Here is a 57,671-nt window from a genome sequence, read left to right on the forward strand (position 1 = left end):
TGATGAAATGTCTTCTTCACGAAGCTCCGCAACAGAAGATCCTCATGCAATTTCGTCGCATAATCCCTATTGGCATACCATAGTGAATCCCACGTCCCAACTATCTTTAATCTCAATCCAATGGGATTAGACTTCTGCCCCATAAGCTACCTTTCCAACAACTTCACAACAACACTTCCATAGCGCTTACTAATCCGACACGCTCTACCACGCGCCCTCGGTTGCACTCTCCGTAAAGTAAACGCCTTACCAACTAACACTTCCTTCACATACAAATTATCAGCATCCACACCGTAATTAGCACGCGCATTAGCAATCGCAGACTTTAGAACTTTGTCTATAAGCAAAGCCGCCTTTTTTTTGCAAAACTTCAAGTACATAGCCGCAACAGCTACATCCTTCCCTCTGATAAGATCTGCAACCAAATTCAGCTTAGCAGGAGTAGACCTAAGCCCCAAGCCCTTAGCAGCAATAACAATAGACATACCTAACCCTTCCTGGAAACCTTTTTATCACCTGCATGCCCCAAAAATCTTCTGGTAGGCGAAAACTCACCAAACTTACGTCCCACTATGTTATCAGTCACCTTTACAGGAACATAGGTTTTACCGTTGTAGACCCCAAAAGTGAGACCCACAAACTTATTAAGTATTACAGACGACCTAGAGTGAATATTAATCACAACACTAGTTCTATTAGACGCTATAACCCTGTTCGCCAAACGAAGAACATGCGGCGCACAAAAAGGAGGCTTTTTAACAGATCTGGACATATAACCTATCTCTTGACAGACGAAACCCTAATATACTTATCACTATGCTTACCACGCTTTCTGGTCTTCTTACCCTTAGTCGGAACACCCCAAGGAGTTACAGAGTTTCTACCTCCTGAAGTCTTTCCTTCACCACCACCATGCGGGTGATCCACAGGGTTCATCGCAACACCGCGAACCTTAGGCCTAAGCCCCAGCCATCTGCTCCTACCAGCCTTCCCTAACTTTATGTTTCTGTTATCCAAATTAGAAACAACGCCAACAGTCGCTCTGCATACAGATAATATCCTTCTTACTTCACCCGAGCCCAAGCGTAGCATAACATACGCGCCATCTCTACCCATGACTTGCGCATAACTACCAGCAGCCCTGGCAATGATTCCACCTCCTCCAACTTTCATCTCAACATTATGAACGAAAGTACCAGAAGGAATCATCGATAACTTAAGACAATTACCAGGTAGAACGTCAGATCCAGCACCAGACATTATGACATCATCTACCTTCAAACCACTAGGCGCGAGGATATAAGACAGCTCACCATCTTCATACTGTATCAACGCAAGAAACGCAGTACGATTAGGATCATATTCCAAACGCTTTACTACCGCAGGAACACCCTCCTTGTTTCTCTTGAAATCTACCACTCTGTACAAGCGTCGGTGCCCACCACCACGATGCCTCACAGTAATAACACCACGAGAATTCCTACCACCAGAAGAAACTCTACTGGAAACAAGAGACTTCTCAGGCCTACCCTTCCATAGCGCCGTCTTATCTACCAAAACAGTACCCCTAAGAGAAGGAGTAACAGAATTTAAAACTCTAAGACTCATTTCGCCCCCACAACCTTAAACTCCTTTCCCTTAGCTAGTGAGAAATAGACCTTCTTCCTATTCTTTCTTCTTCCTAAAATCCCCTTGCAGCGCTTCTGCTTCCCCTTAAGCCTCAAGGAGCAAATGTTAAAGGGCTCACTGCCACACAACATCTCTATAGCCTTCTTAATCTGAGACTTACGTGCATCAACGGTAGCATACACCGCATACCTGTTGCTTTCCTCAGTCAGCGCTACGACCTTCTCCGTAATTACAGGAGAAACGATCACAGACAAACAATCACTCATTGCTCAACCTACCCTCAAGAGACTTCACTGTATCCACAGTTAATATCACACAATCATGCTTCAGTATGTCTAAAACATTTATACCAACACACTTTAATAAGTCTACACCCCGCAAATTACGACAAGCCCGCACAACCTCTTCCTTACAACTTTCAGAGACCACCAAATACGAACTATGCCCCGCAAAATTACCAAAGACCCCCTTGGCATCCGCGGTTTTCTTGAGATCCACATCTAGACTATCAAGCACCACTAGCTTATTAGCAGCAACCTTCATCGACAAAGCTACCTTGAGCCCCAATCTACGAACCTTCTTATTTAAAGAATACTCATGACTACGAGGCACTGGCCCAAATATCACCGCACCACCCCTAAATTGAGGACTACGCAAACTACCCTGCCTCGCCCTACCAGTATGCTTCTGCCTATAAGGCTTCGCAGTAGTACCTGAAATATCACTAATACCCTTAGCTTTATGAGTCCCAGCACGCCTCTTAGCAAGCTGCCAGTTTACGACCTCTTTAAGCACATCGCGCCTTGGCTCAAGCCCAAACACCTGCGGATTCAGGTCAATACTACCTACAACCTCATTCGCTATGTTAACAATATTAACTTCCATACAATGCTCTCAAATCCCTTCTCAACCAGCCATGCTCTCCGAGAGCGCTTCACCCTTAGGAACAGGTTTTTTTATAGCATCCCTAACAAAAACATAAGACCCCTCGGCCCCAGGAATACCAGTACCACGAACAACCAAAAGCGACTCTTTCTCATCCACTAGCATCACCTGGAGATTCTGCATAGTCACCTTACTATCACCCATGTGACCAGCCATTTTCTTGCCCTTGAATACGCGACCAGGATCTTGACATTGCCCCGTAGAACCCTGCGACCTGTGCGATATGGAAACACCATGAGAAGCACGCAATCCACGGAAATTATGCCTCTTCATAACACCCGCAAAACCCCTACCAATTGTATATCCAGTCACATCAACGAATTGACCTTTGAAAAAATGACTCACCTCTACCTTACTACCAGGCTGCAAATCTCCTACGGCCTTAACCCTTGACTCGAACAACTTATAGTCTTCCTCAATGCCCAATTTCCTCAAAGCTTGAACCTGAGGCTTATTCACAACACCACGACGCTTCGTACCCAGCACAACAGCATCGTAACCATGTATGCCACTAACCTTAGTGCCAACAACAAAAGTATCCTCCAATAACAAAAGCGTTACCGGAACCCTAGACCCGGTAGTAGCATCAAACATAGCGGTGCTACCAACCTTTTTCATCCACAAACCTATCCTATGCCCTGCTGCCACGTTACCCTCCAACAACCTTAACTTTCACATCAACGCCAGCTGGCAATTGCAAACTCATTAACGCCTGCAATATTGCAGAATTCGCCTTAGGTAGGCTAATCAATCTCTTATGAGTCCTAATTTCAAACTGCTCTCTAGACTTCTTATCAACGTGAGTTGAGCGATTAACAATAAACTTCGCAGTCCTCCTAGGAAAAAATATAGGGCCGTTTACCTTAGCCCCACTTCTCTTCGCCACCAGAACTATGTTTCGAGCAGACCTGTCGAGCAAACCATGATCGAATGCCTTGAGCTCAATGTATATCTTCTGCGTTACCATAACAAACTACTCCAAAATCTCAGTAATAATACCTGAGCCAACAGTCCTTCCACCTTCTCTCACAGCAAACCTAAGCCCCTTATCTATCGCAACAGGCTTATCCAACGCTACCTCTATACTTAGATTATCTCCAGGCATAACCATTTCTACACCCGCAGGTAACGATATGCTTCCTGTTACATCCGTAGTTCTAACGTAGAACTGAGGTTGGTAATTAGCAAAGAATGGAGTATGCCTTCCTCCCTCTTCCTTCTTCAATACGTATACTTCCGCCTTGAACTTCTTATATGACTTCATTTGCCCAGGCGCACTGAGTACTTGACCTCTCTCTACGTCTTCCTTCTTTATACCTCTGAGAAGTATCCCAGCATTGTCACCAGCTTCACCAGCTTCCAATGCCTTATGGAACATTTCTACTCCAGTACAAACCGTACTTTGTAATTCACGCAGACCTACAATATCTATCTTGTCTCCGACTCTTACTACGCCTCTCTCTATTCTTCCTGTAACCACTGTTCCACGTCCAGGTATAGAGAACACGTCTTCTACAGACATCAAAAACGGCTTATCCTTCTCTCTCATTGGCAGCTCTATCTTTTCCAGAGCACCTACCAATTCCATTATCTTATCACTCCACGGACCATCAGCATCTTCTTCCAATGCCTTAACCGCAGACCCTCTTACAGCATCGATAGAATCACCATCATATCCATACTGACTCAATAACTCGCGTATTTCCATATCCACGAGCGATAACATTTCCTCATCTTCAACTACATCGCACTTGTTGATCCACACCACGATGTCTTTCACACCAACCTGCTTCGCCAACAATATATGCTCACGAGTTTGCGGCATCGCTCCGTCTGTCGCCGACACAACCAGTATCGCAACATCCATCTGCGCCGCTCCAGTAATCATGTTCTTAATGTAGTCAGCGTGCCCCGGACAGTCTACATGCGCATAGTGTCTACCTTCAGTCTCATACTCCACATGCGCTGTTGATATTGTTATTCCTCTTGCCTTTTCTTCTGGCGCCTTGTCTATCTCATCATACTTCACCACTTTGTTCGCGCCACTTAGCTTTCTAGCCAGAACAGTAGTTAACGCAGCTGTAAGCGTTGTCTTACCGTGATCCACGTGCCCTATTGTCCCTACGTTTATATGCGGCTTCCTTCCTTCTGTCATACTCTTACTACCAAACAACGAAATAACAACACTACACAACATCCTAAATCAACGAGCGGGTAATGGGAATCGAACCCACACAGGCAGCTTGGAAGGCTGCTACTCTACCATTGAGCTATACCCGCATAGCCGTGGAGGAGGTAGGATTCGAACCTACGTACACTGAAGTGGGCAGATTTACAGTCTGCTGCCTTTAACCACTCGGCCACCCCTCCTCCCTGAGACTCAGCCCAAAGCAACATCGTCTGTAATAGCATATAATTTAGAAAAGCAATACAAAAAACCACTCAAGTTTCCCGAGTTGCCTTAAAAAAATTTAGCCCTACAATACATCTGCATAAATTAGCAAAAATTACCGGCTTTACAACAATAAAAAACTATGAATCGCATTAAAGACAACAGATATCTATGGATTTATGGAAAACATGCTTGTCTTTCTGCCCTAAAAAATCCTAATAGGGTGTGCATTGAATTACTGATTACTCATAAGTTCATAGATAAAAATGATCCTGTGATTAAGTTAGCTAAAAATAGGAAGATAGGAATACGCGATGTAGAAATCGCAAAGATTGATTCTTTAGTGGGAAGTAAAGCCATACATCAAGGCATGTTGCTAAAAGTGCTCCCGCTATTTGGTCGCAACGCCAGCTCTTTAATTCGCATAGAAGATATAGTTGCACAGACAGAGGCTGCTCCTACCTCTACTATACTCGTTCTTGATGAAGTAACTGATGTACATAACGTAGGCGCAGTATTGCGGACAGCAGCTTGCTTTAATGTAGATGCTGTTGTGTTAACAGAGCATAATTCTCCTTCTGAAAGCTGTGGCATGGCAAAAGCTTCTAGTGGAGCCATAGACATCGTTCCCGTAGTTTGTATTGGCAATCTAGTAAAGACACTGGAATACCTAAAACAAAAAAATTACTGGTGTTACGGGTTTGATGCTTCAGGAGGGACATGCTTACATCAAGTAGAATTTAGTGAGCGAAGAGTGGTGATTTTAGGTGCAGAAGGCAAGGGAATGCGCCACCTTACTAAAAAACACTGCGATCACTTGGTTAAAATACCTATGTCAGAGAAGATGGAGAGTCTCAATGTCTCAAATGCAGCTGCAATAGCGATGTATTCTGTGTTTTTGGGAGACAAGAGATCTTAAATAGCCTTTGCTGGATCACTTACTCGCAGTCAGTAAAGTAAGTTGTCTTGCTTAATTCCTTTAATAATTAAGAATGTCTTACTCTGCTCTTCCAGGTGCTAATTTCCTAGGTGCAGCATAGTATAGATTTGCATGTTATTTGACATTGACACCTACTCTCACATTATGGATACCTTGTCATCAATTTGCTATTAACGAGCTTAAAGTAAATGGGAGCTACTTCGCTTGAGGGTAATTCTGTACCTCGTATAGTAATCGCCATAGATGGGCCTTCTTCCTCTGGAAAAGGAGCGATGGCCAGCGCAATAGCAGCTGAGCTGGGTTTTGTGCATATGGATACCGGTATGCTGTATAGAATCTTTGCTGCTGAGTTTGCAAAAAACTATATTCATTCCGCATCTGCTGAAAATTATGAAATATGCATTACTGCTGAGGATAGGTGTAAAATGCTTTCCCTGCTTGCGGAAAATAACAGTCAATACTCATCAGAAGCGGTAGGAAAAGCTGCGTCTATTATCTCAAGAAATGGCCAAGTGCGTGCTGCATTATTACCAATACAGCAGGAGTTTGTGCGGTCATCAAAACGTGGTGTTGTTTTGGACGGAAGAGATATCGCTACAATTGTGTGTCCTGATGCAGATGTAAAAATTTTCATTACAGCGTATGCATCAATAAGGGCACTGAGACGTTATAAACAGCTGCGTTTGCGTCATGGCACTAGGAAGGTCATGTATAAAAATGTGTTCTATAGTTTGTTAAATAGAGATATAAGGGATTCTTGCAGGAGTAAAGGGCCTTTAAGGCGCGTAAAAGAGGCTTATTATCTGAATAATTCACACATAAATAAGGAAATATCGCTGCACCAATTGATGAAAAAAATAAAAACATTCTTGTAAAACTACGCGAAGGGTATATCATTGCCTTTCGTTGTTTTTCGGGCTCTGTTTATGTCATCAGGTGTGGGTTTGCGGGGTAATTCCTCTGGTAGCATTAGTGTAGTGCAATCTAATAGGTTTGTAAGTCATGGTTTTGACGAGGTAGATCTTGATAAGACCGACTTAGCCGATGTGCTATCAGAACTTTTAGATGGAGGACCGAGGGAAGGCGAGATTATTGAAGGGACAGTAATCTGTAAGGACAGTGGGTATATCACTGTTGACGCGGGGTTGAAGTCTGAAGGTGTTGTTTCTCTCAGGGAGTTCGAGCTTGGCGAAGGCAAACAGGACATTGAAGTTGGCTCGAAAGTTAAGCTTTACTTGGAGAAGACTGAAGGAAAAAGTGGCAGCGTAGTTCTAAGCCGTGAGAAAGCTGTAAGGGATGAGTTGTGGCAAAAGCTTGAGCAGGCAGCTGCTGAGAATTTGGACATAGAAGGTGTCATCTTTGGGTCTATTAAGTGCGGTTTCACAGTAGACGTGGGCGGTGTTGTCGCTTTCTTGCCTGCGAGCCATGTTGGGCTGCGTCAAGTTAAGGATATCACTCCTTTGCTTGGTAAGAAGCAGAAGTTCCGCATTCTGAAGATGGATAAGAAACAAGGAAATGTTGTGGTGTCACGTAAGGCTGTGCTTGAGGAGTCACTTGCAGACGCTAAAGATTCTTTCCTGAGTACATTGGAAGAAGGCAGCATCGTAGAAGGTAAGGTGAAGAGCATTACTAAATACGGTGTATTCATCGAGATACATGAATCTCCAACAGTTGGTGTTGTTGATGGTTTGTTGCATATCACTGATATTTCTTGGAGTCGTGTAAGTCACCCATCAGCTGTATTTTCTTGTGGGCAGACTGTGAGAGCGAAAATTATCAGAATTGATAGGGAAAACAGAAAGATATCTCTGGGTGTGAAGCAGCTTGAGGAAAGTCCGTGGGCTAATGTAGAGGAAAGATATCCTGTAGGTAGCATTCACAAGGGTACTGTAACCAGTATTGAGGATTATGGTATTTTTGTTGAGTTGGAGACGGGTGTAGAAGGGTTGATACACGTTTCAGAAGTAAGTTGGGTAAGAAGTCACTTGCCTGTGAATCAATTGTTCATGAGAGGTGAAGAAATTGAGGTTAAGGTTCTTAGTATAGACGCGACCAAGAATCGTATGAGTCTTAGTATAAAGAGGTGTAAGGAGAATCCTTGGGAAGCGTTCATAGAAAAGCATCCAGTTGGCTCTATTGTGAATACTAAGGTGAAGAGTATAGGGAACCTCGGAATGTTTGTATCGCTCACTGATGACGATACAAATTCTGGAATAGAGGGTCTAATTCGCTCTACTGAGTTGAGTTGGAGTGGTTCTCCTGAAAGTGCTCTGAAGAGGTATAACATCGGGGATTGTCTGCAAGCTAAGATATTGATGGTAAGTGCGAATAGAAATAAGATCGATCTGGGTGTGAAACAAATAGAGCATGATCCTTTCTTAGGACTTTTGAGAAGGGTTGGTATAGGTGAGAGGATCCCTGTAACAGTTTCCAAGGTTTTGGAAGACGTTGGGGTGATGGTCGATGTATTTGATGGATCAGAGAGTTTTAACGTTCTAGTAGAACAAAAGCACATACCTGAAGGTAAGAAGTTTTTCCCTGGTGATAGGGTAGAAGCAGAAGTTTTAATGATAGGGTCATATAGTCTTGTTTTATCTCTAGAATAGGTTTCGTGTGTTCGATCACTTATTGAAGATTGAGGCTTTAGCTTCCAGGGTGTCAATGTGGCGTGCGCTTTTTTTTGTGGTCCTTGGTTTATTGGTAGTTTTTGCCTCACAAGTGGATTATTCAAGATTCTCTTTTGCTGATATTGCTGGAGGTGCTGGCGGTTACGTAGCGCGGATAGGGATAGAGGGTACGATAGGTCGGAATAAGGATCGCACTGCCCTACTAAGTAGGGTTGAGGATGACAGCTCGATAAAGGCCGTAGTACTGAGGATAGATAGTCCTGGGGGTACTGTGGGAGATAGTGAGGAACTGTATAGGCAGATCCGAGCTATAGCTGAAAAGAAGCCTGTAGTGGCGGTTATGGGAAATGTTGCAGCATCAGGTGGGTACATGACAGCCCTAGCTGCAGATCATGTTATAGCCAATAATGGCACTATTACGGGTTCTATAGGGGTGCTAACACAATATGTAGGTGTTGCACGAATTGCTGAGAGGCTAGGAATCACTTTGAAGACGATAAAGACTTCAGAACTGAAAGCGTCTATGTCACCTCTGGAGGAGATGAGTAAGAATTCTGAGGATGTGATGCACGAACTTATAAAGGATTTTCATCGCTTTTTTGTTAGCATGGTAGCGGAGAGAAGAGGGTTATCTGAAGAAGAGGCTTATAAGGTTGCAGATGGTAGGGTTTATACTGGTGCTCAAGCGCTACAGGTGAAATTGGTAGATGAGTTAGGTGGTGAGCGCGAAGCACTCGAGTGGTTGAAGTCTCATCATAATATTGACACGGAGAAGGTGGTAGTACGCGACTTGGAGTATCAGAGTCGGTTAAGTTTGATGGGTGGTTTGCGTATGTTGCTTGAGTCATTCAAGCAGCCGTTATACGCATTGCTTTTTGAATGAGAGCTGTATGACTTTGTTGAGATCTGATTTAATCAGGCGCATTGCAAGAAAGAATCCCACTCTTGGAGAGAGTGTGGTATCACAGATATTGAATGTGTTTTTTCAGTCTATTTTGCAGCACATGCATGATGATTCTAGGGTTGAGTTGCGGGGGTTTGGTTCCTTTGCATCGCGAAGTTATGTACTAAAAAGCGCAAATGTTGCTTTGGGTAAGGTGCAGTATAAGAGAATGTACTTTCGCCCAAGTGAGAAGTTAATCAAGGCTGTAAATCAGCCTGCACATCCTAAGAGTGGTTCCCATAGTTAGTATTTGAGTTAATGGCGGGTGTTTTACTCCGCTATGTTATCTCCTAGCTTATGTAAGGCTCGGAAAGGTGGCTGATTTAGGTAATATACATAGGTATCTTTCTGAAGTCAGGCGGGAGTATCTGCTTTCGCGCGCTGTAAGCATTTATTACCGGGTTTGGTTCATTGCAGATACGTTGAAAAACGCCCCATGCGCATGAGAAAAATTATACTCTATGTACCAGCGCACGCTCAAGAGACTTTACCTTGGTACTTTACGTTCAAGTGTGTTACCCCATATTTTCAGGAACAGTAACTTTCCACTGTTACAGGTATCACATGCTGCAACACATCAACCCCTACGAATATGATATTGGAAACAAAGCCTCATTTTTTCTTCTGCCAGGACCCTAAAACAAAGAGCAAGACGATTACTGGGTGAGTGGCTGTTTTGGAGAATATCGAAAGTGGTGATTTTTCAGGGTTAACTGCGTGGTTAAGTCCCCGTTCCCTTTTTTCAGCATTCTTCCTCGTTATAGCATCTGAATATCAAGCACTTAGCTCATACACTTGTGCAGATCTCGCGTCTAAATCTTTAGAAGTCGATGCTCTAGCAGTTTCTCTAGTTACAGCTTTACTAGTAGTGGTCTTTCTGATTAGCACAGGTTTTACAGCCACATCTGTAGAATTTACCGCTTCTTGAAGGCGCTCCTTTTGAGAATATTTTATAGCTGTAAGCTCTACTTTCCTAGAGCTTACAGCAAGATTCGTAGTGCCCTGAGCATATTGCCCTTCTGTAATCTGCTCTCTTAGAACACCTTCACCTCCTGCAGAATCTGCATACTTTTTCTCTAGCTCACACAACCGGGGCGATGCTTCTAATCCAGCGCTGCTGTGCAGTATTCTACTCAGCTAACTGAGATGGCAAGTGCCACTAGGCTATTATCTATTGAATGCAATTCAGAATGCTGCTTCAGGTCATCCTGGTATGCCCTTAGGTATGGCTGATGTAGCTGCTGTATTGTTTTCTAAATTTTTGAGATTCAGTGTACAAAACCCAAACTGGATTAATAGAGATAGGCTGGTTATGTCCAATGGACATGGTTCCATGCTTATTTACTCCATACTCCATTTATTAGGGTACATCAGCATAGATGATATAAAGAAATTCAGGCAGTTGCATTCCATAACTCCTGGTCATCCCGAATATGAGTGTACACCTGGTATAGAAGCTACTACTGGTCCTTTGGGTCAGGGATTGGGTTGTGCTGTTGGAATGGCTATTGCTGAACGGATGCTTGCGCAGAGATTTGGCGGTGATCTAATTGATCATTACACTTACGTCATGGCCGGGGATGGGTGGGATGCTTCTTTTTGATTATCTAGGGATAGGTTCACTGGACTTGTGTTAGAGACGCGTGTTGGTTGAAAAAACAGGTGTTTTTTAAAATAGTTTGCATGTTACGGTGATCTATAATAACCTCTGTGACGGGTTCTTGTTGGGCATTTCTTTGGAAATGGGAGAGATAGAGGAGTACTCTGAAAGCCTGCGACGTTCGTTTGATAAACTTAGCGGGGCTCTTGCTGCTAGATTTGAGATTAGTAGCCAGAATTCTACTAACTCACAGCTGTCTGAGCTTTTGAGTAAGGTTGACGAATTGTCTGCGCGTAATGCCGAGCTTGAACAAGAGTTGCTAAACCTGAAAGCAACGTGCGACGAATGGAAAGTTACTTGTAGTGAGTTGATAGCAAAGCTTGATGCTTCTATAGAGGTAATTAGGCCTATCTTAGAACTAGAGAAAAATTAGAATGCAACAAGTTGTTGATGTTGTGCTTCGTGGAAGTACTTACAAGATTGCCTGCCGGGAGGGTGAAAGTGCTAGATTGCTGGAGCTCGCTGGGCGTCTAAGCCGGAGAATAAATGCTGCTGTACCTGGTTCAGAGAAGAGTAAGGCATCTGACACTCTACTACTCTTATTGGTGGGGCTGCAGTTAGAGGATAAGATAGAAGATCTTGAGTCTCAGGTGCTTTCTATGTCCGAGGAGCTTTCTGTATACAAAGCTCGCTGTGAACATGAATCGGAGGTTAGAAACTCGCTGAAGGAACTTCTGCGTTATAGTATTACCAAAACTAATGAACTTGCAGATAGTGTAAGCATCTTAAATAATAAGGAGTAGAAACTGCTACAATGGCTTGGCGTAGTGTTTCTCTAACATGAAAGTTATGGAAAGTGCTTTCTTATATCGCTTACTGCAGCCACACGTTTCAAATGCCACTTCAAAATTATGTCCCAAAAAACTTAATGAGTTTCGCAAGTGGGAAAGAAGCTTTACACGCCGATTTCACGGTATATCTTAAGGGTTTTTTAAAGAAAAATTTTGCGCATACGCTTCATTTGTGTCAACATGCCTTGGTGGTGGGTGTGAATTTTTTGGTATTCTTAAGGGAAGTTTACTGCTGCATTTGCGTGTTTTTAGTCGTGGCAGGGTTTATTCATTCGTGTAGTCTGCTCTCTCTAGCTTTACTGGATGTTTAGTGTTCAGTTCTACACAAGTTCAGATTTTTTAGTGTGTGTGTTGTTTGGTAAGGAGGAAGGAAGTGTCTCAGGGTTGTTGTGATAACGAGAAACCTAGTGTCCTATCGCGTGTGAGGCAGTCTATGCTGTGCGGCGTGTATGGATCGCTTATTTTCTCAGTGTCTGCCATGTCGTATGTGCAGGCGTCCATTTTCATGAATGCTTGCGGTAAATACTACTTACCAAAGCGTGCGTATGATTTGCATATGAGAGATCGCGCTGCAGCTAAGCGAAATATGATGCTAGGAATAATTCCAGCAATTGAAATGTTTATTATAATGCCAGCAATGTTCTATGCATTGCACTGTGTACTTAACGTGCCTTGGATTTATTGCCTTATAGCATGCTGGGTCACTATGTTCGCGATTTGTATGGCTGTGAGGTTAGCTGGTATCGTTAAGAACTGTCCAGATTTTCGAAAGCCAATTTATTCTCGAGGCTATCCTTTCGCGATGATGAAGGATGAATCTGGCAACTTGCATGATGGGGATAATGATTTTGAGCGCTCAACTGAACCAGCTATGCATATACCAAAGCTTACTGCATATCTACTGGGGTTCGCGTTTTTAGGATTTCGGCTCTTAAGCGCTATTGCTTATGTTCTACTCTGCTGCTTGGAGCTTATCTGTATACCTTTTACTTTCACTGTAGAGTTTTTTAAAAAGTTAAGCAGCCTAGTGAAAGGTGGTAGCGTTTCTGCAGGGTATATTAGAGAAAGTTATGATGCGGGGCTTATCGGTTTAAGCGAGCGGCTAGAGCGTGCTAGCGTTCTAATCAGAGCAGCTGGGCATGATTTGCTCTGGGTTCTGACTTTTGGCATCTCGGGAGCGACTCGCCTAAAAGATGCAACACTTTTCTGGGATTCCGGCTGGGAGGATTTGGAACCAGAGGTACAGCATTACCGTGAAATGAGTGAGCACAAGGATGGCAAAGATGGACGTGGGGGTGGTAGCTGTTGTCACAAGAGGGCAAAGAAAGAAGGGGCTGCGTCTGAAGCTACTGGTGTATCCCCGTCACAGCATACTGGAGAAGAAGGGAATTTGCAGAAGATGTCTAAACTTGGGCTGTCTCATAGCCTGGGTGCTAGATGGTTTGATCCTGATGATGCGTCGCCGAGTGTATGGGAAGATGTAGTTGTGTCCCAGAGCATGGGTCCACGGTGCCATAGCTCCGGTGCCTACTGACGTTAGATATGAAAGAAGGGGAGATATATAGTTCTCCCCCGTTATTTTGTACGAGCATGGTAGAGAAAGGGAGCTGTGTACTGGGCTCTTTTTCCCGAGCTGGCGCTGTGGATAGATGATGCGCACAGCATCTACGGGTTTTTCCTCACAACACAGGCAAATATAGTATTGGGTCTACCTGAGTTCTAGCGTAGTTTATAGTTGTAGTTTTATGCTTTTATTCTAAATGTCTGCAACACATATACTGAGGCCATTGAAATAAAAATGGACAAATGTAATTGTGTTTTCAGGCGCACTGCTTCTTTTTAAAAGGTGATATTGCTGGCATTAAGCGAGCGCTGTAGCATACAATAATTATGCTCATGTGTAAGGTGTCACCTGATGTCTAGAAAAATTGCTGTTGTTTTGTTTAATCTTGGTGGTCCTGCTTCCTTGCGAGAGGTAGAATCTTTTCTATTTAACATGTTCAATGATAGTCATATTGTTAGCGCGCCAAGGCCTTTCAGGTACTTTTTAGCAAAGGCAATTTCCAAGCTAAGAGCGCGATCTTCTCGCGAGATTTACACGCTAATGGGTGGCAAGTCTATTGTAGAGCAGGAAACTGCAAAACAAGCTATCGCGTTAGAAGAACTATTGAATAAAAATGCTGAGACTGGATGCTCATATAAAGTGTTTACCTGCATGCGCTACTCCGCACCAAACGCACTTACGGTGTTAGGTGACATTGATGAATATAAACCATGCAAAGTAGTTCTATTACCTATGTATCCGCAATATTCATCAGCTACCACACAATCGTCCATAGAAGATTGGTTTAGTACATCTCACAAAGCGGGATACAGTTTTTGGACTGATATTATTTGGGATTATCATAGTGATGAGCATTTCATTGCGGCACATTGTAAACTAATATCAGAGGCCTATGAAAAGGCACTAGCTTTGAATGCACGAGCAAGGATTCTTTTCTCAGCACACAGTTTACCAGTATCATTTATTGAAAAGGGTGATCCTTACCAACAGCAACTGCGGCAAACCGTGCTGTCTATATTGCAAAACATGGGTTTACAGTCTATAGATAACACTCTTTGTTATCAGAGTAAACTTGGACCAGTGCGCTGGTTAGAGCCCAGCACAAAGTCTGAACTTCTCAGAGCCTGCAATGATAATGTATCTGTAGTTCTTGTCCCTATAGCATTCGTTTCTGAAAACTCTGAAACGCTTGTTGAACTTGATATAGAATACAAAGCCTTGGTGGGAGAAAAGAAGTTCATTAGAGTCCCTACTCTGGGAACAGATCCAAAATTTATAGAGTGTTTGTGCAATCTCGTATTAGCTAAACAGTAAGGCTCTATTTTTGATGGGGCTTATGTCTTTTAACTGGATTTATGAGTTACCATGCTGCAGACCCCATTTCTGATAATCTTGACATCGCGCGTTTTATATCGACAGCTGGCACACCAGCATATAGCTCACTGACCTGACATGCTAAAGCACAAAATAAGCGACTTTTATGCTCATACAGCTCATCTACTAGCACAATAAATCTGTGCATTTCATTTTGCGAATAGTAATCAAATACAGGAATGCCTTCTATAAAAATGTAAGAATAGCTCTGCGCTATTTTCTTATAATCAGAAGCCCACAAAGGATTTTTGCTTCCACACAGCTCGTCAAAACTGAACCATATCACGTCTTTACTAGCTTCTCCAAGGTATATACTTCTGTTGTTCCCCAAAACAAAAACCGCTTTTTCAGTTTTTTGGCAGTTAATAAAATTGAGAAAATGATCTCGCAATTGCTGGTCCGCTCCAGCGCCAACATAAAACTTACATCGACTCGCTGAACACTTCTCAACGCGATAGTCTTTTTCCCCTGATAATACAATAACCTCCATATTCTCTTCTATTAGGTCTATAGCAGGGATAAAAAGCTCTTTTTGCACTCCGTCTTCATATAACTTTCGTGGATGATAATTGGAGGTCATCAGTATAATCAACTTGCGAGAAAATAAAACTTTGAAAACTCGATGAAGCATCACTGCTTCGCATATATCTCGCACTTGCATTTCGTCCAGATATAGTAGCGATACATCGCCTATCAACTCATCCATGGAAGAGACGAGATGATCCGTGTTTTGCAAACTATCTAGTCTTGCCTTATGTAGCAGGTCGTGCAACTGCTTCATCAGCGTGTTGAAATGTAGCTTTTTTTTCCGTTCTATACCACAGTGATCATAAAACACGCTTGCCAACAGCGATTTGCCTCTTCCTACATCACCGTACAGGTACACTCCCTTTTTTTTAGGGAGTGCAGCACGCTTTTGCCAAAATTTCCACCATTTATGCGAGCCATTTGTATACTTCACTAACTCTCTTAGAAGAGCCATTTGGCAACTATCAAATACTATCTCCTTCCTAGCAACCATATCCTCGTATATTGCGTATATGTCATTTGATTTAGAACCGTTCATCTAGACGAGCTAACTTCATGGAAAAAGACATATACAAATATAACAAAGATATATCTGTGACTAGAAATGAAAAAAGATCACCCAATAATTATGCCATTGATAATAGTACCGAACAGAACCCTTAAAGTAGAAATGCCAGCTATGGGCACGTCAAACATGTTGTTAGTAATGAGATCTGCCGATAGAAAACATGCACCCCATCAACATCACCTACCTCATGGATATAAATACTGCATGAACTATGCACGTTTTTGCATAGAGCTTGATAGTAGCATATGCATCTTACGCTTTACATACATAGGATGATAACCAGCAAGATGGCATACTGTTGTGAAATCATTGTGCATATCACTTACCCAATTATAAGCTTTTGACTTTTCTATATTATTTTCCGTTCTTTTATAGTTGGAAGTAATATCTATCATAGCTTGTAGGATAACCGCCCCCCATAACGAGCTATACCGCGTCTGCTCGCTATGAGTCTCACCACACTCAGCATTAGAAGAACGGTCAGTGGAAAATCCGTCATATTTACCGCTATAGTGGTATAAGCCTAATAAATCATAATTCATTATGATACCTTTCCCGATGAAAAACCGACCGATTCAAAACTTAGGTATGTAAAAACGCAAGTAACGTATCAGATATGCTGTTGTTTTTACATGAATAATGTAGGCATTCCCCCTATGGTTGCCCTTTTTACACATATCTATAGTATAATTTTGATTATATTGGATATTTCCTATAAAGCTGATCAAAAATTGTATTTGAAACTGCACGTTGTGTATAACAACTCATTTAAGCAATAAGGTTGTCTAAAAACACATCGGTTCCATGACGTCACACACCAACACTTGCCCAATATTGCTGGCAGCAATTGGCACACCGACGGCTGCACAGTGTTACCTGTAGATAGGGGCACATAAAACGCAACTATAATTGCTCTTTTTTGAACATGATACCCGACGTATCATTCACACTACTTGGATATTCATTCTACATTTATTACAGGTTGCGTATCACTATCCGACACTAACGCGACAAGTAAGTTACTAACAAACTTGATCTTCTGCTCATCTGATAAACTTATTTGGTGCTTCTGTTCCAGATGGAGCAATACAGAATCCACCATTCCCACTGCATTCTTTACTATGTGTCCTCTAGCCTCTGAGATGGCACGGGCTTGTTGTCTACGCAACATAACCTGTGCAATTTCCGAAGCGTAAGCCAAATGTGATATACGAGCATCCTCTATGGCTATGCCCACTATACCCATTCTATTCTGCAGCATCACCTTGAGTTCTCGAGAAATCTCAGGAAAATTTTGTCGGAGCGATATCCCGCTACTTGAATCGTACGGATAGCTACCTGCCAGTTCTCTGAGAGCCGTCTCCCCTTGAATAGATATAAAACCTTGATAATTTTCTATATTGAAGCACACCTTCTCAGGCGATATTACTCTCCAAACAACTGCTGCTGCGATCTCGATAGGATTGCCCTCTGCATCGTTAACTTTCATCACCGAAGTATTCGTGCTTTCTACCTTGAGGGAAATATTCCTTCTTGAAGCATATGGAATGGAAAACAGCAACCCTGTCTTCGACGTAGTCCCTATATACTCCCCGAAAAACTCTACAACCTTAGCATCATTGGGACCATTGGTAAAAAAGCAACTCGGCATTACCGTCACTAGTAATAGAACCCATAAACCAGAGAGTAGTATTGCGAGGTAGGAAAAGTCACTATTCCAGCAGTATATACCCAATACAACGGTCAACAACACCATAAGCACTGTAGCTTTGTAACCGCACAAACAAAACAATTTCTTGCTAACTATATTGCGCACAGATCCAGTTCCACGTTCAGCGTCCATTGGGTACATACCTGGTTATTGAATAGCTTATCGAAAACGTATACTATGTTGACTAATTCCCTACCAAAACAAAAATTACTTATTAGAAGATGTGTACAGCTCCACATCGTCTGTTGTTTCACCCTTTTCTGCTTCTAAGTTAATCCCACGCTGCATTTCAGAAATTAGGTTTATCATTTCCATATTTCCACTCGAAACTGCAATATGTAATGGGGTCTCCCCATTCTTGTCCGTGACATTGTAATCCGAACCCTCCCATAAGAGATATCTCACTGCATCTACAGCATCATGCTTCACTGCATAAAGCAGCAGATTATCCTTTTCAATTGTGCGTAGTTCTTCCAGCAAGAATGCCTTACTTTTGCCATAGGACGTAATCTCATGCAGAATCGCACGTAACCCTGTAACATCATTAGCACCTGCACAACTAAAAGCATTTTGGTATAGATCCATCACGCTCTGGTAACTAGGCATATGAGAGTTCTCCAGATCTTGGCCTGTAGACTCAGTTAAGGGATTCGCCGGACGTCTAATCTTCCATCTCTTATAGTTTTGAGTGTCCTCCCTCTGCTCTTCCAAAACTACTTTTTTCTCTGGTTCTGCATCGGTTGCACCGCTTAACGATCCATCTCCAGGATCCGTGCTTACTTTAGCTGCATCTTCTTCTGCACCACTATCAACACCGTCTTCTTCCCCCTTATCAGAGCTTTCTTGATCATCTTCATTCTCTATGTGCGACTTAGAGGAAACAGTACTAGCGAAATTGACATATTTCGACAAATTTACAGGAATCATACTTACACTGTATCCATATTCTCCTGCTATATCATAAAATAGCGTACCACCTGTACGTGCAATACCTGCAGAGACAACACGTACTCCATCTTCTTTATGCATGAGATAATCGGCATTATGGTGCGCTGCAACACTACTCTGACCGTGTAGCACAGCACTCATTATAAATGTAAAAAAAACACTCCTCACAGATAACATATTACGCTACTCTCAATTTAGACGAATCCTACTGTTCTACGCACAAAATGTAATTTATTAATTAACTAAGAAACAAAAGCAATGCATACCGGAAACCTATCCCCAAGTGCTCAGCATAAACTCGCAACTGATCCAACGCAAGAATTCGTGTGGATTAGTGCATCGGCAGGTACAGGAAAAACACGAATGCTAGTGCATAGAGTAATAAGATTACTTATGGCAGGACATGAAAACATATTATGCCTAACGTTTACTAATGCTGCTGCATATGAAATTAAGGAGAGAATCTTCGCGATGACAGAAGGTTGGATGCTTCTCCCGGAAAATGAACTAATAGACGTATTGAGAGAAACTTGTTACCAAAATGCCGACGATATACTCATAAATAGAGCACGTAACCTATTCTTTCGCATACCAAATATACTTAAAGTGCAAACTGTACACGGATTTTGCAAGTCTCTTATATCTTCTTTTCCTTCAGAAGCAGGCATATCAGCTAATTTTGAGGTCAGGGAGCTATCAGAATCGTACCCAAAGATTTTCTACAAGCTGCTTCATGAAAGTGACTACATAGCAGAGCACTTAAAAGAAGTAGCATGTGAGCTCAAGGAAAGTACACTATTTGATCTTCTGTATAAAATCATGAAAAAACCTCATATAGATCTAGAAGTACCACAACCTACAGATCTACACGTAAAACCAGATCATTTATTATGCCCAGAAGAAATAATCGATGCCCTAAACTGTGGAGGACTCAGAGATAAAAAAATCTCTACTAAGCTGCGTTCATGGAACAACTTAGTCCACAAAACACATAAAAAAATCGAAGAATACCTAAAAACTTTCATCTGTATTGCATCTCTAGAAAAAAAAGACATATCTAGCATTGCAAGCAAACAAGTCCTGCAACAGTGCCCAACGGTTGGTGGAGCAATCGTCAACGAACAGGAAAAGCTTTTAGAATTCGCAGAACAATACTACAGCGCAAGAATATCGAAACGCACGTTTCATATAATGCAACTAGTGCGCCATGGCATTCGTATATACGAATACGATAAAAAAAATGCAAAATACCTCAACTATGATGACATAATAAATCTATCCCTAAAGCTTATTTCTGACCCTACTCACAAAGATTTTGTCCTGTTTTCTCTCGATAGCCAAATTAATCACATACTAGTTGATGAATCACAAGACAATAGCCTAGAACAATGGCATATAGTCGCAGAACTCTGCAATGAGTTCTTTACTGGGTTAAGCAGCAATACGAACCAACGCACCCTTTTTGTAGTGGGCGACGTAAAACAGTCTATATATGGGTTTCAGAATGCTCGACCAGACTATTTCCACTTCATGCACAAGTACTTCGCTCAAAAGAGCACAAACCCTGTAACTATACAATTGAGCGATTCATTCCGATCTACCCCACCAATCCTCGCCCTGGTAGATAAAGTATTCAATACACTCCGTGAACAGGTGTCATTTCAATCTCAGGAAATCGTACACAATACATATCGCGCTAATGAATACGGATACGTTGAAATATGGCCACTATTGCGCTCCACTCGTCGTAAAAAACCTTATGCCTGGGATTTAGAAAGCATAAAAGAATGTGGTGAAAATGCCGATCATTCCTTGTTACTTGCACAAACCATATCACAAACTATATCTTCTTGGATCAAAGAAGAAAGAAAATTACAAGCAAAAAATCGCCCCGTAGAAGCAAGTGACATACTAATACTTGTACGCCACAGAAGCGTATTCGTCGATCAAATGATTGCAAGCCTAAAACAGGAAAATATCCCTGTTACAGGTAGAGACCGCTGCAACATAATGGATTACGTTGTCATCCAAGACCTGGTAAATTTAGGTGAATTCTTACTACTTCCAGAAAATGATATATCTCTCGCAACGTTGCTGAAATCCCCAATATTTCGGTATACAGACTCCATGTTGTTTGAAATAGTAAGCAGCAGCTCTGAGAAATGTTCTCTTTGGAACAAACTACAGAAGTTTACAACAATGCAAGAGACGGTAAAATATCTGAAACTGCTTATATCAATATCCCAGAACCGCAGCCCATTAGATTTGTATTTTTTCATACTCTCACAACACAAAGAGCAATTTATCAAATGTCTTGGACAAACATCTGTTGAGATCATTGAAGAATTTATAAACCTTCTTATAGCATTTCAGTCAAATAACCTAAATCTGCTCGAGTACTTTATCCAATGGATAAAAAGCACTAACCCCGTAACTAAAAGCGACATGAGTATCGCAAAAAATTTAGTACGAATAATGACAGTACATAGCGCGAAGGGTATGCAAGCTCCTATAGTGTTTTTACCAGATACAACTTCAGTGCCTAAGTGTGATCTACAGGTTGTATTTGATGATAAAAACACGCCATTATGGTGCGCTAGCGATACAAATTCTTATTGTAAAAACCTGAAGCTCCGCAAAAGCCAGGAGGAATATAACGAATACCTAAGGCTTTTATACGTGGCTATGACTCGTGCAGAAGACGAACTTTACATAGCAGGCATAGGCACAGCAAATAGTAGATCCTGGTACGATATTATCACGAACTCCAGCGTAGAAATACTCCACAAGAAGAATACTTGTCTATCCCCCATGTTTCCTGAGCCAATAGACGTTTTATACCTAGAGCACTAATCTACAGACAGTGTGCTATGGCTTAGCTCTCTACTTAAAACTCACTATTTCATGCGGATGATGCAGTGACCGGACAGCTTTCTATTCTCTAAATCGCTGTGGGCCTTTTCTATATCTTGAAACGAGTATACCCTTCCAACATCAACTTTTATATGCCCTCTTCTTACCACTTCAAAAACTTCCATAGCAGTAAGAGCTAATTCAAGTCTAGAACGCTTATAATGCTGAAGCTGTGGCGCTGCAACAAACCACGATCTAGTCCCCAACGTGGACATGTTTATGTTCCTTATAGGACCGGAAATCTGCCCATACGATATGTATAAACCAAAAAACCCTAGAACGCTAAAAGATAAGTGACATACTTCCCTTCCTATGGGATCATATACCACATTCACACCCTTTCCTTTCGTTATAGATAGAATCTCTTTCGCTACACCAGGATCACTGCGGTTAACTACATATGAACAGCCTGCATCTCTGGCAATATTCACACCGTACCCATCAGAGCCCACAACACCTATGACCTCACATCCTTTATGTCTAGCCCATTGGCATATAATATTGCCTACACCACCTGAAACCCCATAAACTAGAGCGAATGTTCCAGGCCGCACATCATATACTCTATGCGTCAAATAGTGCGCGGTCATAGCTTTGAAGATACATGCGGCTGCTACTTCGTCATTAACTACGTCTGATATTTTGAACAAATATTTTTGGTCTATAATTCTTTCTTCTGAATATGAACCTCCACTAGCGGTGCAGTATCCGACTCTATCACCAATATTCAAAGCCTCAACATCCGGCCCAACCTTCTTGACTACTCCTACAGCTTGCACACCTGGAGTATATGGTAGAGATTTAACTTTCCTTATTCCCGCTCTACATTCTACATCAAACCTACTAAGACCTATGGCGGTATGCTCAACAAGAACCTCTCCTCTACCTGGCTCACCTATCTCTACATCAACAAACTGCATCACTTCAGGGCCACCTGTTTTTTCAATAACCACAGTTCTTGTCATAAGCTCTACCTCATTCACTGAGCACCATGTTACACACAACTGTTAACAAAAAGCAAAACCCCCAGCATCACAAATACACCAAGTCCACAGGTTTACTAAGTAATCAGAACCCTCTTGGCGCTGCTAATCTCCAATAGGTACATCATCAGTACTAGTAGCCTTCTTGCCTCTGTTGGTCTCCTGAGTGCCCGCTATTTTACGAGATTTACTATTCCCATAGCGCCGTTTCTTTGCTACACCAGCACTCTTACCGTCAGCGTTATGATCTGATATTACAACGCGTGAAGAATCTGATACTTGATCAGGCGTTGCCTGCTTCCCATATGTACGTCGCCTCCTTTCTCTCAGCGGGTTAGACGCATTACTTGCACCATATCGCCGTACCCTGATTTTTGCAGCACCAACTACTCTACTATCTGTTACTTTTTCCTTCTCTACAGTACCTTCCTGCTCCGCATGCGTATTTGTAACGGCACTATCACTTTCCGTAACAGCCACCCTATTAACTGGTTCATGCTTGGAAACTGTCGCCGCTGAATTAGCATCACTTTTAACAACTGCCGTACCAGATTCCTGCTTAGGTGCCGCTGCCGGCAATGGTGGCTTAGTTACCTGATTATTCGGTGCAGTAGACTGCTGAGAAGTTGCCGCACTGCTGCCTGTAGGCACTTGCCTAGGCACAGCGCTAGACGCCGTTCCTACGCTCTGACTACTCTGCGCAGAAACTGTCGCCGCCTCGGTATTCTGACCTTCCGTAACAGCCACCCTATTAACTGGTTCCTGCTTGGAGACTGTCGCCGCTGGATTGGCATCACTTTTAACAACTGCTGGACCAGATTCCTGTTTAGGTGCCGCTGGCGGTAATGGTGGCTTAGTAACCTGATTATTCGGTGCAGTAGACTGCTGTGAAATTGCCGCACTACTAACTACAGGCACTTGCCTAGGCACAGCGCTAGACGCCGCTCCTACGCCCTGATTACTCTGCACAGAAACTGCTGCTGCGGTATTCTTACCTTCCGCAACAGCCACCCTATTCACTGGTTCCTGCTTGGGAACACCAGCTGCTGTAGTGCCATCACTTTTAACAACTGCCGTACCAGATTCCTGCTTAGGTGATGATGTCGGCAACGGGGACTTAGTAACCTGATTATTCGGTGCAGTAGACTGCTGAGAAGTTGCCACACTACTGCCTGTAGGCACTTGCCTAGGCACAGCACTAGACGCCGCTCCTACGCCCTGATTACTCTGCACAGAAACTGTCGCTGCTGCGGTATTCTTACCTTCCGTAACAGCCACCCTATTCACTGGTTCCTGCTTGGAAACTGTCGCCGCTGGATTAGCATCACTTTTAACAATTGCCGGACCAGATTCCTGCTTAGGTGCTGCTGGCGGTAATGGGGGCTTAGTTACCTGATTACTCGGTGCAGTAGGAGGTCTAGCAGAAAACTTACTTAGAATCTCGTCTTTGCTTCCCATGGCACTCAACATACCATCGTCCATCACAACTACCTGGTCAACAGCATTTAATAACTGTACCTTGTGCGTCACCACAAAGGTGGTAATTCCTCGCTGCTTTGCATAGCGTAGTGCTTGCATCAAATTAGCTTCAGCCTTCCCATCTAGGTTTGCATTCGGTTCATCTAATACCAAAAGTTTCACGTCTCCATAAAACGCCCGCGCCAGACCTAGCATTTGTTTTTGCCCACCAGACAATACCACTCCCCCACTGCCTATGATGGTATCGTAACCATTTGGCAATTGCAGAATCATCTCATGTATACCAGCAATCATAGCTGCTTTTATGACTTTCTCCGGATCTGCATCAGGCATCATCCTAGCAATGTTAGTCTTTATGGATGCGTTAAAGAGCTCCACATCCTGGGGAAGATAACCAACATGACGTCCAAAGTCTTCCCTGTTCCAGGTGTATACGTCTGCTCCATCCAACCTCACAACACCGGATATTGGCTTCCATACCCCTACAAGTAACTTCACCAGTGTAGACTTACCCGAAGCACTCACGCCTATTATTCCGACACTGCTTCCAGGCTCTACTACAAAAGAAACACCCTTAATGGTGGGCTTCATGCCTCCGTAAGGAGTAAAAAATACCCTCTCTAAAGATATGGCACCTCTTGGTGCTGGAAGAGACATAGCCTGATCCCTTTGCGGGGCAGCTAATAACAAAGTTTGTAGTCTACGATACGATATTCTTGCAGATTGCAGCATCTTCCATGTGTTAATTGATGCTTCAAAAGGAGCAAGCGCCCTTCCCATAAGAATAGATGAAGCAATAATACCCCCTGCCGTCTTGTGTCCGTGTATGGCTAACCACGCACCTACACCAATAACCGCTATCTGCAATACAGAACGAGTAAACCGTGTCACCCCCAGAATAGCGTTTGACCGCCCCTGAGCCTTAACCTGCAATGATCTGTTTTGATCATTCCTCTTAGACCACTCAGTCACTATATGCTTAATCATGCCCATAGCTTCCACAACTTCTGCGTTGCGACTTGCTACATCAATGTAACCTATGTTACGAACATTTTCCTCAGTGGATTCTTGCATCACCCTTTTTGTTGCCATCTCATTCCAAACCGCCATCAGAACCAGCAAAACTATCCCTACCACTGCTATACACCCGGTAACAGGGTGTATCATGAATATTGCGACTAGATATACAAAAGCCCATGGCATATCAAAGAGCGAGAATATACCAACTCCCGTGATAAAACCCTTGACCGTACCTAGATCTCTAATAACATCACCGCTGGTAGAGGACCCCTTCATTGACGTCAAACTAATGGCACGCACTATAAGATCAGGAGTGGTCTCCCTATCTATCCAATCCGCAACCTTTGCCATAGTGAGAGAGCGACAAACATCTAATAATGCTGAGCATGCAAGCGCAGAAATAGTAACAATACTAAGCATTGCAAGTGTTGATGCACTTCCACTAGAAAGCACCCGATCCAAAACTTGGGATGTATATAATGGAAGGAATAGTGCGAGAATATTGATCGCAGAGCTAAACCAAAAGACGAACCAAAATACACTCTTACATTTCTCCAATGTTTGATAAAGTACACTTTTTTTAAGCTCCTTCATCGCGGCAAAGCCGAATTTCACATCTTCCACATATACCCCTAAAAATACTACGGCACTACGCTCCAGAGCGAGCCAGCCATTAAAGGTGGATATTACTATAAAAATTCACTTAGCATAAGGTAAATCGGTGTTGTACATTGGGTAGACATGGAGTAGAATGATTCAAAATGCGGCGCTCTTATGTTGTCTATAGTAATAATATTGTCGCTTCTTACCGTTATTTCATTAGTGGCGGGTGTAGTACTGGCTTCTACAGGTAGCAGTTTCTATGAAAAATACAAAAACAAGCTCATGCTGATAAGGGTTGTGTTACACGCCATTACGGTAGTTTCAGCTGTTTTTTTGATTAGGTAATGTTTTGCAACACTCTGCTGTCACCACAAAAATTGTTGGTATATTGAATGTAACCCCAAATTCGTTCTCCGACGGGGGTAAGTTTTTGGAAGCTAATGCTGCAATTAGACACGCTACAGATCTAATAGAGCATGGTGCAGATGTGATTGATGTAGGTGCGGAGTCCACAGCACCTGGCGTATCTCCCATAACACAGGAAGAAGAATGGAGCAGGCTGAAGGAGGTTTTACCTGAAATCATACGCATTGCTCATAATGCACATGTAGAAGTCAGCATAGATACAAGAAATGCTAAGACCGCTGAGCTAGCTCTGAAACTGGGTGTAGATTACATAAATGATCAGGGAGGTCTTCTGGATCCTGATATGCCGGCAATCGCGGCAGCAAGTTCTGCCAAAATCATTATTATGCACCACTTTGGGCTGCCCGTATCCCAAGACAGAAGCTATGTTGGGCAACCTGAACAGTTACTAAATGAAATAATAGAATGGCTGTGCTCGAGAGTTGATACTCTCATTGCGCAGGGTGTAGTTCGTGAACGCATAATTTTAGATCCGGGTCTCGGCTTTGGTAAGTTGCCTGAATACTCGTGGTACATTGCTAAAAACATAGGGAAACTAAAAAAACTTGGCTTTCCAGTCTGCGTGGGGCATTCACGCAAATCTATGTTTTCTTTGATACCCGTTGAACTATCAGAAAGAGATGTTCCAACGGCCATGCTGTCCACGTTTCTTGCACAACAACAGGTAGACTTCCTGCGTGTCCATGACGTGAAATTAACTGGAATATCTATCAAAATAGCAAACTTGCTTGTGTAATTTCTACCTACGGCAGTTCTCTTCATTAATACCTGTTGAGTTGTCGTTCCATAAGCGTTGCTATCTATGCTTCTTGCAGAACAACAGGTAGACTCCATGCGTGGCCGCTACGTGGAATCAACTGAAATATCTATCAAAATCGCGAACTTGCTTATGTAATTTCTATCTATGGCAGTGCTTTCCTATGCTTAATATTGCACCTTTGCAGCGTTTCTTTGAACTGTCACGGATATTTACAACAACAAAATTCAGACCTGCCCTGTCACACGGCCATAGAATTATAGGTAAGATCGTTCCCTTGCGTGCTGCGCTAGGAGCAGCACTTAGCGTTGGAAGGGGCTTCCCAAGGGAAGAATCATTGAGATTGTGGCCCTGAACTCCTAAGACTACTTTAGCTATTCATGTCATTACTGAGGCTCAAAAAACCGGTGAGGCTTGTGCATTTTTGTAGTCACCTTAATTCCCTTTTACACTTGCACACTCCATGATTTCAGACAATCTCACAATGGTACCATCCAGATTCATAAGCTCACAGATAACCGCGGCATGAGCCACACCTGCCAATTCGACAATGTCTACACCAGCTTCAGTGTGACCACCTCTCTTCAAAACATCACCAAGATTCGCAACTATAGGAAAGACATGCCCAGGCGTTACTATATCATCAGCATTACCGCCATCAGATACAGCTCAATATGGTAGCAGCCCTATCGCTCGTATGTATACCCGTAGTTATCCCATACCTAGCATTAATAGACGGAGTAAAGGATTGATGCCAACACGCTTTAGATACGTTATACGCGAAAAAGCTGGGGATATCCGTGGGGAGATTTGATAGTGTCTCAGCCTTTCGCATCTTGTGAACTTTGGTTAAACGTTTTGTTGTGGATTCTGTCGCTACTTTAACTCCTCGTGCCAAGATTAAAGGGGATATGGCCTGTTTTATCGTTTTGCTAGATATAGTAAAGTATATTAAGGGGATGGTTCATGGCGATACAATTTTCTGACTTATAACGTCTAATCTCGTGAACTATTCTCATTGCTTCCTCGCACATTTGTTCTATGGCTTCATAACGTGGTATTTCTTCGTATAATGGCCACTTTGGACTTTCTGTTTCACTATTACTACTTATATAATGAGTTACGTGCGGTATGATGGGTGAGAAGAGTGCTATGGCAGTTTGTAGTACGATTTGCAGACTACTTAGAGACGACTTGTGGTTTCGATACAATTATTCTACCAACAAGCCCTTTATAGGATAGGCTTAGAAGCGCGTAAACATTGTAGGGTATCCTCATGGCGCGATAGTTAGTTATAGGACAGGAATACCAGCTTTATTACTCCAGAACCCAAGCATGCAAAGTACTCCAGAAAGAGAGTCATCGTACCATTCTGGTCAATTCCAACTCTGCCACTATTATGACTGCCTCAAACTTGCATGGTTGCCCACAAGTCCTTTATCGTAAGTTTAGACAGCCGTTACATTTTAGAATTAAACCATACGACACTTTTGCTTTTTGCTCACATTAGTAGTAACATGCTCGGAATTTATTAAAAATATAGAACATAGATGCCAAAGCGCACAGGTATTGAAAGTATCCTCATTATAGGAGCAGGACCCATCGTTATAGGACAGGCATGCGAGTTTGACTACTCAGGAACCCAAGCATGTAAGGTACTCCGAGAAGAGGGCTATCGTACCATTCTGGTCAATTCTAACCCTGCTACTATTATGACTGACCCAGATTTGGCTGATTCTACATATATCGAGCCCATAACCGCAAACTTCATAGAACAGATTATAATTAAAGAAAAACCCGACGCGCTATTGGCAACAGTAGGGGGGCAAACTGTATTAAATGTCGCATTGGAACTCTTCGATAAGGGCGTATTGTCTGAGCACAACGTAGAGATGATCGGAACAAACCATACCGCCATAAGAAAAGCAGAAGATCGAGGCTTGTTCAGGGAAGCCGTGCACAAAGTAGGCGCTAAGTGCCCTAAAAGTGTCATAATTCGGCAAGGTGATCCTATAGCACCAGCTCTGGAATATATAGGGCTTCCCGCTATCATAAGGCCCTCTTTTACCTTAGGGGGCATAGGAGGCGGCATAGCTACTACAGAAGCAGAATTCTATGCAGCAGTGGAGCGCGGTTTTGTGATGTCTCCAACTTCTGAGGTACAAGTCGATGAGTCAATCATAGGTTGGAAAGAGTTTGAGATGGAAGTCATGCGGGACTGCAGGGATAACTGCATTGTGGTGTGCTCCATAGAAAACATAGACCCTATGGGTGTACATACCGGGGATAGTATTACCGTAGCACCTGCTCTAACATTGCGTGATGAAGAATATCAAAAAATGCGAAATATCTCCTTTGATATTCTGAGAGAAATAGGAGTAGAAACTGGAGGATCAAATGTACAATTCGCTGTGAATCCACAACGCGACGGCGAGATTGTTGTTATAGAAATGAATCCCAGAGTGTCCAGATCCTCTGCCCTTGCTTCAAAAGCCACCGGTTTTCCTATCGCTAAAATAGCCGCAAAATTAGCTGTGGGATACACACTAGATGAAATTGTAAATGATTGCGCGATCTCAATCCCGGCGTCATTTGAGCCAGTAATGGACTATGTAGTGGTAAAGATTCCGAGATTTGACTTTGCGAAGTTCAGAGTTCCTGATCAAGCACTATCGACATCTATGAAATCCGTAGGTGAAGTTATGGCCATCGGAAGATCATTACCTGAAGCACTACAAAAGGCACTATGTTCCTTAGAAGTTGGATATACGGGGCTAAATGAGGTATTTGACGAAAATACATGTATAGAACACGTATATAAGGAGCTTGCCAATCCTTCTCCTGGCAGAATTTTGATGATTGCAGATGCAATCCGTATGGGAGTAAGTAGCCAGAAAATTAATGAGATTACGTGCTATGATCCTTGGTTTATACAACAAATATCACGCATCATAGCTTGCGAAAGCGACATAAAGCAAAATGGCTTACCCACTACCAAAGAAGACTTACTATATCTCAAGAAAATGGGCTTTTCTGATGCAAGGCTGGCTGAGCTTGGTAATGTCAGCGTAGATTATGTGGAGGATCTAAGACAAAAACTATCGGTAAACCCTGTATATAAGCGTATTGATACATGTGCTGGTGAGTTTCGTACAAACACTGCATATATGTATGGATGCTATGAGGGAGATTCCATAAACACCCCTGAGTGCGAATCACATGTTACTGCCAAGGAGAAAGTGATAATACTTGGCAGTGGCCCTAACCGCGTAGGCCAGGGTATAGAGTTCGATTACACGTGTGTGCACGCCGCGTTTACAGTCAAGCAGCTGGGCTTGGAAGCAATAATGATAAATTGCAACCCAGAAACTGTGTCTACCGACTATGACATATCAGATCGGCTATACTTCTCGCCTGTATCTAGGGAATGCGTATTGGACATAATTCGTAATGAATCTCAAGGCGCTGCTTCGGTTAAGGTGATAGTACAGCTCGGGGGACAGACTCCTTTGAAGTTGGCAAAGATACTTAAAGAAAAAGCAGTACATGTAATCGGGACAGATTTTGAATCTATAGATCTTGCAGAAGATAGAATGAAATTTAAGGGGTTGTTACAGTCTTTGGGACTAAAACAACCCAGAAGCATCACCTGCGTTACGGCAGAAGAGGTACTGCGCAAAGTTGAAGAGGTGGGATATCCGGTATTGCTTCGACCTTCTTATGTGATCGGAGGGCAATTTATGTCCGTTGTGCGCGATCGCAGCGCACTGTCGTCTTATCTGCACATTAACAAAAATGTGTTCGATACCGGCTGTTTATTGATTGATGAGTTCCTGAATGATGCGGTGGAAGTGGATGTAGATGCCATATGCGATGGTGACAATGTATATATAGCTGGCATTATGGAACATGTTGAAGAAGCTGGTATCCATTCTGGAGATTCTGCATGCTCCTTACCTTACTACACTCTGGGCAAGGAAATAGTAGACTTGATAGCAGAGTGCACTAAAAAAGTTGCTTCTGCCCTCAACGTCAGAGGTCTTTTAAACATACAGTACGCAATAAAAGACAAGGAACTCTATGTACTTGAAGTCAACCCCAGGGCTAGTAGAACCGTTCCGTTCATTGCCAAAGCTTCAGGTGTTCCTGTAGCAAAAATTGCGACTTCGGTTATGCTGGGAAATAAGCTGTCCATAGATCAAGAAATAAACGAAATGCCTTACACAGCAGTTAAGGAGGCTGTTTTCTCCTTCTCTAGATTCGCAAGCGCAGACCCGCTGCTAGGCCCTGAAATGAAGTCAACCGGTGAAGTCATGGGCATCGATGAAACCTTTGGCATGGCATTTTTGAAATCCCAGGCTGCCGCTGGTTATGAACTACCAACCTCAGGCAAAGTCTTCATATCAGTAAAGAACAGCGATAAACCGGCAGCTGCAGTACTGGCGAAAAAGCTTATAGCACTGGGCTTCGAAGTTCTATCTACTAAGGGCACCAACAATTATTTTAATGAACTCAATATACCCTCAACACACGTAAATAAGGTACGCGAGGGCAGCACACACATAGTAGATATGCTAAATAACAACGAGATATCACTTGTAATCAACACATCTGAGGGCATAAAAACAATATCCGACAGCGCGGACATAAGAAGAACTGCTATGATGAAAAAAATACCTCACAGCACGACGCTAGCTGCAGCAAAAGCCACGGTGATATCTCTAGAAGAGTTAGCGGCTGGCAGAACTCCAAAAGTGATACCGGTTCGAGAATACCACGAGAAGAATAGGCATAGGCGCAAGGCAGAGTAGTGACACAAGACTCGCCATACGCCTTACACAAACAAATTAGCTTTCTTTAGGAGTATTGGCACCGTAAACAGCCCTTTCAAGCTTGAGAATCCTTCTTTTAATAGCCCTAAGATCATCTTTGAACTCTTCCCGAATGCTATTCATCAACTGCTGAACTTGCTCGTCAGACAACCTTGCCCCACTACCCTCGCCGGACTCTATCTGCCCGACAGTTCCAGTATCGTCTTGCTGCATACTAGACGCAAGAACCTTTTCCTGCATCTTCATTATGGAAGCAACAACATCGTCAAATCTACCTTCTCCGAAGACTTCCTTGACACTTCCTATACACTGCTTAATAATCTCCTTGTATTCGTCACTTCCTGACATATACACCACCGAAATGCTCTTCCAAGGAGCTAATGGTATCATGTAGCAATATCTGTGTCAATACAAACTCGCCTTTGCACGGTAGCAAGCACACAATAGAGTGTCTTAAAACCTTAATTATCATACTTAATCAGAGGGATCACCGCTTGTTTTCCTCGTCCTCGCAAAGAAATAAAAGTATATATTTTTCATGCACCATTATTCATGAATTATCCCTCTCTTAAATACAAGATTGCCGTTATATCCCTATATAAAAACAATTATTTTTGGAGAAGTCCAAATTTCTAACCAGCATTTAAAAAAACAGGGTGCCTATAGACATGTCATCTATAAACACCCGCAAGCAGGAAAGTACAACTTTGAAATTGGTACATAAACTAAAGTCTAAATCATTAGTTTGGTGTGACCATTTTGACAGGATCCACAATTCTGTCGAACTCTTCAGCATCGACAAGCTTCAGGGTAACTGCAGCTTCTTTTAAGGTCACACGATTTTCAAATGCAAATTTAGCTACTTTTGCTGCATTATCATAACCGATATGACGATTCAGCGCAGTCACCAACATCAGCGATGCACCTAGCAAAGTTTCTATACGTTCTACATCTGGCTTTATCCCAACTACACATTTTTGTGCGAAACTCAGTGATGCGTCAGATAAAAGCCGAACAGACTGCAACACATTGTATGCTATTACAGGTTTGAATACATTGAGTTCAAAATGACCATTCGATCCACCGACAGAAACTGCAACATGGTTACCCATAACCTGCGCACAGACCATAGTCATCGCTTCACACTGTGTAGGATTAACTTTACCAGGCATAATAGAAGATCCAGGCTCATTAGCTGGGAGAATAATCTCACCTATACCGCATCTAGGCCCTGAAGCCAGCATCCTTATATCATTCGCTATTTTCATGCAGCTGACTGCTAAAGTATTCAAAGTACCACTAAACTCGACTAAGGCATCATGCGTAGCCAAAGCCTCAAACTTGTTCTCTGCTGTCACAAACGGACATCCAGTAATACCTGCAACTTCTGCAGCAAAGCTCTCAGCAAAACCCTTCTTCGCATTTAGTCCGGTGCCCACAGCTGTACCCCCTTGTGCAAGCTGGTAAAGGCTACTAATGGACGACTTAATACGTTCTATACTCTGCTTAACTTGGTATTCATACCCTGAGAACTCCTGACTTAAAAATAACGGAGTAGCATCTTGTAAGTGAGTACGCCCTACTTTCACTATGCCAGAAAATTCCTCTACCTTTGCCTTGAGGGCTTCTTGCAATATACATAAATTAGGTAATAAGTTCTTTGTCACTTCCAAAACTACCGCAATGTGCATCGCAGTGGGAAATACATCATTTGAAGATTGCGAACAGTTTACGTGATCATTAGGATGCACAGGCGACTTACTTCCTATCTCACCACCCAGCATTTCTATTGCCCTATTTGCAATCACCTCATTGGCATTCATGTTAGTCTGCGTTCCGGAGCCAGTCTGCCACACTACCAGAGGAAACTCTCCGTCGAATCTGCCCTCTACAACCTCTTGAGCCGCTGCACATATTGCTTTCCCCACAGACTCATCAATGCTGCCATTAGCCATGTTGACGCGCGCTGCAGCGAGCTTAACTATGCCCAATGCCCTAATCAATGGCAAAGGCATCTTCTCCTCACCGATTTTAAAATTCACAAGCGAACGCTGAGTTTGAGCACCCCAGTAATGCTCACCTGATACCTCAACACTGCCCATACTATCATGTTCTACCCTAACACCCATAGCACCACCCAAAATACATAGCGCAGAAATTCTACAGCCGCTTTTAGAGCGCGTCCATCATTAGGAAATTTTTAAATTGCAGAGAATTTGCAAGACTGAATGTGCGGGGCTATATTTATCGCAGTTTCTAATAGAGATTATCTGTGTGGTTAGCGTACTCATAACAGCTGGTTCTACTAGAGAGTATATCGACCCGGTTCGATATATAAGCAGTGGTTCTTCTGGAAAACAAGGTTATGCTCTGGCAGAATGCATGGGAAAGATGGGCTGGGATGTAAAGTTAGTGTCTTGCCCAGTAGCCCTTGCACCCAGGCAAGACCTATATCAGACGTACCATGTAAATACCTCAGCGGATATGCTCAATACCTGCTTATCGCTATTACCCGTAGATGTGGCCATTCTCACCGCTGCTATTACGGATTGGGTACCCTATCGTTGCAAACACAAGTTGAAAAAGCACGCTGTGGATCGAATAGACATGCTACATAGCCCAGACATAGCAAAATGTATCAGCATGAATAAAGATAGACCGAAACTCGTTATAGGGTTTTGCCTGGAATCAGAAAACTTAATCGAATCTGCAAAAAATAAATTGGCTTACAAGGGATGCGACTGGATAATCGCCAACCACTACTATGTAAACGAGCACGAACCCGTAATGCATAGCAACTATAATCAAGTATCTATAGTCACCAGAGATTCCGTAAGACCCTTTCAGATGATGACGAAAGTAGAGGTAGCTAAGCTATTAACGGAAGAAATAATTGACTATCTCAATAGGTTAGATATACCCTAACTGTGTGTTGTATCCTGCGTAATTGTTGTGGTTAGTGAAAGACAGACTTGGTCTCTCTTACAGGGTGGTCAGTGTAATGAGTATACGGTTGCATACATAAATGCGCGGATCATCGACCCAGCATCTGGCACAGACTATAAGGGTTATCTCCTTACTAGAGGCAAAGAAATTCTGGACTTTGGACCAGGTTTTTTTGACCCTAACGGAGCAGCTTTCGCGGCTAGTGAAGTTGTAGATTGTAATGGGCATGTGTTGATGCCCGGTATTGTCGATCTGCACGTTCACTTAAGAGAACCAGGAGGAGAGCATAAAGAAACCGTAGATACTGGAAGTCGGGCAGCTGCAGCAGGTGGTGTTACTACCGTTGTGTGCCAACCAAATACTATCCCTCGCCTAGAGAATGTATTGGTAGCAAAGTATCTCAAGATGAGAGCCTTGGAGAGCTCTTGTGTAAACATAGAATTCTACGGGGCAGTTACAAAGTCCGATGGTGAGCTATGCGACATGGCGTCTCTCAAGGATGCAGGTGCACTTGGCTTCACGGATGATGGATTGCCCGTCATGAACGCGCTGTATATGAAGCGAGCCTTCGAATACGCTCAAGATTTGGATGTTGTCGTGGCGCAACATGCAGAAGACTGCAATCTCTCCGATGGAGGGTGCATCAATGAAGGACTGGTATCGCGAGAATTAGGCTTAAAGGGCATACCAGATATATCTGAGAGCATAATGGTCAGCAGAGATATACAGTTGCTACGTGAAGTACCTGGTGCGCACTATCACGTATTGCATATCTCAACAAAAAAGGCTTTAGATATTGTACGTGCTGCAAAACGTGAAGGGCTGCGTGTCACGTGTGAAGTTACTCCACACCATTTTCTGCTCAATGAGAGTGCAGTTTTAGAACATGGCACAATGGCGAAAATGAATCCTCCTCTGCGAACAGAAGAGGATCGTCTGAGTATGATTTCTGGCTTGGAAGACGGCACTATAGACTGCATAGCTACTGACCATGCTCCTCACGCTGCTCAGGAGAAAACGCGTCCTATATCATGCTGTGCGTTTGGTATAGTAGGGCTCGAAACTCTGCTGCCTCTATCACTGGAACTGTACCACAATGCAGGTATGAGCCTCATGGACGTTCTCTCCAAACTTACAAGCAAACCGGCAGAGATAGTAAGGCTTCCTAGGGGTAAGATAGCCAAAGGGCTAGTGGCAGATTTGGTGATATTTGATTTAGAACATGTGTGGACTATAGACACAGCAAAATTCTCCAGTAAATCGAAAAACTCCCCTTTCCAAGGAAGAAAAGTGAAGGGCAAAGTACTCCGCACTGTAGTGTCAGGCAAGACAGTATACAGGGCCGAATAGAAGAGTGTTATACCTGTTTAAAGCAACCTACTTAGTGCCCTGCTGAAAATACGTAAGGAAGAAGATAGGTAAAGTGCAGGGCGATCGTACTATAGTACCAAGAAAGACAGTGTATAAGGCCGGATCAAAGCATTTTTCACTGCTGTCAAAGCAGCCTACTCAGATTTTTCTGCAAAAAGTAATGTCTTCCCCTTGGGTTGGTCTTTGATAACTACACTCCTATTAGTATAGTACATTTAAACCCCTCAATTGGCACTCATACCAGCAGGTGTATACGGGCGGATGCCTCTAGCAACCACACCATTTCCCTCTCAAAACCCTGAATCCAACGACATCCCCAGGCTTCAATAACGTCATTTACATATTTATTGGCAAATGGCCCTATTACCCTGAACAGAGCATCAAACCCCCTATCTCTCGGGCGTCCTAATCAACACAAGAGTATACAAAGCAGGTAGAGTTGATGTCCGTATGCTTCTATGCAAAAACTTTGTAGAACTCTTTTTTGAGAACCGAGTCAAATTGTTCAAACGTCACTTCTTTGCCCAAGGCCCTCAAAGATGTAACCCCTGAACCCAAAATGCCGCAGGGAACAATTCCGGAGTAATGTGTAAGGTCTGTACTTATGTTTATGGCAACACCATGGTAAGTCACCCACCGACGTAACCTTATACCAAACGCAGCAATTTTTTCGCTATGCATGTCATTTTGTACCCATACACCAATATTTTCGCTACTGAAATAGCTATCAATAGCAAACTCCGCGAGAGTATTAACTATCCATACACCTAAGTCTCTCACATATGCACGAATATCGCACCTATTCCGGCGCTTGAGGTCAAGCATAACGTATACTACCCTCTGCCCTGGACCGTGGTAGGAGTATTTTCCGCCACGAGTGGTTTTTATAACCGGAAAAAGATTATCTATCAGAAGATCACTAGAATTGGCACTCGTACCAGCAGTGTATACAGGCGGATGCTCTAGCAACCATACCATTTCCCTCTCAGAACCCTGTACTATTTTATCTACTCTTGAAACCATTGCATTAACTGCAACTTCGTACTCCACTAACCCACTGGAAATTTGCCACTCGATATCCACGAATAATCTGCATATATAATGTAGGAATCACGCATGCTACTTTGAATGATATTCCCCGTCAAGTCCTCCATTATAGCTTATAACAACCCATGAGTCTTAAAACTATAGTGACGTTTCGAAGTTACGATAACATGATCAACTAACTCTATATCCATGCTATTGCATGCAATACGCAGCTTGTTTGTAACATTGATATCAGCTTTTGAAGGTTTAGGATCACCACTGGGATGATTGTGCGATATCACAATATACACAGCACCACACAGCAACGCCTTCCTTATTACCTCCCTAATGTACAGAGGAGTTTCATCTACTGTACCCGTGCTTTGTACTTCATCCGCTATCAGGCTGTATCGCTTATTGAGGTAGAGTACAAGAAAGTTTTCTATGGTGGAGTTGCCTATTTTTACCTTCAGATAATCTATCAGTTTAGGCCACTTATCCAACATAACACAGCTTGTTATATTCCCTCTCATAACCCTAATCAGCGCTTCTCTAACACATACAAGCATTGCTACTGAGGAATCACCCATGTCCTTGACTTTTCTGAGTTCATTAATATCAGCATACAACACCTGCGATAAGTTCCCGAATCTCTCCATCAAGCGCTTCGCAACTGGCTTGAGGTCAACTCTACCCCGCACTGAACATAGAAGGAGCTCTAATACTTCATAGTCGAACACTCCATCACCATTCCCATTAAGAATTTTCTGACGCAGCCGCTCACGGTGACCTAGCTGCTGTCTTTTACGCTCAGCATCTCTACTTTCGGGCATAGTGGTGCTATATGTTGTGACAATTTATAAGTATGTAAATTTCCGAAAAATAAACTAACTTTTTCTCTGATGTAGAATGACACACGCTTTCTTTATCATGCTCAGAAGGCACATATCTTTTTTTAATTTCAAGGATAAAACTAAAAAATGAACTCATAGCACTTGAAATTCGATTTCGTGGCGCTTATATACCGCTAAAGTAACTGTGACGTAATTGATGAGTTGCAGGCGTTTTGGAGGGTAGTTTATGAATCTAGCTATGTTGCATGATAATGTGTTAGTAGAAGCCTTGGAGGATAGTAATCCCAATTCTCCAATACAGCTTCCTGACTCAGCAAAAAAGAAGCCTACAAAAGGCAAAGTTGTTTCTGTAGGACCTGGTGCATCAAACAGCGATGGTAAGGTTACACCTATGTCTGTTAAGGTAGGTGATTGTGTCTACTACCGTCAGTGGGCTGGTAATGAAATAGAGTTCGACGGTAAGAAGTTCATAGTGATGAAGGAGAGTGACATAATAGCTAAGGAAGCATAGTCTTATGCTACGGTTGTTTGTTCTATTGGTCTAAAGTTTAGGAGGTTCAAAAATGTCAAATACGGTAGTCACGGGTGAGGTATTAGATAAGTCTATTAGGGAGGTAGTACGCATCCTAGAAGATGCAGTTGGTTGTACTGCTGGTCCTAAAGGCCTCACTGTAGCGATTAGTAAGCCTTATGGGTCGCCAGAGATCACAAAGGATGGCTACAAGGTAATGAAGAGTATAAAGCCTGAAGAACCACTGGCTGCCGCTATAGCGAGCATCATTACTCAGAGTGCTTCTCAGTGTAATGATAAGGTGGGAGATGGAACTACTACATGCTCCATACTAACGGCAAAAGTGATTGAAGAAGTCTCAAAAGCGAAAGCTGCTGGATCTGATATTGTTAGCATAAAGAATGGTATTCTCAAGGCTAAGGAAGCGGTTCTTACAGCGCTTATGTCTATGAGACGTGAAGTAGAAGAAGACGAAATTGCACAAGTTGCAACATTGTCTGCGAATGGAGACAAGAACATAGGAAGTAAGATTGCACAGTGTGTTAAAGAAGTCGGTAAAGACGGTGTTATAACTGTTGAAGAAAGCAAAGGCTTCAAGGATCTAGAAGTTGAAAAGACTGATGGTATGCAGTTTGATCGCGGATATCTTTCGCCTTACTTTGTTACAAATGCTGAAAAAATGCTGGTGGAATTTGAAAATCCATACATATTCCTTACTGAAAAGAAGATTAATCTTGTACAAAGCATTCTACCAATCTTAGAAAACGTTGCACGGTCTGGAAGACCATTGCTCATCATAGCTGAAGACGTTGAAGGTGAAGCTCTGAGCACGCTTGTACTCAATAAGCTCCGTGGTGGCCTTCAAGTTGCTGCTGTAAAGGCGCCTGGTTTCGGTGACAGAAGAAAAGACATGCTTGGCGATATTGCTGTAATAGTAGGCGCTAAGTATGTAGTAAATGACGAGCTTGCTGTTAAGATGGAAGACATCGCTCTAAGCGATCTTGGTACTGCTAAGAGCGTGCGAATCACAAAAGACGCAACTACTATTATAGGTAGTGTTGATAGCAGTTCTGAAAGCATAGCTAGCAGGACTAATCAAATCAAAGCTCAGATAGAAAATTCTAGTTCTGATTATGACAAGGAAAAGCTTAGAGAACGTTTAGCGAAGCTTTCCGGTGGCGTTGCTGTACTCAAGGTTGGTGGATCCAGCGAAGTTGAGGTGAAGGAACGCAAAGACAGAGTAGAAGATGCATTACATGCTACTAGAGCTGCTGTTGAGGAAGGTGTAGTACCTGGTGGTGGGGCTGCATTGCTTTATGCGCTTTCGTCTCTAGACGGTCTAAAAGGCAAGAATGACGACGAACAATGGGGTATAGACATTATACGTCGCGCTGCTTGTGCTCCAATCAAAAGAATCATCAAGAATTCTGGTTCTGAAGAAGCACCATGCGTAATTCAACACTTGTTGAAGCAAAACGACAAGGAACTTATCTACAATGTGGATACTATGAACTACGCGAATGCTTTTACATCTGGAGTTATGGATCCTCTCAAAGTAGTACGTATCGCGTTTGATTTAGCTGTATCACTCGCTGCAGTATTCATGACTTTGAATGCAGTGGTTGTTGATGTTCCTAGTAAGAACGACGCTGCTGGTGCTGGCGCTGGTGGTATGGGCGGCATGGGTGGTATGGGCGGATTTTAAATATTGGGAATCGTTTCGTATACTGCTTGATGCAAGCATATCTTATTGATTAAACTTGAAAGGTGTCGCGATTTGTCGGTTGCGACGCCTTTTAGGTTGCGGTGTTTCCGTAAAGTAGAATTTTCTAGCTACAGGTATATGGCGTTATTCTGTCTTCTTTTCCTGCATTGTTTTAGTGTTGTGACTGCATTTCTTATGCTCAAATCCGTATGTCTCTGTGCTATCACAGAGCTTATGTGTACCAGTTTCCCGCACTACTGCACAGGCGTTGCGATTGGTTATCGCGATACATTTCAGGTAAGAGCGCTTCATTTGGTCAAGTAGTCTGGCTACTGATCTTTAGCGTTATTTAATTCTTCTTTCCACCTACTGTTTTGGTGCTTTAGCGGCATTTCTCATGCTCAAGGCCGTATATTTCTGTTCTATCGCAGCACTTATATGTACTAGTTCCCCTATCACATTGAGCCTTTAATAGCTCTATTCAAGAGGATATGAGCGAAGAGATAATATATCCAATGTATGTACTGTATATGCTCAGCGATGTTCCTGGTATTGTCGAGTGCGCAGAAAAGACTTATATCCAAGCAGGGTATATACGGCTTTCACGCTGGGCTAGAAGCGATCGTTGGTTACAAAGTGAGGCGGCACAAGTGGACATAACGAACATGCTGCCTATTAATTGAAATGAGGCTCGCATACAGGATTATGCCGGAGAATAAAGGAGGATATTAAGATAAGAGGTGTTAGGCTACACGCTTTCTAGCAATATAAATTTTTACCTACGGGGCTGGGCGCTAGAGTGTGATTCTTATAGTATTGTACTGCAGAATTACGTAGCTGTGGACAACACACCTTTTTCACAAATCACAGTGCTTAATGCTATTCTGTCTACAATTACTTTTCACCCATATCTCATGCAGCATAAACACAAGAAGCTCCCTACTGATAAAAGACTCTGCTGTTGCTTAGATACTATGGTTGAAAAAATGGCTGCATGTATGCCACTATCAACCTGTCCAGGGCATACCATTGACACATAATTTACTATGTTTCGTCTCAACTACTTAGACATTTGGAAAACACTGGAACATAGAGAACAATTCCCCCATGCACACATCTTACGAAGCATCAACAAACGCGCAGATACTGCAAACTTACTGCTATAAGAAAGAGCGTTGTCTTACTTTCTCAGCCACTGTAAGTTCATAAACCTGCCCTGTAACAGTACATTCCGGTGAAGCCAGCTCGACAAACTTGTCAGTCAGCTCTTCTGGCGAAGGAAACTTTGACTGCTCCTGAGTTGAAAAAATGGCTACATGTATGCCACTATCAACCTGTCCAGGATATACCATATTGACACATAACTTACTATGTTTCGTCTCAGCTGCATACACTTGAACCAAAGCCTCCAATGCAACTTTACTTGTCGCATAAGGCGCAAAATACGAGTAGTTTAGCAGCGTCCTAGTAGCTTCTGAAGTAACAAAAATAGCCCGACCAGCTGCTGATTGTTTTAACAGCGCATCAAAATGCTTTATAAGGTACCAATTTGCGTTCAGGTTCACGCCCATCACTTCCTTCCACTTGACGGGGTCACATTCCTGCACAGGAGCCAAATTCCCCAACACAGCGGCGGCTGACACAAGAATATCAAGCAAGCCATATTTATTCTCGATGGAGAGAGCTAAATTGCCAACACTCTCGTAATCATTTAGGTCTATTGGAGCCAATATAACGTCACCACCTAAGCCCTGTATGCTATCATATAGAGCTTTCATCTTACTAACGTTTCGAGACGCGAGTACAACACTCGCCCCTTCTGCAGCATATCTCTTCGCAACAGCCGAACCTATACTGCCCGAAGCACCTGTAATTAACGCTACCCTACCACGTAAGAGACCATCCATAATCCAGTCTCACGTCATACCAACACAAGTCTGCATGGTACTTCTTATAGCGGACATTGACAAGCAAAATAGTTCTTTCAACCCCAGTTATAGCAACGCAAATAAATTCTCTTTAGGGAAGTGTGTTTTACAATGCATATGTTGTGGAAGGTACCAATTTTTAATTTGATTTACTATTTATTTTTTGCCAATGAATACATACCTACTATGTATGAGATTCTTTAGAGCAGGAGATTCACGTATATGGACTTGAATAAGTTTACTGAAAAGGCCAGAAGCTTCGTGATGCAGGCACAGGTGTTTGCCATATCTTCAGGACATCAGTTTCTTTTGCCTGAACACTTACTGAAGGTAATGTTAGATGAAAAAGGCAGTTTGACTGAAAACCTTATATCAATGTCATCCTGCAATGCAGGCATAAACGAGATTCGCGACGCACTCGTACAACATCTGAGCAAATTGCCAGTAGTTAGCGGATCTGGCAGCGGACAACTAAATCTCTCAAGAGAATTGGCTCAGGTTCTGGAAGAAGCAAGCAACATTGCTAAAAGAAACGGCGATGCGTACATCTCTGCTGAAAGGTTGTTACAAGCACTCGTAGTGGTTAACAGCAACGTTTCAAGAGTGCTAATAAATGCTGGAGTTACTGCTACAAAACTCAATACTCTAATAGAAAAAATGCGCGAAGGAGACAAAGCGGATAGCGAAACCGCGGAACAAAAATTCGATGCTCTGAGAAAGTTTACGCAAGACCTCACAGAACTCGCTACTGAAGGTAAAATGGACCCTGTAATCGGTAGAAGTGATGAAACTAGACGCCTCATACAAGTGCTCTCACGCAGAACAAAAAACAATCCTGCCCTAATTGGTGAACCTGGCGTAGGTAAGAGTGCTATCGTAGAAGGGTTAGTGCAATCAATAGTTTCCGGAAATGTCCCCATAGGGCTGCAAGGCGCCAAGGTATTATCGCTAGATTTAGCTGCATTGGTTGCGGGCACTAAGTATCGTGGTGAATTTGAAGAGCGTCTTAAAGCCGTACTATCAAAAATTATCCTATCTAGCGGTAAAATCATACTGTTTATAGATGAGTTACACATGCTGGTAGGCGCTGGATCTACTGGTGATTCCATGGATGCCTCTAACATATTGAAACCAGTTCTTGCGCGGGGTGAACTACGCTGTATTGGTGCAACAACTCTAGATGAGTATAGAGAACATATAGAAAAAGATCCTGCTCTCGCTAGGAGATTTCAACCAGTATTTGTGGCAGAACCCAGCATTAACGATACTATCTCAATACTAAGAGGGATTAAGGAAAAATATGAGCTGCACCACGGTATTAGGATCACTGACAGCGCTATAGTAGCAGCAGCAAACTTATCTAGCAGATACATACCTGACAGATTTTTACCTGACAAGGCAATTGACTTAATAGATGAAGCTGCAAGTAGAGCAAGGATCGAAATTGATAGCAAGCCAGAAATAATAGACAGTATTGATCGTCAGGTAATGCAGCTAAAAATAGAGTCTGAAGCACTGAAAAACGAAAATACTGAGGCATCAAAGCAGCGCTTAGAGGAGATTAGCCGGGAATTGCAAAGCCTAAGTTCCGAAGCTGCTGATTTAAACAGCCAATGGCACGCTGAAAAAGCAAAGATCTCAAAAATGCACGAGCTAACAGAATCCCTCGATAGTGCCCGTATAGAATTAGAGCAGTCACAAAGACTGGGCAATCTTTCCAGGGCAGGAGAATTAATGTACGGAATCATTCCATCCTTAGAAGCAGAACTGAAGAAACATGAAGAAATCGCAGGGACGCTCCTCAGGAAGGAAATAAAAGCAAATGATATAGCGGCAATCGTAGAAAGGTGGACTGGTATTCCAGTGGATAGCGTTATGAATAGTGAAAAGGAAAAGCTATTACACATGGAAGAAGAGCTCAAGAAGACAGTAATAGGACAGGATAGTGCTGTAGCAGCTGTGAGTAATGCAGTTCGGAGATCACGTGCTGGAGTACAAGATGCTCAAAGACCTATGGGTTCCTTCTTATTTCTAGGTCCTACTGGCGTGGGCAAAACAGAACTCACGAAAGCTCTAAGCAAGTTCCTATTCGACTCAAGTTCTGCTCTACTGCGCTTCGATATGTCGGAGTTTATGGAAAAACATTCTGTGGCAAAACTGATAGGAGCGCCTCCTGGATACGTGGGATATGAACAAGGTGGACTACTGACTGAAGCCGTTCGCAGGAGACCGTATCAGGTGATATTGTTCGATGAAATAGAAAAAGCCCACGCAGATATCTTCAATTTGCTCTTACAAGTCCTAGACGAAGGAAGATTGACAGACAGCCGTGGGAATTTAGTAAACTTCAAAAATACGATACTAGTGCTAACGTCAAACATAGGTCAGGACATACTAATAAATAGCACGGAGGACAGTAATGATCCTGTAGTACGGAAAACCGTGTTGGAAATGCTGCGCCTATCCTTCCGTCCAGAATTTCTGAACCGGCTTGATGAGATCATGATATTCAATAGACTGACTCAGGAACATATAGAGCATATTGTGGATGTACAGATATCGAATCTACAAAAAATTATCAGCGACAAAGGCATTACAATTTCTCTGCATCAAGGAGCAAAATCGTGGCTCGTTAAGCATGGGTATGATGTAGCATGTGGAGCACGCCTATTAAAACGTCTAATACAGCAACACATTCAAAATCAACTTGCATGCTTATTGCTAGGAGACAAAATAACAGAAGGTAGCAAGCTTGTGGTATTTGAAGAAAATAATTCTCTAGTTATCAAAGAGGCTACATAACAAAATGTAGTAACATTGCTTGAAAGCGAGAAATATGCGTCAAGGGAGGATTACAATACTACAAGACGGTTGCGTTACGCCGCAGCCTTTGTCACTGTATTCAGATTGTCATTCCTTCCTTCCATGCATTCCAGCATAGACATCTCTAAAAATGTTCCCACATCATCTTCAACGTTATCATAAACCTTGCAACTGCTTCGTGCATCTTCTTTAAAAATTAAAGAAATAACACAAGAGGCCACGAAATTAAATATGCTAAAATTAGAAAGTTGATCTTTTAAAAACTCGTTATTCAGCACAACGTCTTCCGCTTTTTCTCCCTGTGATCTGCATACCTTTCTAATGTGATATAAATCACAGACAGCAGCAATGAACAACACCAAGATTGATGTCACACATCCTAAAGGGACGCATAATGTAGAAGGGCAGAAATTTGCTACAGCTGGTATTTGCAGTATACCATAAAAAAATAACGAAAACAGAATGAAATTCTCCAGAAATACTTCAAGATAAACCCCTGTACGCTGTAACACTGCTGCTACCCTTCTGCGCCCTTGCATGTTATTCGCAATATATAGAAACGGGACAGGTAACAATAGGAATGCTTGCATGATCCTATGTACAACATCAACAACAAAGTCGTATCTGTTATATTCACAGCCACGTTTTTTCCGCGTAGCCCTGATACGAAATAAATCACACACAAAGTACAAACCAAGCGTAGGTAACCCAAATTTCAGCACCGAGCGCGCTACTCCATCAGGTACCTCTTCCGTAGAACATGCATACGTATTATTACTAATCTCGTAGCAGCAAAATATGCCCGCGATCACTACTATCACAGCTGAAAACAGCACCCCATTAAGCAGTGCAGTGCTAGTAGCGTCTGCACATAGCTTTATGAGAGCAATATTTATAGAGCACTTGCCCAAAAGGAAGGTTATAGCGGCTATGATAACGGTGTTTATTAATAAAACATGCGCTGTTACACCTAGCACCCTACAAACTGACAATGCTGACCTTTTTCTCTGTTGCAGGAAAAAGTCACAAAGCAATCCGAAACACGCTGGAAGCATTAACAGGTATGATGTGCTATATAAGTATATATCAAGTACTAAATCTGCTCCGCAATCCCTCCTATCCTTAACGCTCTCATGAGTAAAAAGGGGACCGTAATCCCCAGTGTAACACAGCAAAACCGGCACACCATGGGTTATATCAGTGAGGTAGCTACGCTCTAATAACGCATCTACAAGACTACACCCAGTAGATTTCACTATGTCACATATACGTGCATATCTCACTATAACTACTAGCAAAAACGCAGGCAGTGCACACATAACTGCCAATAGAAGAACTGCTAAATCTTTGTTATGAACAAAAAAACCATCTAAAAGTCGGGGATGCCCTTTCAGTAGAAAAAGTACAATCTGCGTTAAAACTAGAGTAAAACTCAAGAGGCAATGCAAATACAAAAATAGCTCCATGCTAATTGCCGCACCGCGTCTATATCCCCTTTTATAGAGCTCCTTTGACACGTAGTATGGAAGTACAGGCAGTATACATAGGACCGATGTACAAAGAATATAGCAGACGTATATTCGGTTTCTCAAATCATAGGTTTCCTCATCAAGACGGAAAGTTTTGTCTTTTTTTGCGGAATAAACTCTAACCGTACGAGTCTTTGACTTGCCTTTTTCAGCACAATTCGTCTTTTCATGAGAAAACCCCACGGCACTACCTATATATGCAATAAATTACACACAAAGCCCTGAATATCACTAGACATTCGCTAGCAAAATCGACTATGCGCCCAAACGCTTTGACAACCTACTGTACTCCTTTACTTAAGAAAACAAACTACAAAAACGTGTTACTACAAGTAACAACACGCTAAATAGGCGCCAGCAGATATAATAGCATCCAAAGGAGCAAAAGCACCAAACTACACTCATAAAACACGAGGATACCGTACAGCAGCCTCCTACATGCTGCAGCAGTTCCAAAAATACTTTTTTTCTTGACAGATTATGCTTTAAAGAGACCCGCGTTCACCTTCCAGTCAACAGATATCCCTGTGAAGTAGGTGCTCGCCTCTTCACGAACTTCAGCAGCTTCCTTTTCCTGACCAGTGCACAGATCAAACAAATAACAGCCCACAGCCACAAGCGCAGTAGGCACCCCAAGCAGTAACTGCTGATCCATCCTTGCTAAAGAGGTCATACTCATCGCACTGCGAATCTGCTCCCTAAACGTCAGATTCAACACGGAGTCATCACACCTGTCATAAGTCTTTTCAGGGCTACGCCATAGCAACTTTGCACTATACCGAAGAGGCAAACCACCTTTCAGGCGGTAAACCGAAGAAAGATAGTGAAACACAACAGAGCATAACAACAAGACAGCAGCTGGTGCTAACGCATATAGAAACGCTGCCTTCAGGGGCATAGTAGTAGGAGCTACAACCGCCGTTACCGCACGGAATACCAATGCGAAAAATATCACGTTACTCAGGAATGTATGCATGTAGACAAATACCTGACGCGCCGCAGGCCCTACGAGACGATGTAGCTTGCCAGTACGGACACGCTCACCTTCCTTCCACCTACGCCTTGATACTACCTTAGCCCACGCATACTGTGACGCATGTGCTAGTGGCAGAGAAAGCAGGTACAGCAAAATAAGCGGTGATACCAGAAGCAGTAACAAAGCTCCTGTGACCCTGACATACCACGAGAAAGCAACAAACCCGGCAGTAGTCACCTTCCTTCTGGGAGACGTAGCCGATCTACCACAACACAGATTTTCAGCCGTACCTCTGACAGCTTTCTTTACAGAAGAGACAGCCGACCTGCCACGACGACCAATATCTGCTGTTTTCCCGGCAATTTTCTTCGCACGGTCACGCAACGGATTTTTGCCCATAAGCTAAACCCTGAACACACACTCATTGCTTTAAATATATACTTTTGCACAACCAAAATCAAATTCTGAATTGAACGCTGAAACGTTCGGTTCCGGAAAACCAGGGTAGAGGTCACTGTAAAAGCTTTTACGTTTTTTATCTACTCGTATGGAGTGCTTGTATTATCTGCAAACGTAAGATTAAATTCGTAAACAGGTACACCACCTTTTTTCCCTGCATACCGCGCTGTGAGCAACCTTCTCATAGCACTTGGGATTCTGCTCAGATTTGAGAGCCCTTGATTGCCAATTCCCTCAAAAAACATATCGGTTTGAAACTCAGGGAATGCTGGATGTTTTATTAGAAAGTGTATTACAGGATCACTATCAGAGTTTCCCCCCGGTATTACCGTAATAAAGCCAAAATTGCCCAAGTTATCTGTGGTAGCTTTACCAGACCCAAGAAACTTCTTATCGTAGCCTCTATGACCAGCATAAACACCCCGAGAATCAGCCTGCCAGATAAAAACATTCACATTGGTCAAAGGAGTACAATGTGCATCAGTTACTCTGCCAACAAGATATATAACCTTTCCTCTTGCGACATCAGCACTGCCTACACGCCTTGCTAAATTATTAGAAAGGTTGAAAACATCCGGTCTGTGATTGTCTTTCGTATCATTAATACCAGGCGTCTCGACACAATTCACAAGCACAGAATCCACTGCTCCTGCGTGTGAAACAGGCATCAACTGACTTGCTACAAACACAAGCGCTATTACGACGAGCTGCTTCACTTTGCAAAACTGACCGTTCCTCAACCTTCTCTCCTGCCCTTCCCTGCAGTAACACCATCTAGCACAGCTATAAACGGTATGCAAAACAAAGTTGGAAATATCAAGCACATAATATTCGCAGGGTAAATTCTTTGATAAGCTTTTGATTAGGACAAACAATCGTGCAAATACAGGGGTTTTTTCTCTGTGTTACCACTCTACAACAGCTCCACAGCAAACGTAATGCATATTCACACCCTGCAGCCATTGCAGAAGAACTGCGTCGAGTGTGCACTAACACAATCACGCATATTGGTATTACCCACCAGCAAACACTGGGTATTTCATTATGCAGCAACATAGTCAACACAATGCATTACCACCTTGATATAAATGCCAAATGGGATTAGTATTCAACAGCGTTTGTGCTTTAATGGTGGGTTGTATGGTCGGCATATCCTTCTTGAGCTTGGCTTCGGGTGTTTCTGCGCTGCTAAAAACAGCAGTAATTGTTGTGGGAGTTTTTGAGGGAAGCAATACGCTGGAAGATAACGGTGTACTGCATGGTCCAGAGGTCAAGGCCATTCTCGAGGCTAAGGCTGCATCATCTTTCTCAGGAACTTTTGCAAGCACAATGCCTGTAGTGTATACACCAGAAAGCAGAGCAGTCCTTCTTGTAGGTCTGGGTAAAAAATCAGATACAATCTTGGAGCACATGGCAATGGAGCTCGGGGGAGCCATTTATACGCGTCTCGAAGAGATAAAAGCATCCAAAGCCGTGATTGTAGCGCCGCAGCAAGTAGAGGCAAGGTTAGCGTACGGTGCCTTCTTGCGTAGTTTTATGTTTAACAAGTACTTTCATAGTAAGAAGTCCGAGCACACTGCAAAAGTAGAAGAGTTAACAATAGCGGTAAGTAAGGATCCTGTTACGATCAGCAAGGATTTTGAATTGTTAAAGACAGAGGGAGAATCCATATTTTTCACTCGTTCTTTGATATCGGAGCCAGCCAACGTTCTTTATCCTGAAGAGTACGCAAAAAGGGTTCATGCCGAGCTCACTCCTCTGGGCGTAGAAGTAGAAATATTGGATGAAGAGCGCATAAGGGCTGAAGGTATGATGGCGCTCCTAGGTGTAGGGCAAGGTAGTAGTAAGCGCTCACAACTGGTGGTGATGAAGTGGAATGGTGCGCGCAACAACAGTGATACTCTAGCCTTTATCGGGAAGGGTGTGACTTTCGACACAGGAGGTGTATCACTGAAGCCCTCCAAAGGTATGTGGGATATGAAATATGACATGGGCGGTTCCGCAGTTGTAGTAGGGTTGATGCGTGCTTTAGCTGCGAGAAAAGCCAATGTTAATGTCGTCGGAGTGATCGGGCTTGTAGAAAATGCTGTAGACGGAAATGCGCAGCGTCCAGGAGATGTAGTAACCTCTATGTCTGGTCAGACTATAGAAGTCTTAAACACTGATGCTGAAGGTAGGCTGGTTCTTGCCGATGCACTTTGGTATACACAGAAGATGTTTGCTCCTAAGTTTATGGTTGATCTCGCTACTCTGACCGGAGCTATAGTAGTAGCGCTTGGAGAGGGACCATATGCGGGGCTTTTCTCCAATGATGATGCTCTTTCCGAACAGTTGATAGATTCTGGAAATGAGGTCAATGAGAAGTTGTGGCGCATGCCTATGGGAGATGCTTACGACAAGATGATTGATTCTTCTATCGCCGATGTAAAGAACATATCAACGGCTGGACACGGTGCTGATAGCATAACTGCGGCACAGTTCTTACAGCGCTTCGTGAATGGTTTACCTTGGGCTCACCTTGACATTGCAGGTGTTACGTGGAGCGACTCAGGGTCTAAAATTGCCGAAAAGGGAGCTACGGGTTATGGCGTGATGTTGCTGAATAGGTTTATCCAGAAATATCATGAGGGAACTGCTCATCAAAAACCTTCAGGGAAGTAGCTTCTGTGAAGAAGGAACTACGCGTAGGTGTATTGATTTCTGGTAGGGGTTCTAATCTTGAAGCGTTAGCTAAGGCGTTTTCGACTGAAGAGTCCTCTGTTGTGATTTCATGTGTTATTTCTAATAATGCTGAAGCACGCGGGCTCTTGATCGCTCAGAGTTACGGAATTCCTACCTTTGTAGTTAAGCGGAAACCGCTGGATATAGAGCATATCAGTACGGTACTAAGGGAGCATGATGTAGATCTAGTGTGCCTTGCAGGATTCATGAGCATACTGCCTGAAAAGTTTGTCACAGATTGGCATCACAAGATAATTAACATTCACCCTTCACTTCTCCCATCTTTTAAGGGATTAAATGCTCAGGAACAAGCCTATAAAGCAGGTGTTAAAATAGCGGGGTGCACCCTACATTATGTATATCAAGAGCTTGATGCCGGTCCTATAATAATGCAGGCTGCAGTGCCTGTGCTTAGAGAAGACACTGCTGAGAGTTTAGCTAGTCGTATTCTAGCTGCTGAGCACGTATGTTATCCCAAGGGTGTGAAGCTCATTGCTCAGGATAAAATCAAGCTTTGCGATGATGGCACTGTGCAATGTACGGGCGAGGATGAGCTCTTCTTATTTCAGGAGAACTTTTAACTACACGTTACATTTCTGTTTGTTGTGTGTATTTCCGTGTTTCTGCGGTTATTATACCTAGTAGGGTCTTGCATAAAAGGATGATTGCTATTGCAGCACAGGCGGCTTATATATCTCAACATATCATTAGGTATATCTGACCTTGATTATTGATTGCACATTAATCTGCGTCAAAAGTTGAGAGTTGATTTATCAAAAAGACTAGAACTACAAAGATACGCTAGAAACATGCGAAAAACTTCATAGGCATGGCAGGCTTCGGTTACAAACGCTTCAAGACCAAGGGTATTAGAGATAGTGGAAGAGTATTATTAGAGAAATGAAGTAGATACAGTATATCTACTAGCTAAGGAGTTAGCTTATGATGTTGTTACTGGGCAGACTGATAAGCTTACTGCCGCTCTTGCTAGGTACAAAGGTAGAGACATTGTTCCCTTTGCGGATGCTCTTAATATTTCTCACTCTGAGATTGATAAGAAGGTTTGTAGTAAACAGCATGCTACAGGAACTGCAACTGCGTCTGGTGGATATCAAGCTGAACCTGGTAGCACACACACAGCGCAGTGTAGCAATTTGAAAGGCTATGGTAGTGCAAAGGATGAGTCATTAAGTAGTTTTGTAAAGAAGGTACAGCTAAAAGACAAGAATTGGCCGACAGGTAGAATCTATGATAGTGGAAGTGCTAAAGACGGTGAAACTCATGGAAACGCCAAAGCCGTAGCCACAGACCTAGTAGCTCTTAATAGTGACGAAAAAACCATAGTCGCAGGATTACTAGCTAAAACTATTGAAGGGGGTGAGGTTGTTGAAATAAGGGCGGTTTCTTCTACTGCTGTCAAGGATATAGAGATTGAGTGCTGAGAGCGTGCATCACAATCCAATCGGTTTTTGACTCTTAGTACCCCAAATAAGGAACAAGGACTTCCTCACAAAAGTTATCTGTGCTTCAAAAGAAATCTAATCTATGACTGATGTGGATGATGTTGAGGGTATCACAAGTTTCAAGCTGTCTTTCAGTTTTGGAGATAGTATTAAGGATGCACCTATAAAACTCTGGAACATATCACTGCAATACGATCCTGATTCAAAAACACTGGTAAGTATGCCCATTACCTATGAATCTCTATGTAGATGTAATAAGAGCATACACAGTAACTCTTATTATTAAAAAACAAGACCAAGGGTATTAGAGATAGTGGAAGAGTATTATTAGAGAGTATGAAGTAGATACAGTATATCTACTAGCTAAGGAGTTAGCTTATGATGTTGTTACTGGACAGACTGATAACCTTGCTGCTGCTCTTGCTAAGACCTCCGGTAAGGACATCGTTCAGTTTGCTAAGGCGGTTGGGGTTTCTCATCCTAATATCGATGGGAAGGTTTGTGTGACGAAAGATGGGAATACACAAAAGTCTAGCTATGGTGTGTATGACTTAGCTACAGCGACTGACAAGAATGCAAAAAGCAATGCGGAAGGTGGGCACACCTCACTTTGTGGTGATAAGGGTGGTTCAAGTGCACAAAAGGGAGGAACAACTCCTGAGGTTTTCAAGCACTTTGTAGAAAAAACTCTCAAGGATGGTAGTAAGAACTGGCCAACTTCGTCGAAGGAAAGTGGGGTAACGTCTGATGATAAGAACGACAACGCCAAAGCTGTCGCTGGTGACCTAACAAAGCTCTCCTCTGAAGAAAAAACCATAGTAGCTGGGTTACTAGCTAAAACTATTGAAGGTGGGGAGGTTGTTGAAATAAGGGCGGTTTCTTCTACTTCTGTGATGGTCAATTCATCAGGCTATGCGGAATCTCATCATATGATGTAATTGTAGTTTGGAGGTTTGAGAAGCTTCTGATGCTTCTGTAGGAACCTGAAACAAGTTACTTACACGGCTGCGCTTAACTTCGGTGAATGTTTTACGAGATATAGTGAATCACACTCTACGAGAGTTAAGAATAGAATCTCATAGCAACCTCAATACTTTAATGCGAGGATATATTTTAGTGCGGGATGGCTTCAGAGCAGGATAGTGATTCTTAGAGACTGGTCTAATTGCATAGACCATCACCACGCAGAGTTCGGAAGTTACTTTCGAATACTCTGTAAAGTATCAGTATGTGCATTACATATAGATCTCTAGCTAGACCAAAAGCCTGCGCAATAAACCTTGCTTTTAGCATAAGACTAAGAAATTAGGAAAAAGCTTAGGAGTCGTTCCTTATGCTTGCGTTGGGCTTGGGGGTAACTTCGTGGGCGTTGTTGATGGGCATATAACAAACCACTCCATCTCTGACCCTGTATGTCCATAGCAAGTAGCTAGGCAAAGTTAGTGCTAGATCACTCGCAAAGCTAACTATGATTCAACTCTTTTCACTGAGACTAGAACTGTACAACGGGTTCAAACGGTTACTTCGCGTGAAATTACATGTGATCCAAGACTTTCCTCTAAAACTTTGAGGTTATCTGCACTTCGAGGAAAGCTAATCTGTGTCAGATGCGGATGGCATTGAACGCATTACAGGTTAAGCTGTCTTGCAGTTTCTAGGGGTATTATAAGGTTGTACCAATAAAACCCTGAAACATATCACTGCAATACGATCCCGATTCGAATACACTGGAAAGTATGTCCGTTACTTGCGGATCTATAGCTACACCAATAGCCTACACAATAAATCTTGTTATTTAGCATAAGCCTAAGAAATTAGAAAAAGCTCAAACGTTGTTCCTTATGCGTGCGTTGGTCCTGGTGGTAACTTCGTTGGTGTTGTTGATGGCCACATCACAAAACACTCCATCTTTGCCCTTGTATGTCCCTATCAAGTAGCTAGGCAAATCAGTGCTACATCACTTACGAAACAAACTATGATCAGCGATTTACAATACATAGCAGGTCCGTACAGTGGCTTTACACTCTTACCCAGCATGAAAAATACTTGCTACCTAGGAATCTCCACTACGTATCTTATAAAGGCTATCTGTACTTTGAGAGGAAGCTAATCTGTTCAGATTCGGATGGTGTTTAGAACATCACTCCTAAGCTTGCTTATACATAAAGGCTGGGTTGAGTTATCAGCTCCTGAAATCTCTGCTTTCGCTGGGGGTTTCTACCATCGCGTTGTTGGTGATGGTGTCTATGATGATCTGCCTGCTCAACTGCTGCTATCCATCACATACAGCTTGTAAAGTATACTCTTCAAGTGCTGTAGTACCAGAGCATCAAAGCTTTATTCTGCTATCTCCTGCATGTACTTGCTGGTTCTTTCTTAGGTGCCGAGAGGGTTCAAATTCTAGAACATCACCTAATACTAAAGACCACACATCTGTAGATATCACATGCCATACTAGCCATCGCAGGATCATAACGCATGTCAAACCACGGCTATGAGAAGTATCTAACAGCGTTTACAAAAATCTGAAATCCATCAGCATATTTCTCTACAGCCCCTTTTGTATTCTGGTGACCATGTACAATATCGGTCCAGTCATATCTTTGAGTAAAGAATATTGCCCTTTCGGGATGCGGCATCATCATCAGCGCCCTCCCACTGTTGCACGTTATAGCAGCAATGTCCCGTGCTGATCCATTAGGGTTATAAGGGAACTCTCCTTCCGCATATTCTCCATCAGAGTTTACATAACGCAACGCTATATCTCCCTGCGTTTCTAGATTTTGTAGCACATCCTCAGCAGCGTAAAACTTGCCCTCACCATGTGCCACTGGAATATACATCTTATCTATGCCGTCCAACCATACAGAGTTGTTACTTGCCTTTACTGTAACCCAACGACACTGGTACATGCCAACGTCATTACTGACCAAAGCAACATTCGGACACAACATCCTGAGTAGTATTTGGCACCCATTGCAAATACCCAACAGGAGAGTATCACGTGCCATAAAGTCACGAATGTGCTCATTCAGTCCATGAATTAGTCGTAACGCATACGCATTTCCCGCACCGGTATCATCACCGTAGGAAAACCCTCCTGGTATTACCATAGTATTGAACGAAGCAAGCTGCTTAGGATTTGATAACAGCTCTTTGATATGCACAATTTTACCAGAGATGTTAGTGTTTAGATACCTACCCGCCTCCTGGAAAGCAAAAAGCGTCTCTTCCTCACAGTTCAGCCCATATCCTGATAATACAATAACGTTCATGCATCTACCTAATAAACTCATGAATTTTAGCATCATTTGACATGACTTATATTACTTTTTACCATCTATCGAGTATATTTTAGTAATAACGGTAGGTTGTAGTGCAAAACTATGATGTAGTAGTTGTTGGTGGAGGACATGCTGGTTGCGAGGCCGCTGCCGCTGCTGCACGAGTAGGTGCTAAAACTTTATTGGTTACACATAAAGTAGAATCCATAGGAGAGATGTCCTGCAATCCCGCTATAGGTGGTATTGCGAAAGGAGTAGTAGTGCGTGAGGTCGATGCGTTAGACGGCCTTATGGGAAAGGTCATCGATAAATCTAGTATTCACTCTATAATCCTCAATAGAAGTAAAGGACCAGCCGTATGGGGACCAAGAGCACAGGCAGATAGGGAAGTTTACAAGCCTACTATGCGTGATATGGTGCTACACTACGAAAACTTAACAGTTATATCAGAGGAAGTAGTTGACTTTACCGTTGATGGTGTAGAAGAACGCCCTCAGATCTCCTCGGTATTGCTGTCGAATGGAGAGTTGATAAAAACTACCAGATTAGTTTTTGCTACAGGAACCTTCTTAGGAGGGACAATACACGTAGGAAATGAAAGCTTTCCAGCAGGCAGGATAGGAGACAAACCCTCCACAAAGCTTCCACAAGCCCTGACAGCACATGGATTTCAATTGGGTAGATTGAAAACTGGCACTCCTCCGAGAATTGATAGAGACAGTATAAATTGGTCAAAACTCTTGGAGCAAAAGGGAGATGTGCTTCCGACGCCATTTTCTTTTATGTCTGAGTGCGTGAGTTTGCCTCAAATATCTTGCTACGTGACTCATACCAATGAAAAAACTCATGAAATCATTAGAAGGAACCTACATCTAGCGGGCTCACGGTGCGAGTCTCTCTTAGATGTAATGGCTCCTAGGTATTGCCCCTCTATAGAAGAAAAGATACGCAGATTTCCAGACCACAAAAGCCATCAGATTTTCCTTGAACCCGAGGGACTTGAAACTAACTCTGTATACCCAAATGGTATATCTACTTCTTGTCCTATTGAAGTGCAGCTTGAGATGCTGAGGAGTATTAATGGACTAGAACAGGCTGTGATGCTCCGCCATGGATACACTGTGGAATACAACTTCATAGATCCTCGCGAGTTGTACCATACGTTAGAGACTAAAAAAATTAAAGGGCTCTTCTGCGCAGGGCAAATTAATGGCACTACAGGGTATGAAGAAGCTGCCGGACAGGGTATCGTTGCCGGAGCAAATGCCGCGCTTTCTTTAGTGCAAAATCAGGAACCTCTGGTTTTGAAGCGTAGTGACTCATACATAGGAGTGATGATAGATGATCTTGTAACATTAGGTACAAGCGAGCCTTATAGGCTTTTTACATCACGTGCTGAGTATAGGCTAACTCTGCGCTCTGATAATGCTGATATGCGCTTAACTGAGATCGGACGTGCGTACTCACTAGTATCTCAAGAGCGTTTTGATCGCTTATCTCAAAAAAAACAAGAGATGCATGCTTTGCTGAATGCTCTAAAGGGTATCGTAGCCACACCCAACGATATTGCAGAATATGACATTGCCATTGCACAGAATGGTGAAAAGAAAAATGCCTTTGAATTGCTCAGTCACCCTAACATAAACATGGAAGTACTGTTAAAAATATGGCCAAGTCTAAGATCTTTTAGTGCTGGTACACTGGCTTTAATGGAAATTGAAGGAAAGTACGCACCTTATTTGAAGCGGCAGGAGGCTGACATCAAATCATTCCTAGAGGAAGAAAATTTGTCTATACCTAAAGATATTCTTTACTCTGACGTGTACGGGTTATCAAAAGAGGCACAGGAGAAACTACAAGCAGTCAAGCCGTTTTCCATAGGCGCAGCAAGAAGAATACCAGGTATTACACCAGCGGCTATCGCGAATATCTTGATACACTTACGCTGCAAGCATAAGTCCTCACATAAGTCACTGTAAACAGCATTCGCAACCACGTGTGCTTCTTTCTGTTTCTGTATTTGTATGCGCCCCATATTAGAATAAGGAATCTTCGCTGTATAGCAACGTAGCTGCAGTGTAATACCATATCTATGTACGCTGTACTCCAGCGTTTGCCTGATACAGGAACCAAACCTCAAAGCCTTGAAGTGTCGCACCCACAAATTATATGTACACTACATCGTACTGACACACTCAGCATATTTCCTTCCATCAATCACCGATGCCCTTTAAGTTAAAAGAAAGCACTCTGAGAAAATGCGACTGACACTCCTGCACACAGCTATCTAAATTTGTGTCATTGCTTTCTCACATCACAAGGCAGTGACAGCACCACCCTTCTCCGCTGTTCGTGCTCTTTCTCATGATCGCTGCAATGCAACTACTGTACACATAGTAGCTCCTGCGTGTAGCGCAAAATCTTGTGCATCTGACTTCGCAA

Annotated in this window: 51 protein-coding genes, 2 tRNA genes and 4 pseudogenes (1 of these 57 cut by a window edge); 28 read left to right on the forward strand and 29 right to left on the reverse strand. The window is 42.8% G+C overall.

Features of this window, described 5'->3' with window-relative positions; all coding sequences use genetic code 11:
- The 11 genes from rpsC to APHWEB_RS00910 all read right to left on the reverse strand — a co-directional run.
- On the reverse strand, nt 1-143 hold the beginning of the coding sequence (rpsC, locus tag APHWEB_RS00860; protein WP_011450421.1) for a 30S ribosomal protein S3. Its footprint begins 493 nt before the window's first position; the window shows 143 of its 636 coding nt (coding positions 1-143); the start codon lies at nt 141-143; its stop codon lies beyond the left edge, outside the window.
- A 3-nt stretch (nt 144-146) separates the two neighbouring features.
- On the reverse strand, nt 147-485 hold the full coding sequence (gene rplV / locus APHWEB_RS00865) for a 50S ribosomal protein L22 (protein WP_011450420.1): 339 nt from the start codon (nt 483-485) through the stop codon (nt 147-149).
- A gap of 2 nt (nt 486-487) precedes the next feature.
- On the reverse strand, nt 488-772 hold the full coding sequence (rpsS, locus tag APHWEB_RS00870; RefSeq protein ID WP_011450419.1) for a 30S ribosomal protein S19: 285 nt from the start codon (nt 770-772) through the stop codon (nt 488-490).
- Nucleotides 773-777: 5 nt separating this feature from the next.
- Entirely contained in the window at nt 778-1,608 is an 831-nt protein-coding gene (gene rplB, locus APHWEB_RS00875) for a 50S ribosomal protein L2 (RefSeq protein ID WP_011450418.1), read from the reverse strand.
- Complete coding sequence (locus tag APHWEB_RS00880; protein WP_011450417.1) at nt 1,605-1,895, reverse strand: 50S ribosomal protein L23; 291 nt, start codon at nt 1,893-1,895, stop codon at nt 1,605-1,607. The genes rplB and APHWEB_RS00880 overlap by 4 nt, the downstream gene beginning before the upstream one ends.
- Nucleotides 1,888-2,514 carry a 50S ribosomal protein L4 gene (rplD, locus tag APHWEB_RS00885; RefSeq protein ID WP_011450416.1) on the reverse strand — a complete coding sequence of 209 codons (627 nt, stop codon included), beginning with the start codon at nt 2,512-2,514 and terminating at the stop codon, nt 1,888-1,890. The genes APHWEB_RS00880 and rplD overlap by 8 nt, the downstream gene beginning before the upstream one ends.
- A 21-nt stretch (nt 2,515-2,535) precedes the next feature.
- Entirely contained in the window at nt 2,536-3,192 is a 657-nt protein-coding gene (rplC, locus tag APHWEB_RS00890; protein ID WP_044104191.1) for a 50S ribosomal protein L3, read from the reverse strand.
- A gap of 31 nt (nt 3,193-3,223) precedes the next feature.
- The gene (rpsJ, locus tag APHWEB_RS00895; RefSeq protein WP_011450414.1) at nt 3,224-3,541 is read right to left on the reverse strand and encodes a 30S ribosomal protein S10; all 318 of its coding nucleotides are present in this window, start codon (nt 3,539-3,541) and stop codon (nt 3,224-3,226) included.
- Nucleotides 3,542-3,547: 6 nt separating this feature from the next.
- Nucleotides 3,548-4,729, reverse strand: a complete 1,182-nt coding sequence (gene tuf / locus APHWEB_RS00900; protein ID WP_011450413.1) for an elongation factor Tu — start codon at nt 4,727-4,729, stop codon at nt 3,548-3,550.
- 54 nt (nt 4,730-4,783) lie between these two features.
- Nucleotides 4,784-4,854 (reverse strand) — tRNA-Gly (locus tag APHWEB_RS00905).
- Between the two features lie 7 nt (nt 4,855-4,861).
- Nucleotides 4,862-4,944, reverse strand: a tRNA-Tyr gene (locus APHWEB_RS00910).
- Between the two features lie 164 nt (nt 4,945-5,108).
- Here APHWEB_RS00910 and rlmB point away from each other — a divergent pair.
- The 5 genes from rlmB (at nt 5,109) to APHWEB_RS00935 (ending at nt 9,723) form a co-directional block, all read left to right on the forward strand.
- Nucleotides 5,109-5,885, forward strand: a complete 777-nt coding sequence (gene rlmB, locus APHWEB_RS00915; protein ID WP_011450412.1) for a 23S rRNA (guanosine(2251)-2'-O)-methyltransferase RlmB — start codon at nt 5,109-5,111, stop codon at nt 5,883-5,885.
- A gap of 209 nt (nt 5,886-6,094) precedes the next feature.
- Nucleotides 6,095-6,781 carry a (d)CMP kinase gene (gene cmk / locus APHWEB_RS00920; RefSeq protein ID WP_020849245.1) on the forward strand — a complete coding sequence of 229 codons (687 nt, stop codon included), beginning with the start codon at nt 6,095-6,097 and terminating at the stop codon, nt 6,779-6,781.
- Nucleotides 6,782-6,832: 51 nt separating this feature from the next.
- The gene (locus tag APHWEB_RS00925) at nt 6,833-8,512 is read left to right on the forward strand and encodes a 30S ribosomal protein S1 (RefSeq protein WP_020848819.1); all 1,680 of its coding nucleotides are present in this window, start codon (nt 6,833-6,835) and stop codon (nt 8,510-8,512) included.
- Nucleotides 8,513-8,519: 7 nt separating this feature from the next.
- Nucleotides 8,520-9,416 (forward strand): signal peptide peptidase SppA, encoded by an 897-nt coding sequence (gene sppA / locus APHWEB_RS00930; RefSeq protein ID WP_020849244.1) that lies wholly within the window; start codon nt 8,520-8,522, stop codon nt 9,414-9,416.
- Nucleotides 9,417-9,423: 7 nt separating this feature from the next.
- On the forward strand, nt 9,424-9,723 hold the full coding sequence (locus APHWEB_RS00935) for an HU family DNA-binding protein (RefSeq protein ID WP_020848818.1): 300 nt from the start codon (nt 9,424-9,426) through the stop codon (nt 9,721-9,723).
- Between the two features lie 527 nt (nt 9,724-10,250).
- Here the strand turns inward: APHWEB_RS00935 and APHWEB_RS00940 are convergent.
- Nucleotides 10,251-10,565 carry a hypothetical protein gene (locus tag APHWEB_RS00940; protein WP_011450406.1) on the reverse strand — a complete coding sequence of 105 codons (315 nt, stop codon included), beginning with the start codon at nt 10,563-10,565 and terminating at the stop codon, nt 10,251-10,253.
- 57 nt (nt 10,566-10,622) lie between these two features.
- Here APHWEB_RS00940 and APHWEB_RS00945 point away from each other — a divergent pair.
- The 5 genes and pseudogenes from APHWEB_RS00945 to hemH all read left to right on the forward strand — a co-directional run.
- Nucleotides 10,623-11,061 (forward strand): annotated as a pseudogene (locus APHWEB_RS00945) (transketolase); the annotation flags it as partial.
- 139 nt (nt 11,062-11,200) lie between these two features.
- Nucleotides 11,201-11,509: a DUF4164 family protein gene (locus tag APHWEB_RS00950; protein ID WP_133121387.1), complete on the forward strand. Its 309-nt coding sequence runs from the start codon at nt 11,201-11,203 to the stop codon at nt 11,507-11,509.
- 1 nt (nt 11,510) lies between these two features.
- Nucleotides 11,511-11,879, forward strand: coding sequence for a cell division protein ZapA (gene zapA, locus APHWEB_RS00955; RefSeq protein WP_011450404.1), 369 nt, complete (start codon nt 11,511-11,513; stop codon nt 11,877-11,879).
- A 421-nt stretch (nt 11,880-12,300) separates the two neighbouring features.
- Nucleotides 12,301-13,461: a hypothetical protein gene (locus APHWEB_RS00960; RefSeq protein ID WP_020849241.1), complete on the forward strand. Its 1,161-nt coding sequence runs from the start codon at nt 12,301-12,303 to the stop codon at nt 13,459-13,461.
- A 381-nt stretch (nt 13,462-13,842) separates the two neighbouring features.
- Nucleotides 13,843-14,805, forward strand: coding sequence for a ferrochelatase (gene hemH / locus APHWEB_RS00965; RefSeq protein ID WP_020849240.1), 963 nt, complete (start codon nt 13,843-13,845; stop codon nt 14,803-14,805).
- Nucleotides 14,806-14,851: 46 nt separating this feature from the next.
- On the opposite strand, the gene zapE is transcribed toward hemH, so the two are convergent.
- The 4 genes from zapE to APHWEB_RS05760 all read right to left on the reverse strand — a co-directional run bounded on the left by zapE (nt 14,852) and on the right by APHWEB_RS05760 (nt 18,797).
- Complete coding sequence (zapE, locus tag APHWEB_RS00970; RefSeq protein WP_020848815.1) at nt 14,852-15,931, reverse strand: cell division protein ZapE; 1,080 nt, start codon at nt 15,929-15,931, stop codon at nt 14,852-14,854.
- A gap of 239 nt (nt 15,932-16,170) precedes the next feature.
- A complete protein-coding gene (locus APHWEB_RS00975; protein ID WP_011450399.1) occupies nt 16,171-16,503 on the reverse strand; it encodes a hypothetical protein in 333 nt (110 codons plus the stop codon).
- A 419-nt stretch (nt 16,504-16,922) separates the two neighbouring features.
- Nucleotides 16,923-17,717 (reverse strand): SPFH domain-containing protein, encoded by a 795-nt coding sequence (locus APHWEB_RS00980; protein WP_101631113.1) that lies wholly within the window; start codon nt 17,715-17,717, stop codon nt 16,923-16,925.
- 162 nt (nt 17,718-17,879) lie between these two features.
- Nucleotides 17,880-18,797, reverse strand: a complete 918-nt coding sequence (locus APHWEB_RS05760) for an ankyrin repeat domain-containing protein (protein ID WP_020848813.1) — start codon at nt 18,795-18,797, stop codon at nt 17,880-17,882.
- A gap of 81 nt (nt 18,798-18,878) precedes the next feature.
- On the opposite strand from APHWEB_RS05760, the gene APHWEB_RS00990 reads away from it, so the two are divergent.
- A complete protein-coding gene (locus APHWEB_RS00990; protein ID WP_020849238.1) occupies nt 18,879-21,473 on the forward strand; it encodes a UvrD-helicase domain-containing protein in 2,595 nt (864 codons plus the stop codon).
- A gap of 44 nt (nt 21,474-21,517) precedes the next feature.
- Here APHWEB_RS00990 and APHWEB_RS00995 read toward each other — a convergent pair whose 3' ends face one another.
- A complete protein-coding gene (locus tag APHWEB_RS00995) occupies nt 21,518-22,498 on the reverse strand; it encodes a quinone oxidoreductase family protein (RefSeq protein ID WP_044104186.1) in 981 nt (326 codons plus the stop codon).
- 123 nt (nt 22,499-22,621) lie between these two features.
- On the reverse strand, nt 22,622-25,609 hold the full coding sequence (locus APHWEB_RS05900) for a type I secretion system permease/ATPase (RefSeq protein WP_011450394.1): 2,988 nt from the start codon (nt 25,607-25,609) through the stop codon (nt 22,622-22,624).
- Between the two features lie 180 nt (nt 25,610-25,789).
- On the opposite strand from APHWEB_RS05900, the gene APHWEB_RS06205 reads away from it, so the two are divergent.
- A complete protein-coding gene (locus APHWEB_RS06205; RefSeq protein ID WP_011450393.1) occupies nt 25,790-25,963 on the forward strand; it encodes a hypothetical protein in 174 nt (57 codons plus the stop codon).
- Between the two features lie 4 nt (nt 25,964-25,967).
- A complete protein-coding gene (gene folP, locus APHWEB_RS01005; protein WP_011450392.1) occupies nt 25,968-26,780 on the forward strand; it encodes a dihydropteroate synthase in 813 nt (270 codons plus the stop codon).
- A gap of 456 nt (nt 26,781-27,236) precedes the next feature.
- On the opposite strand, the gene APHWEB_RS06845 is transcribed toward folP, so the two are convergent.
- The gene (locus APHWEB_RS06845) at nt 27,237-27,440 is read right to left on the reverse strand and encodes a 3,4-dihydroxy-2-butanone-4-phosphate synthase (RefSeq protein WP_226988839.1); all 204 of its coding nucleotides are present in this window, start codon (nt 27,438-27,440) and stop codon (nt 27,237-27,239) included.
- Nucleotides 27,441-27,733: 293 nt separating this feature from the next.
- Nucleotides 27,734-28,012, reverse strand: a complete 279-nt coding sequence (locus tag APHWEB_RS05910) for a class I tRNA ligase family protein (RefSeq protein WP_011450390.1) — start codon at nt 28,010-28,012, stop codon at nt 27,734-27,736.
- Between the two features lie 83 nt (nt 28,013-28,095).
- Here APHWEB_RS05910 and APHWEB_RS07215 point away from each other — a divergent pair, with 83 nt between their 5' ends.
- Both APHWEB_RS07215 and carB read left to right on the forward strand, forming a co-directional pair.
- The gene (locus APHWEB_RS07215; protein ID WP_458692657.1) at nt 28,096-28,311 is read left to right on the forward strand and encodes a carbamoyl phosphate synthase preATP-grasp domain-containing protein; all 216 of its coding nucleotides are present in this window, start codon (nt 28,096-28,098) and stop codon (nt 28,309-28,311) included.
- A 40-nt stretch (nt 28,312-28,351) separates the two neighbouring features.
- Nucleotides 28,352-31,612, forward strand: coding sequence for a carbamoyl-phosphate synthase large subunit (gene carB / locus APHWEB_RS01010; protein WP_011450389.1), 3,261 nt, complete (start codon nt 28,352-28,354; stop codon nt 31,610-31,612).
- 36 nt (nt 31,613-31,648) lie between these two features.
- On the opposite strand, the gene asp14 is transcribed toward carB, so the two are convergent.
- On the reverse strand, nt 31,649-32,023 hold the full coding sequence (asp14, locus tag APHWEB_RS01015; RefSeq protein WP_011450388.1) for an invasin Asp14: 375 nt from the start codon (nt 32,021-32,023) through the stop codon (nt 31,649-31,651).
- A gap of 350 nt (nt 32,024-32,373) precedes the next feature.
- On the reverse strand, nt 32,374-33,762 hold the full coding sequence (gene fumC / locus APHWEB_RS01020; protein ID WP_011450387.1) for a class II fumarate hydratase: 1,389 nt from the start codon (nt 33,760-33,762) through the stop codon (nt 32,374-32,376).
- 145 nt (nt 33,763-33,907) lie between these two features.
- Between fumC and APHWEB_RS01025 the strand changes: the two genes are divergently transcribed.
- Both APHWEB_RS01025 and APHWEB_RS01030 read left to right on the forward strand, forming a co-directional pair.
- The gene (locus tag APHWEB_RS01025; protein WP_021799006.1) at nt 33,908-34,558 is read left to right on the forward strand and encodes a phosphopantothenoylcysteine decarboxylase; all 651 of its coding nucleotides are present in this window, start codon (nt 33,908-33,910) and stop codon (nt 34,556-34,558) included.
- Nucleotides 34,559-34,585: 27 nt separating this feature from the next.
- Complete coding sequence (locus tag APHWEB_RS01030) at nt 34,586-35,929, forward strand: dihydroorotase (RefSeq protein WP_011450385.1); 1,344 nt, start codon at nt 34,586-34,588, stop codon at nt 35,927-35,929.
- A gap of 477 nt (nt 35,930-36,406) precedes the next feature.
- On the opposite strand, the gene lipB is transcribed toward APHWEB_RS01030, so the two are convergent.
- Both lipB and radC read right to left on the reverse strand, forming a co-directional pair.
- Nucleotides 36,407-37,048 carry a lipoyl(octanoyl) transferase LipB gene (lipB, locus tag APHWEB_RS01035; protein WP_370882754.1) on the reverse strand — a complete coding sequence of 214 codons (642 nt, stop codon included), beginning with the start codon at nt 37,046-37,048 and terminating at the stop codon, nt 36,407-36,409.
- Nucleotides 37,049-37,110: 62 nt separating this feature from the next.
- Nucleotides 37,111-37,809 carry a RadC family protein gene (gene radC / locus APHWEB_RS01040; protein ID WP_011450382.1) on the reverse strand — a complete coding sequence of 233 codons (699 nt, stop codon included), beginning with the start codon at nt 37,807-37,809 and terminating at the stop codon, nt 37,111-37,113.
- Nucleotides 37,810-38,056: 247 nt separating this feature from the next.
- Between radC and APHWEB_RS01045 the strand changes: the two genes are divergently transcribed.
- From APHWEB_RS01045 to APHWEB_RS01055, 3 genes are all read left to right on the forward strand, one after another.
- A complete protein-coding gene (locus APHWEB_RS01045; RefSeq protein ID WP_011450381.1) occupies nt 38,057-38,341 on the forward strand; it encodes a co-chaperone GroES in 285 nt (94 codons plus the stop codon).
- 52 nt (nt 38,342-38,393) lie between these two features.
- Nucleotides 38,394-40,046 (forward strand): chaperonin GroEL, encoded by a 1,653-nt coding sequence (gene groL, locus APHWEB_RS01050; RefSeq protein ID WP_011450380.1) that lies wholly within the window; start codon nt 38,394-38,396, stop codon nt 40,044-40,046.
- 491 nt (nt 40,047-40,537) lie between these two features.
- Nucleotides 40,538-40,729, forward strand: a complete 192-nt coding sequence (locus APHWEB_RS01055) for a hypothetical protein (protein WP_011450377.1) — start codon at nt 40,538-40,540, stop codon at nt 40,727-40,729.
- Nucleotides 40,730-41,206: 477 nt separating this feature from the next.
- Here the strand turns inward: APHWEB_RS01055 and APHWEB_RS01065 are convergent, their stop codons facing one another.
- Nucleotides 41,207-41,953 (reverse strand): SDR family NAD(P)-dependent oxidoreductase, encoded by a 747-nt coding sequence (locus APHWEB_RS01065; RefSeq protein WP_011450376.1) that lies wholly within the window; start codon nt 41,951-41,953, stop codon nt 41,207-41,209.
- Between the two features lie 243 nt (nt 41,954-42,196).
- Between APHWEB_RS01065 and APHWEB_RS01070 the strand changes: the two genes are divergently transcribed.
- Nucleotides 42,197-44,776 carry an ATP-dependent Clp protease ATP-binding subunit gene (locus APHWEB_RS01070; RefSeq protein ID WP_020849235.1) on the forward strand — a complete coding sequence of 860 codons (2,580 nt, stop codon included), beginning with the start codon at nt 42,197-42,199 and terminating at the stop codon, nt 44,774-44,776.
- Nucleotides 44,777-44,850: 74 nt separating this feature from the next.
- Here the strand turns inward: APHWEB_RS01070 and APHWEB_RS01075 are convergent, their stop codons facing one another.
- The 3 genes from APHWEB_RS01075 to APHWEB_RS01085 form a co-directional block, all read right to left on the reverse strand.
- Nucleotides 44,851-46,509, reverse strand: a complete 1,659-nt coding sequence (locus APHWEB_RS01075) for a hypothetical protein (RefSeq protein ID WP_020848806.1) — start codon at nt 46,507-46,509, stop codon at nt 44,851-44,853.
- Nucleotides 46,510-46,804: 295 nt separating this feature from the next.
- On the reverse strand, nt 46,805-47,701 hold the full coding sequence (locus APHWEB_RS01080) for a hypothetical protein (RefSeq protein WP_011450373.1): 897 nt from the start codon (nt 47,699-47,701) through the stop codon (nt 46,805-46,807).
- Between the two features lie 140 nt (nt 47,702-47,841).
- Nucleotides 47,842-48,561 carry a dioxygenase family protein gene (locus APHWEB_RS01085; protein WP_230474277.1) on the reverse strand — a complete coding sequence of 240 codons (720 nt, stop codon included), beginning with the start codon at nt 48,559-48,561 and terminating at the stop codon, nt 47,842-47,844.
- 340 nt (nt 48,562-48,901) lie between these two features.
- Between APHWEB_RS01085 and APHWEB_RS01090 the strand changes: the two genes are divergently transcribed.
- The 6 genes and pseudogenes from APHWEB_RS01090 to APHWEB_RS06220 all read left to right on the forward strand — a co-directional run.
- Entirely contained in the window at nt 48,902-50,422 is a 1,521-nt protein-coding gene (locus APHWEB_RS01090; protein WP_044104175.1) for a leucyl aminopeptidase, read from the forward strand.
- A 5-nt stretch (nt 50,423-50,427) separates the two neighbouring features.
- Complete coding sequence (purN, locus tag APHWEB_RS01095; RefSeq protein WP_011450370.1) at nt 50,428-51,063, forward strand: phosphoribosylglycinamide formyltransferase; 636 nt, start codon at nt 50,428-50,430, stop codon at nt 51,061-51,063.
- 260 nt (nt 51,064-51,323) lie between these two features.
- Nucleotides 51,324-51,900, forward strand: a pseudogene (locus tag APHWEB_RS06850) (P44/Msp2 family outer membrane protein); the annotation flags it as partial.
- Nucleotides 51,901-52,027: 127 nt separating this feature from the next.
- Entirely contained in the window at nt 52,028-52,231 is a 204-nt protein-coding gene (locus APHWEB_RS01110; RefSeq protein WP_020848802.1) for a hypothetical protein, read from the forward strand.
- A 5-nt stretch (nt 52,232-52,236) separates the two neighbouring features.
- Nucleotides 52,237-52,850, forward strand: a pseudogene (locus APHWEB_RS06855) (P44/Msp2 family outer membrane protein); the annotation flags it as partial.
- A 1,231-nt stretch (nt 52,851-54,081) separates the two neighbouring features.
- A pseudogene (locus tag APHWEB_RS06220) lies at nt 54,082-54,241 on the forward strand (P44/Msp2 family outer membrane protein); the annotation flags it as partial.
- Nucleotides 54,242-54,437: 196 nt separating this feature from the next.
- Here APHWEB_RS06220 and APHWEB_RS01120 read toward each other — a convergent pair.
- Nucleotides 54,438-55,220, reverse strand: coding sequence for a phosphoribosylformylglycinamidine synthase subunit PurQ (locus tag APHWEB_RS01120; RefSeq protein WP_011450367.1), 783 nt, complete (start codon nt 55,218-55,220; stop codon nt 54,438-54,440).
- Nucleotides 55,221-55,321: 101 nt separating this feature from the next.
- On the opposite strand from APHWEB_RS01120, the gene mnmG reads away from it, so the two are divergent.
- Nucleotides 55,322-57,208 carry a tRNA uridine-5-carboxymethylaminomethyl(34) synthesis enzyme MnmG gene (gene mnmG, locus APHWEB_RS01125; protein WP_011450366.1) on the forward strand — a complete coding sequence of 629 codons (1,887 nt, stop codon included), beginning with the start codon at nt 55,322-55,324 and terminating at the stop codon, nt 57,206-57,208.
- The last annotated feature ends 463 nt before the right edge of the window (nt 57,209-57,671 follow it).

The sequence above is a fragment of the Anaplasma phagocytophilum str. Webster genome (genome assembly GCF_000964685.1).
GTDB classification, from domain to species: domain Bacteria; phylum Pseudomonadota; class Alphaproteobacteria; order Rickettsiales; family Anaplasmataceae; genus Anaplasma; species Anaplasma phagocytophilum.

Excerpts from the sequence above, each read along its gene's own strand:
- rplV (WP_011450420.1), bottom strand. The coding sequence starts at position 485 with ATGTCTATTGTTATTGCTGCTAAGGGCTTGGGGCTTAGGTCTACTCCT.
- rpsS (WP_011450419.1), bottom strand. The coding sequence starts at position 772 with ATGTCCAGATCTGTTAAAAAGCCTCCTTTTTGTGCGCCGCATGTTCTT.
- rplB (WP_011450418.1), bottom strand. The coding sequence starts at position 1,608 with ATGAGTCTTAGAGTTTTAAATTCTGTTACTCCTTCTCTTAGGGGTACT.
- APHWEB_RS00880 (WP_011450417.1), bottom strand. The coding sequence starts at position 1,895 with ATGAGTGATTGTTTGTCTGTGATCGTTTCTCCTGTAATTACGGAGAAG.
- rplD (WP_011450416.1), bottom strand. The coding sequence starts at position 2,514 with ATGGAAGTTAATATTGTTAACATAGCGAATGAGGTTGTAGGTAGTATT.
- rplC (WP_044104191.1), bottom strand. The coding sequence starts at position 3,192 with ATGAAAAAGGTTGGTAGCACCGCTATGTTTGATGCTACTACCGGGTCT.
- rpsJ (WP_011450414.1), bottom strand. The coding sequence starts at position 3,541 with ATGGTAACGCAGAAGATATACATTGAGCTCAAGGCATTCGATCATGGT.
- tuf (WP_011450413.1), bottom strand. The coding sequence starts at position 4,729 with ATGACAGAAGGAAGGAAGCCGCATATAAACGTAGGGACAATAGGGCAC.
- rlmB (WP_011450412.1), top strand. The coding sequence starts at position 5,109 with ATGAATCGCATTAAAGACAACAGATATCTATGGATTTATGGAAAACAT.
- cmk (WP_020849245.1), top strand. The coding sequence starts at position 6,095 with ATGGGAGCTACTTCGCTTGAGGGTAATTCTGTACCTCGTATAGTAATC.
- APHWEB_RS00925 (WP_020848819.1), top strand. The coding sequence starts at position 6,833 with ATGTCATCAGGTGTGGGTTTGCGGGGTAATTCCTCTGGTAGCATTAGT.
- APHWEB_RS00935 (WP_020848818.1), top strand. The coding sequence starts at position 9,424 with ATGACTTTGTTGAGATCTGATTTAATCAGGCGCATTGCAAGAAAGAAT.
- zapA (WP_011450404.1), top strand. The coding sequence starts at position 11,511 with ATGCAACAAGTTGTTGATGTTGTGCTTCGTGGAAGTACTTACAAGATT.
- hemH (WP_020849240.1), top strand. The coding sequence starts at position 13,843 with ATGTCTAGAAAAATTGCTGTTGTTTTGTTTAATCTTGGTGGTCCTGCT.
- zapE (WP_020848815.1), bottom strand. The coding sequence starts at position 15,931 with ATGAACGGTTCTAAATCAAATGACATATACGCAATATACGAGGATATG.
- APHWEB_RS00975 (WP_011450399.1), bottom strand. The coding sequence starts at position 16,503 with ATGAATTATGATTTATTAGGCTTATACCACTATAGCGGTAAATATGAC.
- APHWEB_RS00980 (WP_101631113.1), bottom strand. The coding sequence starts at position 17,717 with ATGGTGTTGTTGACCGTTGTATTGGGTATATACTGCTGGAATAGTGAC.
- APHWEB_RS05760 (WP_020848813.1), bottom strand. The coding sequence starts at position 18,797 with ATGTTATCTGTGAGGAGTGTTTTTTTTACATTTATAATGAGTGCTGTG.
- APHWEB_RS00990 (WP_020849238.1), top strand. The coding sequence starts at position 18,879 with ATGCATACCGGAAACCTATCCCCAAGTGCTCAGCATAAACTCGCAACT.
- APHWEB_RS00995 (WP_044104186.1), bottom strand. The coding sequence starts at position 22,498 with ATGACAAGAACTGTGGTTATTGAAAAAACAGGTGGCCCTGAAGTGATG.
- APHWEB_RS05900 (WP_011450394.1), bottom strand. The coding sequence starts at position 25,609 with ATGAAGGAGCTTAAAAAAAGTGTACTTTATCAAACATTGGAGAAATGT.
- APHWEB_RS06205 (WP_011450393.1), top strand. The coding sequence starts at position 25,790 with ATGTTGTCTATAGTAATAATATTGTCGCTTCTTACCGTTATTTCATTA.
- carB (WP_011450389.1), top strand. The coding sequence starts at position 28,352 with ATGCCAAAGCGCACAGGTATTGAAAGTATCCTCATTATAGGAGCAGGA.
- asp14 (WP_011450388.1), bottom strand. The coding sequence starts at position 32,023 with ATGATACCATTAGCTCCTTGGAAGAGCATTTCGGTGGTGTATATGTCA.
- fumC (WP_011450387.1), bottom strand. The coding sequence starts at position 33,762 with ATGGGTGTTAGGGTAGAACATGATAGTATGGGCAGTGTTGAGGTATCA.
- radC (WP_011450382.1), bottom strand. The coding sequence starts at position 37,809 with ATGCCCGAAAGTAGAGATGCTGAGCGTAAAAGACAGCAGCTAGGTCAC.
- APHWEB_RS01045 (WP_011450381.1), top strand. The coding sequence starts at position 38,057 with ATGAATCTAGCTATGTTGCATGATAATGTGTTAGTAGAAGCCTTGGAG.
- groL (WP_011450380.1), top strand. The coding sequence starts at position 38,394 with ATGTCAAATACGGTAGTCACGGGTGAGGTATTAGATAAGTCTATTAGG.
- APHWEB_RS01055 (WP_011450377.1), top strand. The coding sequence starts at position 40,538 with ATGAGCGAAGAGATAATATATCCAATGTATGTACTGTATATGCTCAGC.
- APHWEB_RS01065 (WP_011450376.1), bottom strand. The coding sequence starts at position 41,953 with ATGGATGGTCTCTTACGTGGTAGGGTAGCGTTAATTACAGGTGCTTCG.
- APHWEB_RS01070 (WP_020849235.1), top strand. The coding sequence starts at position 42,197 with ATGGACTTGAATAAGTTTACTGAAAAGGCCAGAAGCTTCGTGATGCAG.
- APHWEB_RS01080 (WP_011450373.1), bottom strand. The coding sequence starts at position 47,701 with ATGGGCAAAAATCCGTTGCGTGACCGTGCGAAGAAAATTGCCGGGAAA.
- APHWEB_RS01090 (WP_044104175.1), top strand. The coding sequence starts at position 48,902 with ATGGTCGGCATATCCTTCTTGAGCTTGGCTTCGGGTGTTTCTGCGCTG.
- APHWEB_RS01110 (WP_020848802.1), top strand. The coding sequence starts at position 52,028 with ATGACTGATGTGGATGATGTTGAGGGTATCACAAGTTTCAAGCTGTCT.
- APHWEB_RS01120 (WP_011450367.1), bottom strand. The coding sequence starts at position 55,220 with ATGAACGTTATTGTATTATCAGGATATGGGCTGAACTGTGAGGAAGAG.